Origin of the sequence: Roseateles sp. (assembly GCF_049240545.1) — a bacterium.
GTDB lineage: Bacteria > Pseudomonadota > Gammaproteobacteria > Burkholderiales > Burkholderiaceae_C > Paucibacter_A.
The window spans coordinates 25,726-82,795 of sequence record NZ_JBMLSK010000079.1; the positions used below are offsets into that span (position 1 = coordinate 25,726).

At 64.0% G+C, this 57,070-nt stretch carries 48 protein-coding genes (1 of these 48 cut by a window edge); 31 read left to right on the forward strand and 17 right to left on the reverse strand.

The genetic code is table 11. The features are described 5' to 3' along the window. The 3 genes from ACOVRJ_RS04700 to ACOVRJ_RS04710 form a co-directional block, all read left to right on the forward strand. The coding region (locus ACOVRJ_RS04700) for a substrate-binding periplasmic protein (protein WP_422042739.1) at nt 1–610 on the forward strand (610 nt) is incomplete at its 5' end. A 52-nt stretch (nt 611–662) separates the two neighbouring features. Then, entirely contained in the window at nt 663–1,496 is an 834-nt protein-coding gene (locus tag ACOVRJ_RS04705) for a substrate-binding periplasmic protein (protein WP_422042740.1), read from the forward strand. Between the two features lie 21 nt (nt 1,497–1,517). Continuing rightward, on the forward strand, nt 1,518–2,108 hold the full coding sequence (locus tag ACOVRJ_RS04710) for an IMPACT family protein (RefSeq protein ID WP_422042741.1): 591 nt from the start codon (nt 1,518–1,520) through the stop codon (nt 2,106–2,108). A gap of 12 nt (nt 2,109–2,120) precedes the next feature. Here the strand turns inward: ACOVRJ_RS04710 and ACOVRJ_RS04715 are convergent, their stop codons facing one another. Next, complete coding sequence (locus ACOVRJ_RS04715) at nt 2,121–2,876, reverse strand: SOS response-associated peptidase (protein ID WP_422042742.1); 756 nt, start codon at nt 2,874–2,876, stop codon at nt 2,121–2,123. 70 nt (nt 2,877–2,946) lie between these two features. Between ACOVRJ_RS04715 and ACOVRJ_RS04720 the strand changes: the two genes are divergently transcribed. The 3 genes from ACOVRJ_RS04720 (at nt 2,947) to speB (ending at nt 5,298) form a co-directional block, all read left to right on the forward strand. Beyond that, nucleotides 2,947–3,804 (forward strand): N-acetylmuramoyl-L-alanine amidase, encoded by an 858-nt coding sequence (locus ACOVRJ_RS04720; protein ID WP_422042743.1) that lies wholly within the window; start codon nt 2,947–2,949, stop codon nt 3,802–3,804. A gap of 78 nt (nt 3,805–3,882) precedes the next feature. Then, a complete protein-coding gene (locus tag ACOVRJ_RS04725) occupies nt 3,883–4,338 on the forward strand; it encodes a hypothetical protein (RefSeq protein ID WP_422042744.1) in 456 nt (151 codons plus the stop codon). An 18-nt stretch (nt 4,339–4,356) separates the two neighbouring features. Further along, on the forward strand, nt 4,357–5,298 hold the full coding sequence (speB, locus tag ACOVRJ_RS04730; protein ID WP_422042745.1) for an agmatinase: 942 nt from the start codon (nt 4,357–4,359) through the stop codon (nt 5,296–5,298). Here the strand turns inward: speB and ACOVRJ_RS04735 are convergent. The 7 genes from ACOVRJ_RS04735 to queA all read right to left on the reverse strand — a co-directional run bounded on the left by ACOVRJ_RS04735 (nt 5,250) and on the right by queA (nt 13,721). Beyond that, nucleotides 5,250–7,775: a tetratricopeptide repeat-containing sensor histidine kinase gene (locus tag ACOVRJ_RS04735; protein WP_422042746.1), complete on the reverse strand. Its 2,526-nt coding sequence runs from the start codon at nt 7,773–7,775 to the stop codon at nt 5,250–5,252. The genes speB and ACOVRJ_RS04735 overlap by 49 nt on opposite strands. Before the next feature lie 54 nt (nt 7,776–7,829). Beyond that, nucleotides 7,830–8,015 (reverse strand): hypothetical protein, encoded by a 186-nt coding sequence (locus tag ACOVRJ_RS04740; protein ID WP_422042747.1) that lies wholly within the window; start codon nt 8,013–8,015, stop codon nt 7,830–7,832. 95 nt (nt 8,016–8,110) lie between these two features. After that, nucleotides 8,111–9,550: a D-alanyl-D-alanine carboxypeptidase/D-alanyl-D-alanine endopeptidase gene (gene dacB / locus ACOVRJ_RS04745; RefSeq protein ID WP_422042748.1), complete on the reverse strand. Its 1,440-nt coding sequence runs from the start codon at nt 9,548–9,550 to the stop codon at nt 8,111–8,113. A gap of 51 nt (nt 9,551–9,601) precedes the next feature. Then, nucleotides 9,602–10,492 carry an alpha/beta hydrolase gene (locus ACOVRJ_RS04750; RefSeq protein ID WP_422042749.1) on the reverse strand — a complete coding sequence of 297 codons (891 nt, stop codon included), beginning with the start codon at nt 10,490–10,492 and terminating at the stop codon, nt 9,602–9,604. Between the two features lie 40 nt (nt 10,493–10,532). Then, a complete protein-coding gene (locus tag ACOVRJ_RS04755) occupies nt 10,533–11,720 on the reverse strand; it encodes an aromatic amino acid transaminase (RefSeq protein ID WP_422042750.1) in 1,188 nt (395 codons plus the stop codon). 86 nt (nt 11,721–11,806) lie between these two features. After that, a complete protein-coding gene (locus ACOVRJ_RS04760) occupies nt 11,807–12,583 on the reverse strand; it encodes a substrate-binding periplasmic protein (protein ID WP_422042751.1) in 777 nt (258 codons plus the stop codon). Between the two features lie 91 nt (nt 12,584–12,674). Continuing rightward, a complete protein-coding gene (queA, locus tag ACOVRJ_RS04765; RefSeq protein ID WP_422042752.1) occupies nt 12,675–13,721 on the reverse strand; it encodes a tRNA preQ1(34) S-adenosylmethionine ribosyltransferase-isomerase QueA in 1,047 nt (348 codons plus the stop codon). A 127-nt stretch (nt 13,722–13,848) separates the two neighbouring features. On the opposite strand from queA, the gene ACOVRJ_RS04770 reads away from it, so the two are divergent. The 3 genes from ACOVRJ_RS04770 (at nt 13,849) to ACOVRJ_RS04780 (ending at nt 15,574) form a co-directional block, all read left to right on the forward strand. Next, the gene (locus tag ACOVRJ_RS04770) at nt 13,849–14,262 is read left to right on the forward strand and encodes a TraR/DksA family transcriptional regulator (RefSeq protein WP_422042753.1); all 414 of its coding nucleotides are present in this window, start codon (nt 13,849–13,851) and stop codon (nt 14,260–14,262) included. 50 nt (nt 14,263–14,312) lie between these two features. Beyond that, nucleotides 14,313–14,693 (forward strand): hypothetical protein, encoded by a 381-nt coding sequence (locus tag ACOVRJ_RS04775; RefSeq protein ID WP_422042754.1) that lies wholly within the window; start codon nt 14,313–14,315, stop codon nt 14,691–14,693. Between the two features lie 98 nt (nt 14,694–14,791). After that, nucleotides 14,792–15,574: a substrate-binding periplasmic protein gene (locus ACOVRJ_RS04780; RefSeq protein WP_422042755.1), complete on the forward strand. Its 783-nt coding sequence runs from the start codon at nt 14,792–14,794 to the stop codon at nt 15,572–15,574. Between the two features lie 37 nt (nt 15,575–15,611). On the opposite strand, the gene ACOVRJ_RS04785 is transcribed toward ACOVRJ_RS04780, so the two are convergent. Then, nucleotides 15,612–17,984: a YCF48-related protein gene (locus tag ACOVRJ_RS04785; protein WP_422042756.1), complete on the reverse strand. Its 2,373-nt coding sequence runs from the start codon at nt 17,982–17,984 to the stop codon at nt 15,612–15,614. A gap of 230 nt (nt 17,985–18,214) precedes the next feature. Here ACOVRJ_RS04785 and recG point away from each other — a divergent pair, with 230 nt between their 5' ends. Beyond that, entirely contained in the window at nt 18,215–20,278 is a 2,064-nt protein-coding gene (gene recG, locus ACOVRJ_RS04790; protein WP_422042757.1) for an ATP-dependent DNA helicase RecG, read from the forward strand. Nucleotides 20,279–20,285: 7 nt separating this feature from the next. On the opposite strand, the gene yegQ is transcribed toward recG, so the two are convergent. Both yegQ and ACOVRJ_RS04800 read right to left on the reverse strand, forming a co-directional pair. Continuing rightward, nucleotides 20,286–21,671 (reverse strand): tRNA 5-hydroxyuridine modification protein YegQ, encoded by a 1,386-nt coding sequence (gene yegQ / locus ACOVRJ_RS04795; RefSeq protein ID WP_422042758.1) that lies wholly within the window; start codon nt 21,669–21,671, stop codon nt 20,286–20,288. Nucleotides 21,672–21,761: 90 nt separating this feature from the next. Further along, a complete protein-coding gene (locus tag ACOVRJ_RS04800; RefSeq protein WP_422042759.1) occupies nt 21,762–22,442 on the reverse strand; it encodes a peptidylprolyl isomerase in 681 nt (226 codons plus the stop codon). A 265-nt stretch (nt 22,443–22,707) separates the two neighbouring features. Here ACOVRJ_RS04800 and ACOVRJ_RS04805 point away from each other — a divergent pair, with 265 nt between their 5' ends. Next, nucleotides 22,708–23,130 carry an FKBP-type peptidyl-prolyl cis-trans isomerase gene (locus ACOVRJ_RS04805; RefSeq protein WP_422042824.1) on the forward strand — a complete coding sequence of 141 codons (423 nt, stop codon included), beginning with the start codon at nt 22,708–22,710 and terminating at the stop codon, nt 23,128–23,130. Nucleotides 23,131–23,205: 75 nt separating this feature from the next. Here the strand turns inward: ACOVRJ_RS04805 and panC are convergent, their stop codons facing one another. Both panC and panB read right to left on the reverse strand, forming a co-directional pair. Beyond that, on the reverse strand, nt 23,206–24,039 hold the full coding sequence (gene panC, locus ACOVRJ_RS04810; RefSeq protein ID WP_422042760.1) for a pantoate--beta-alanine ligase: 834 nt from the start codon (nt 24,037–24,039) through the stop codon (nt 23,206–23,208). A gap of 42 nt (nt 24,040–24,081) precedes the next feature. Beyond that, nucleotides 24,082–24,888: a 3-methyl-2-oxobutanoate hydroxymethyltransferase gene (gene panB / locus ACOVRJ_RS04815; RefSeq protein ID WP_422042761.1), complete on the reverse strand. Its 807-nt coding sequence runs from the start codon at nt 24,886–24,888 to the stop codon at nt 24,082–24,084. 267 nt (nt 24,889–25,155) lie between these two features. Between panB and ACOVRJ_RS04820 the strand changes: the two genes are divergently transcribed. From ACOVRJ_RS04820 to ACOVRJ_RS04830, 3 genes are read left to right on the forward strand one after another with little or no spacing between them, the layout of a single operon-like run. Continuing rightward, nucleotides 25,156–26,871: a tetratricopeptide repeat protein gene (locus ACOVRJ_RS04820; protein WP_422042762.1), complete on the forward strand. Its 1,716-nt coding sequence runs from the start codon at nt 25,156–25,158 to the stop codon at nt 26,869–26,871. Between the two features lie 34 nt (nt 26,872–26,905). Then, nucleotides 26,906–28,060, forward strand: coding sequence for a phosphatase PAP2 family protein (locus tag ACOVRJ_RS04825; RefSeq protein WP_422042763.1), 1,155 nt, complete (start codon nt 26,906–26,908; stop codon nt 28,058–28,060). Continuing rightward, nucleotides 28,060–30,099 (forward strand): S8 family serine peptidase, encoded by a 2,040-nt coding sequence (locus ACOVRJ_RS04830; RefSeq protein WP_422042764.1) that lies wholly within the window; start codon nt 28,060–28,062, stop codon nt 30,097–30,099. The genes ACOVRJ_RS04825 and ACOVRJ_RS04830 overlap by 1 nt, the downstream gene beginning before the upstream one ends. A gap of 20 nt (nt 30,100–30,119) precedes the next feature. Here ACOVRJ_RS04830 and ACOVRJ_RS04835 read toward each other — a convergent pair whose 3' ends face one another. After that, entirely contained in the window at nt 30,120–31,073 is a 954-nt protein-coding gene (locus ACOVRJ_RS04835) for a hypothetical protein (RefSeq protein WP_422042765.1), read from the reverse strand. Between the two features lie 497 nt (nt 31,074–31,570). Here ACOVRJ_RS04835 and ACOVRJ_RS04840 point away from each other — a divergent pair, with 497 nt between their 5' ends. The 8 genes from ACOVRJ_RS04840 (at nt 31,571) to ACOVRJ_RS04875 (ending at nt 41,828) form a co-directional block, all read left to right on the forward strand. Then, complete coding sequence (locus ACOVRJ_RS04840) at nt 31,571–32,200, forward strand: TetR/AcrR family transcriptional regulator (protein ID WP_422042766.1); 630 nt, start codon at nt 31,571–31,573, stop codon at nt 32,198–32,200. Continuing rightward, nucleotides 32,197–33,243 carry a DUF418 domain-containing protein gene (locus ACOVRJ_RS04845; RefSeq protein ID WP_422042767.1) on the forward strand — a complete coding sequence of 349 codons (1,047 nt, stop codon included), beginning with the start codon at nt 32,197–32,199 and terminating at the stop codon, nt 33,241–33,243. The genes ACOVRJ_RS04840 and ACOVRJ_RS04845 overlap by 4 nt, the downstream gene beginning before the upstream one ends. 73 nt (nt 33,244–33,316) lie before the next feature. Beyond that, nucleotides 33,317–34,348, forward strand: coding sequence for a serine hydrolase domain-containing protein (locus ACOVRJ_RS04850; RefSeq protein ID WP_422042768.1), 1,032 nt, complete (start codon nt 33,317–33,319; stop codon nt 34,346–34,348). Between the two features lie 140 nt (nt 34,349–34,488). Next, nucleotides 34,489–35,409 carry a LysR substrate-binding domain-containing protein gene (locus tag ACOVRJ_RS04855; protein WP_422042769.1) on the forward strand — a complete coding sequence of 307 codons (921 nt, stop codon included), beginning with the start codon at nt 34,489–34,491 and terminating at the stop codon, nt 35,407–35,409. Then, nucleotides 35,406–38,264: an ATP-binding protein gene (locus ACOVRJ_RS04860; RefSeq protein WP_422042770.1), complete on the forward strand. Its 2,859-nt coding sequence runs from the start codon at nt 35,406–35,408 to the stop codon at nt 38,262–38,264. The genes ACOVRJ_RS04855 and ACOVRJ_RS04860 overlap by 4 nt, the downstream gene beginning before the upstream one ends. A 40-nt stretch (nt 38,265–38,304) precedes the next feature. After that, complete coding sequence (locus ACOVRJ_RS04865) at nt 38,305–39,180, forward strand: bifunctional transcriptional activator/DNA repair enzyme AdaA (RefSeq protein ID WP_422042771.1); 876 nt, start codon at nt 38,305–38,307, stop codon at nt 39,178–39,180. A gap of 251 nt (nt 39,181–39,431) precedes the next feature. Beyond that, complete coding sequence (gene katG, locus ACOVRJ_RS04870) at nt 39,432–41,618, forward strand: catalase/peroxidase HPI (protein WP_422042772.1); 2,187 nt, start codon at nt 39,432–39,434, stop codon at nt 41,616–41,618. A 78-nt stretch (nt 41,619–41,696) separates the two neighbouring features. Then, nucleotides 41,697–41,828, forward strand: coding sequence for a hypothetical protein (locus ACOVRJ_RS04875; RefSeq protein WP_422042773.1), 132 nt, complete (start codon nt 41,697–41,699; stop codon nt 41,826–41,828). A gap of 8 nt (nt 41,829–41,836) precedes the next feature. Here ACOVRJ_RS04875 and ACOVRJ_RS04880 read toward each other — a convergent pair whose 3' ends face one another. Beyond that, nucleotides 41,837–42,412 (reverse strand): phosphonate degradation HD-domain oxygenase, encoded by a 576-nt coding sequence (locus ACOVRJ_RS04880; protein ID WP_422042774.1) that lies wholly within the window; start codon nt 42,410–42,412, stop codon nt 41,837–41,839. A 119-nt stretch (nt 42,413–42,531) separates the two neighbouring features. Here ACOVRJ_RS04880 and ACOVRJ_RS04885 point away from each other — a divergent pair, with 119 nt between their 5' ends. The 7 genes from ACOVRJ_RS04885 (at nt 42,532) to ACOVRJ_RS04915 (ending at nt 49,367) form a co-directional block, all read left to right on the forward strand. After that, nucleotides 42,532–43,041, forward strand: coding sequence for a Dps family protein (locus ACOVRJ_RS04885; RefSeq protein ID WP_422042775.1), 510 nt, complete (start codon nt 42,532–42,534; stop codon nt 43,039–43,041). Between the two features lie 92 nt (nt 43,042–43,133). Further along, nucleotides 43,134–44,525 (forward strand): TolC family protein, encoded by a 1,392-nt coding sequence (locus ACOVRJ_RS04890; protein WP_422042776.1) that lies wholly within the window; start codon nt 43,134–43,136, stop codon nt 44,523–44,525. A gap of 38 nt (nt 44,526–44,563) precedes the next feature. Further along, nucleotides 44,564–45,544 (forward strand): HlyD family secretion protein, encoded by a 981-nt coding sequence (locus ACOVRJ_RS04895; RefSeq protein WP_422042777.1) that lies wholly within the window; start codon nt 44,564–44,566, stop codon nt 45,542–45,544. A gap of 3 nt (nt 45,545–45,547) precedes the next feature. Further along, the gene (locus ACOVRJ_RS04900) at nt 45,548–46,720 is read left to right on the forward strand and encodes an ABC transporter permease (protein ID WP_422042778.1); all 1,173 of its coding nucleotides are present in this window, start codon (nt 45,548–45,550) and stop codon (nt 46,718–46,720) included. Further along, on the forward strand, nt 46,720–47,847 hold the full coding sequence (locus ACOVRJ_RS04905; protein ID WP_422042779.1) for an ABC transporter permease: 1,128 nt from the start codon (nt 46,720–46,722) through the stop codon (nt 47,845–47,847). Before ACOVRJ_RS04900 ends, ACOVRJ_RS04905 begins: the two co-directional genes overlap by 1 nt. Before the next feature lie 290 nt (nt 47,848–48,137). Next, a complete protein-coding gene (locus tag ACOVRJ_RS04910) occupies nt 48,138–48,626 on the forward strand; it encodes a hypothetical protein (protein ID WP_422042780.1) in 489 nt (162 codons plus the stop codon). Nucleotides 48,627–48,746: 120 nt separating this feature from the next. Next, nucleotides 48,747–49,367: an AraC family transcriptional regulator gene (locus ACOVRJ_RS04915; RefSeq protein ID WP_422042781.1), complete on the forward strand. Its 621-nt coding sequence runs from the start codon at nt 48,747–48,749 to the stop codon at nt 49,365–49,367. A gap of 31 nt (nt 49,368–49,398) precedes the next feature. Here ACOVRJ_RS04915 and ACOVRJ_RS04920 read toward each other — a convergent pair whose 3' ends face one another. Further along, nucleotides 49,399–51,447: an alpha/beta hydrolase family protein gene (locus ACOVRJ_RS04920; RefSeq protein ID WP_422042782.1), complete on the reverse strand. Its 2,049-nt coding sequence runs from the start codon at nt 51,445–51,447 to the stop codon at nt 49,399–49,401. Between the two features lie 140 nt (nt 51,448–51,587). Between ACOVRJ_RS04920 and ACOVRJ_RS04925 the strand changes: the two genes are divergently transcribed. Beyond that, nucleotides 51,588–53,228 (forward strand): peptide chain release factor 3, encoded by a 1,641-nt coding sequence (locus ACOVRJ_RS04925; RefSeq protein WP_422042783.1) that lies wholly within the window; start codon nt 51,588–51,590, stop codon nt 53,226–53,228. 133 nt (nt 53,229–53,361) lie between these two features. Further along, nucleotides 53,362–54,468 (forward strand): bifunctional transcriptional activator/DNA repair enzyme AdaA, encoded by a 1,107-nt coding sequence (locus ACOVRJ_RS04930; protein WP_422042784.1) that lies wholly within the window; start codon nt 53,362–53,364, stop codon nt 54,466–54,468. A 101-nt stretch (nt 54,469–54,569) separates the two neighbouring features. On the opposite strand, the gene ACOVRJ_RS04935 is transcribed toward ACOVRJ_RS04930, so the two are convergent. After that, nucleotides 54,570–57,070 carry the 3' portion of a TonB-dependent receptor gene (locus tag ACOVRJ_RS04935; RefSeq protein WP_422042785.1) on the reverse strand. Its footprint extends 130 nt past the window's final position, so 2,501 of the gene's 2,631 nt are visible here — the last part of the coding sequence; the start codon falls outside the window, past its right edge — the gene reads right to left on this strand; the stop codon is at nt 54,570–54,572.

Here is a 57,070-nt window from a genome sequence, read left to right on the forward strand (position 1 = left end):
CAAGACCGTGCGGGAGTCGCGGGTTCGCATCTGGGACCAGTTGTCCAAGCAATTGCTGGACTTGAGCGTTTCGGGCATCTGGACCCCCGAACGCGACAAGTTCGCCGTTTTCTTGCCCTACTTCCAAACCCGCAACTACGCCCTGCTGCGCCAGGACTTGAGCGAAAGCTTGGCAACGCCTGAGGCCTTTCTGGCCGAGGGCCAGCGCAAGGTCGGGGTGGTCAAAAGCTTCAAGCACGGCCCCACGTACGACGCTTGGTTGCAGCGCCTGCGTGATCAGCACCGGGTGGTGGATTTGGCTGATTTCGACACCGCCGTTCGCATGTTCAAGCTGGGCCGGGTGGATGCGCTGCTGGCCCTGCCCACCAGCCTGACGCATTTATTGCTGCAAGCGGGCTTGCAGCATCAGATCAAAGTGATGGACTGGGCGCCCAAAGAACGCCTGGTTCATAGCTTGATCGTCTCGCGTCAGCGGGTCAGCGAAGCCGACCGTGAGCGCCTGGGCGCGACCCTGCAAGCCATGCAAGCCGATGGCAGCTTGGAGCAAATATTCAAACGGCATGTTGGCGAACGTTTGGCGCAAGACATGCGATTCACCGAAGCCCCGTAAACTGAGTGCGACGCCTGCCTTCTTCTGCTGGCGCCAAGAGAAGGACCTTCTGATGCGCCGATTCGCTTGGCTTGTTTCGATGTTCTGCGCTGCGCTGTTCAGTCCGCCGACTCAAGCCGGCACGGTCGGCCCCTCCGACTGCGCCAGTTACACGCTGGCGTTTTATGAACACGGCGTGCTGTACTTCAAAGACAGCACGGGCCATTACGCCGGCATTGATCAGGACATCGTCAATGAACTGAGCAAGCGCAGCGGCTGTGTTTTCAAGCGGGTGCTGGAGTCACGCGTGCGCATCTGGGATCAGCTCTCACGCCAGCAGTTGGACATCAGCGTGTCTGGCATCCCCAATCCGGAGCGGGAGCGTTACGCCGAGTTCATGCTGTACATGCAGTCGCGCAACTACGTGATGATGCGCAAGGACCTGAGTAAACAGCTGAGCTCACCGGCCGCCTTTATGGCCGATATGCAGCGTCAGGTGGTGGTGGTCAAGAGCTTCAAGCATGGCGCCACTTTGGATGCCTGGCTGGAACAGTTGCGGGCCCAGCAGCGGGTGGTGGAAGCCCCCGATTTCGAAACCGCCTTGCGCGTTTTCAAGGCCGGGCGCGTCGACGCGATGTTGGCGCTGCCGACCACCTGGTCGCTGCTGGTGCGGCGCGAGGCGGCTCAGCAGCAGTTCGATCTGCTCGACTGGGCGCCGCAAGACCATATCTTGGCAGGCTTGATCGTGTCGCGCCAACGGGTCAGCGAGGCGGATCGGCAGCGGCTGCGCCAAGCCCTGATGAGCATGCGCAAAGACGGCACGCTGGACACGATTTTCAAGCGCCACCTCGGCCACGAGCTGGCCCAAGCCATGCGCCTGGACCCCGGAGTCGACGCCGCCCCATGAGTCGGCCGGCGAGAATGCGCCATGCCCTTCTCCCTTGCAGCGTCCGTCCACAGCGAAATCATCATCAAGAAGAGCCGCTTCATTGCCTGTGTGGAGTGCATGACGGACCGCCACGGTGCGACCGAACGCGTTGCTGCCTTGCGGGCTGAACACCCTGGCGCGGTGCATGTCTGCTGGGCCTTGCTGGCCGGCGGGCAATCGGCCGCCGTCGACGATGGCGAGCCCAGCGGCACGGCTGGGCGGCCGATGCTGGAGGTGCTGCGGCATCAGGATTTAGACGGGGTGCTGGCCACCGTGGTGCGCTACTGGGGTGGCGCCAAGCTTGGTGCCGGAGGCTTGGTGCGAGCCTATACCGACGCGGTGGCCCAGGCGCTGCTGAAGGCCGACAAGGTCCCCCTGATCCGGCTGAAAACCTTGCGCTGCACCCTGCCCTATGCCTTCGAGGGTTGGCTTCGGCGCGAACTGGAAGCCGTCCAGGCCCAGCATTTGCAGGTCCAGCATGGCGGTCAGGTCGAGATGAGCTTTGCGCTACCGCAGACTCAAGCCGAAGGCTTCACCGCCCGCATCAACGAAGCCGGTCGGGGACGTATCGGCTGGTTGAAGGACGACTGAGGCAGCCAGCACTCACAGCAAACTGCCTTGCTCCGGTGGGGCAGGCGCTGTCGGCGCTTTCGCCGCCTTTGGCGCTTGACGCAAACGGGCCAGCAAAGCATCGGTCTGTGCGGCAGGCTCTGGATCGAAGAGCTCGGCCTGCGGCAATCGCAGCAAGGTCTTGGCCTCGCTGAGCGGGCCGTTCAGCCAAAGATCCCAGTCCTGCGCCGCCAAAGGAATTGCGGATCGTTTGTCCTGCCGGTCTGCTGGCAGCGTGGGGTCGGGCTTGTGCAAGCGGCTGAGCAGAGCGTGCCCGTCGCAATTCATTGTCAACATTGAATAGTTGGGCAGCAACTCACCGCTGCTCGGATCCACCCATTCCGACCAGATGCCCGCCAGCGCCCAAGGTGCACCATCGGCGCGCCGCAGCTGCCACCAGATATTGCGGCCGGTCTCCCAATTCGGTTCCTGATAGCTCTGCGCCGGAATCAGGCAGCGCCGTCCGGACGCCCAGGCGTCCCGGTAGGTCGGCCGCTCGGCCACGCTTTCGATGCGGGCGTTGTTGGTCAAGATGGACCTCGAGGCCGGCCGGGCCTGTGTGGCACGCGGTGCGATCATGCCCCATTGGCCGGCGATGGCGATGCGTTCGCCCGCCGCTTGAGGCTCGCTGCGAATCAAGACACCACGACCAAAAGGGCCCACCGGGCCTTGCGGCAACTCACCTCGAACGCTGGCCCGAAAATGCCGCTCGATCTCCTCTTTGGCCGAGACATGGTAGAGATTGCACATGCCCGCCACTGTAGCGCCCAGGCCAGACCAAAGACGGGAACAGGGCCCGGAGCCTTTACCATTGCAGCCCATGAACAAGACACTTTTGAGCGCCGCCGCAGCCCTGCTGCTGAGCGCCTGCGCCAGCGCCCCGATCAGCCCTCCAGGCCTGCAAATCGACCGCAGCTACACCGCCGTCGGACAAGACAGCCGGGCGCAGTTTCTGATCCTGCACTACACCGCCTTGAATTGGGAGCGTTCGCTGCAGGTGCTGACCACCCAGCAGGTCAGCGCCCATTACCTGGTGCGCGATGAGCCGCCCAGCATCTATCAACTGGTGGATGAGAACCGCCGCGCCTGGCATGCGGGACTCAGCTCCTGGGGGGGACACACCCATCTGAACGCGGCCTCCATCGGCATTGAGATCGTCAACGCCGGCTACAACGACACACCGAAGGGCCGCGTCTACGTGCCTTACCCGCAGGCCCAGATCGACAGCGTCATTGCCTTGGTGAAGGACATCGCCGCTCGACATAACATCCGACCCGAACGCATCGTCGGTCACTCCGACATCTCGCCGGGTCGCAAGCAAGACCCCGGGCCTTTGTTCCCCTGGCGACAACTGGCCGCTGCCGGGGTGATCCCCTGGCCCGACGCGGAACAGGTCAACAGCAAATTGGCGCTTTATCAAAGCCTGCCGCCGGACGCGTCCTGGTTCCAAGACAAGCTGGCGCGCGTCGGCTACAAGGTGGAGCGCAGCGGTACGTTCGACGCCGCCACCATTGCCGCCCTGTCCACCTTGCAAACCAAGTACCGCCCCAGCGACTACAGCGGCTTTGGCGATGCCGAAACCGCCGCTCTGCTGGACGTGTTGACCTCACCCAATGGCATGTGGATGATCAAGCCCGGCCCGGAGGGTCGCGCCGAGCCCTACACCGCACGCTGGTGATCGAACGCTTCCGATACCGCCCCGCAAGCAGCGCCAGCCCTCTCTTTTGACTCTCCTGCACGAAAGCCCGCGTCCACCATGCTGACCGATTTGATTGCCGCCTCCGCCGATGATGCCGCGGTCATCCCCCACACGCCGGGCCACGCCAATATCTGGCCCACCTTGGAAGTCCCCAGCGTGGAGCCCACGCAATGGGCCAGCTTGCGCCTGATCCTGCAACAGCAGTCCCTGCCCAGCGCCATGGCCGCACCCGCCGCGCTCAGCCATGCGATGCAAGACTTCGAGCGCATCGGCGCCGTCGGTGAAATCGGCGACCCCTGGCTGGTCTTGCTGCCCGAAGACCTGAGCCTGCGCTTGGCTCAGGTGTCGGAGGACCAGATCGCGGGGCTGGCGCGCGCCTGGGCCGCCGCCGAGGTCGAGCGCCGGCCGCAGTGGAACGCCGAATTGCTGGAGTTCATGCTCAGCGATATGTCGGCCTTTGCCGCCAGCGCGGTGGCGCAAGGGCATCGGCTCTTCCTCTGGATCTGCCCTTAAACACAAGGAGTGCCGCCCATGGGCCAGTTCGCTTTTCTGAGTCAGAACGCCTTCTTGGCGGTGCCCCGGCATGAAGCGGCGCGGCCTTTTGCCGTGGCCGGCGTGGCCTGGGACGGCTGCGTGACCAATCGGCCCGGCGCGCGCTTTGGGCCCAGCGCGATTCGTCAATCCAGCCAGATGCTTTGCGAGGGCATTCACCCCCTGTTCGACACCGCCCCCGATTCGGTGCTGACCGACTTGGGTGATTTGGTCTTGCCCAACACCAGCCTTGAAGGCATGCGCGCCGCCATGATGCCGCTGATCGCGCCGATGATTGCGCAGCACCACATGGCCTGGCTGGGCGGAGACCACTCGATCACCCTGCCCTTGCTGCGCGCCTACAAGGCGCACTTCGGGCGGCCGCTGGCGGTGATTCACTTCGATGCGCATTGCGACACCTGGGAAGACCATTTCGGCGAGCCCAGCGGCCACGGCACCTGGGTTTATGAGGCGATTCAAGAAGGCCTGGTCATCAAGGAGTGCTTTGTGCAGTTCGGCATCCGCTCGGCCGGCGTGCGCGAGGCGCGCGAGTATGTGGCCGACCAGGGCGGCCTGATCTTCAATGCCCGCGCCTTGCGTGGCCTGGACAACCCGACGCAGCTGGCACCGCTCTTGCAACAGGTGCGCGAGCGCATGGCCGCGCACGGCCACCCGCCGCTCTATCTGAGCCTGGACATCGACTGCCTGGACCCCGCTTTCGCCCCCGGCACCGGCACGCCCGAACCCGGCGGCATGAATACCAACCAGGTCTTCAGCATCCTGGAAGAGCTGGTGCCGGCGCTGAACTTTGTCGGCATGGACTGTGTGGAAGTGGCGCCCGCTTACGACCACGCCGAATTGACCAGTTATGCCGCCGCTCAGTTCGTCTGGACCTATCTGTGCGGCAGGCTGAGTTCAAAGCAGCTGCCCGCGCCAGGCTGAGAGCGGACCCGCAGCTGACCCTGCATCACGCCATGCACCAGGTTGTGACAGATATGCAGGCCCAGGCCGCTGCCGCCCTGGCCGAAACGGGTGCTGAAGAAGGGGTCGAAGATGCGCGGCAGGTGTTCGGTCGCAATGCCTTTGCCGTTGTCGATCACCTGCAGCAAGAGCGCATCGGCTTGAGCTTCGGCGCGCAGCCGAAGCCAAGCCAGCGGCAGTTTGGGGGACGCTGAACTCCGCACCTCAAAGGCATGCAGCAAGGCATTGCCCAGCAGTTGCAGCAGCACCTGCTGCAAGGGACCGGGATAGCCTTCGAGGCGCAGATCTGCATCGACCTCCAGCTGCATTTGCACCCCCGCCCGCTCGGCCTGCTCGCGCAGGGCCGACAGCACCAACTCGCACATCGGCCGCAGCGCAAAGACCTGCAACTGCTCATGCTTGGGGTCGGCCGCCACCTGCTTGAAGCGCTGCACCAACTCAGAGGCCCGATCCAAGCCGCGCAGCAACAAGGCGCTGCTTTCGTTCGCATCCGCCAGGTATTGGCGCAGGTCCTGCAGCTTGACCGCGCGCGCCTCCACTTGCTGGCCAAAGCCGACGGTGCGCTCCTGCAAGGTGCTGGCCGCCAGCAAACAATTGCCAATCGGTGTGTTCAGCTCGTGGGCCACACCCGCCACCAAGCTGCCCAAGGCCGCCAGCTTTTCTTGTTGCACCAACAAAGCCTGGGCATCGCGCAAACGCTGGTGCGCGGCGGCGTTGTCCAGCGCAATCGCGACATAGGCGCACAGGGTGCGAACCACCAAGCGATCACGCGCGTCGTAGCCCGCGCTCGGCCGAGGCGGCAACAAGAGTGCGCCCAGCAGCCTGTCGCCCAAGTGCAAGGGCACGCACAAGCCGGTCTGAAGCACCGTCTCATGCAGCGCCACGGTTTCACTCTCTGCGGCCAGGGCTTGCGACAACAAGGCCCGTTCCTCGGTCTGCAAGTCCGCTGCGGCGCTCGGCTCGGCGGAGGTGGGCCCCAGGCGCCGCAGTCCCAGCACTTCCCCCTTGGGGCCCAGCTGCGCCAAGGCCAAGCGGTCCAGCCCCAACATCAGCAACAGCGATCGCGCCAGGGCCTGCAACACCGCATCAAACTCCAAGGAGGCGGTGATGTCCCGACCCATCTGGCTGAGGTGCTGCAGCGTGTCCATGCTTTGCTCCAGCGTCTCGGCGCGTTGCGCTTGCTCCGAAGCGAGCTTGCGCAGGTACTCGGTCTCTACCCGTGCACGCTCGGTCTGCTGCATGACTTGCAAAACCATCAAGCGTTTGCTGGCCATCTCGCTTTGAATCAGTTGGCGCGCCTCTGCCGCTTGGCGCGCCAGCGCATAGGCCTGGGCCATATCGCCTTGGCAGGCATGCGCTTGCGCCAACAGATCGATCAACTCGCCCGGCACCCGAAAGCCGGCGATGCTCTCGGCCAGCCTCAGCGCCTGGTGCAGGAAATGCAGGCAGGCTTCGGCGCCACTGGCGACGCCGGCCGGCCGCGGCAGCGCATGGGCCAGATGCAATTCAGCCAGGGCTTTCAAAGACTCGATCTGGCGCAAGACATGCTGGCTGCGCTGCGCCAGCAGCAGGGCTTGCTCGGCCGCCTGCAAGGCCTCCTCAAAACGCCCCAGCGCCGCCAAGGCCTGCGAACGCCCCCGGCAAGCATTGATCTGCAGATCGGGCTGTGGGTCTTTTTCGCACAAAGCCTGCACCCGCTCAAAATGGGCCAAGGCTTGTGGCCACTGATGACGGTCCAGGTAAAGATCCCCTTGGTACTTGAGCAGCAGCCCATGGTTGCGTGAATTGGCCATGGAGGCCAAGAGCGGCTCACTCTCGCGAAACATCTCCTCGGCGGCGTCGAGCCTCCCCATGCGACGCAGCGTTTCGCCCAGCTTGCCCAACACCATGCCCAGGCTGCCCGGCCAAGCCCGGGGACGCACCAGTTGCATGGCCTGCTCCATCCACTGCAGCGCCAACTCGTGGTCGTTGAGGCTGATCAGGGCATCGGCGGCATTCATGGCGGCCAGAATCGCGCGTTGAATCTGTCCGCTGGCCAGCGATTTCTCATAGGCCCGCATGCGTTCGGTCGCGGCCAGCCCGTAGTTGCTGTCCTGCGCGGCCAGCACACCATTCAGCTCATGGGCCCAGGGCTGCACCTCAGGCGGCAGTGCGGCCAAAGCTGCAGCGTCACGCCCACCCTTGGCGCGGCCGGCCAGCGGGTCGCGAAAAGTGGTGTAAATGTCCAGCATCAGCTGCGCGACTTCGGCTCTGCAGCCGTCTCCCTGAACCTGCGCGGTCAACAGCGCCTCTTGAAGATGCGACAGGGCCAACTGGCTCAATCCCGACACCTGGGAGACGGTGGCCAGCAAGAGGCTGGCATCCGCCTGAATCAAACGGTCTGCGGCGCTGCGACCCAAGGCCTGGGCCTGCTCAGCGAGAGCTCTGGCATCGCTCACACGCGCCTGCAAGAGCGCAATTTCAGCCTCGACCAAGAGGCAACGGGCCTCTTCTCATTCAAGCAAAGGCGCCAAGGCATGCAGCTCGGCCCCGTAGCGCTGGGCGGTATCCGGTTCACGTTGACGCAAATGCCAGCCCAGCAAGCGCAGCAAGTCGCGCCGCCGAGCAGGCGGCAGCGCTGCCTGCTCCATTTCCGCCTGCAAGTCCTGCACCACTTCGTTGAGAACGAACAGCTCCATCGCCGCGCCTCCAGATCGCGCTTCAAGCGTAACCCGAAAGCAGCCTCCGGACTTGATGCAAGTAGGCTAGACCCGCCTGACTCGGTGGCCTTGGCTCAGTGCCGCTTGACCAGCCATTCCACCAAGGCATCCAGCACCGGCCGGCCACGTGCGGCGGCTTCTTCGTGGTTCACCATGGCGACCAACACCCAATTGCGACGCTGCTGGTCCTGCACAAAGCCGGCCAAGGCCACCACATTGCGCAGTGAGGCGGTTTTCAAACGCGCACGGCCTTCGACCACGCTGCCCTTGAAGCGGCGCGTCAAGGTGCCGTCCACGCCCGCCAGCGGCAGGCCGCTGATCAGCTCGGGCGCCAGCGGCGAATCCCAGGCGGTCGCCAACACTGCGGCGAGCTGAGCCGGTTTGATGCGCTCGGTGCGCGACAAGCCAGAGCCGTTCTCCAACACCAGACCGGCATCGGCAATGCCCTTGGCCGCCAGCCATTCGCGCACCACGCGCTCGGCCGCCTGCGCGGTGGTTTCGTCTGTATGGGCTGCAGTCGCGCCCAGGCGCAAATAGACCAGCCGGGTCACCGGGTTGTCCGACTGCTTGAGCGCCATGCGCAGCAGCTCGCCCAGCGGCCGATCCCGGTGGCTTGCCAGCACCCGGGCGTTGGCCGGCGTGAGACCTTCGCGCACCTCGGGGCCCAGCGTGCCGCCCAGCTCGGTCCAGATCTGGCGCACGGCCTTCTCGGTCAGCCATTGGCGATCGAGCAGGTTCAGGTTGACCCGCTGCTGGCATTGGCGCGGAAACGTGCCCTTCAGCAGCACCGTCATCTCAGCGCCCGTCGCACGCACCTCGGGCAAGCGCCAGCCCTGCTCCCAATCGACGCAAGGCTTGTCGACCAGGCTCATGCCGCTGAGGTCGAACTGCAGGCCCGGCCAAGCCGGCAGGCTGCGGGCGCTGAGGCGCTGCGTGTCGGCGCTCAACTGGTAGCCGAGCAAATTGCTGTTCAGGTGCAAGGCATCGGGGATGACGTTGTAAGGCCACTCCGGCGAGGCATCAAAAGGCGGCTGGCCGAGCTCTGGCCGCGCCGGGCGGAAGAGGCTGCGGTCCACCACCAGGCCGCCGCGCAGCTCACGCAAACCCTCTTGCTCGCGCAGCTGGCGCAGCATCAACCAGAGCGCGCCCCAGTCCAGCTCCGCATCGGCGCCGCCGCGCAGGTAAAGCGGGCCGGGCAAAACATCGCCCTGCACCGGGCCGTCGATCAGCAAATCAGTACGGCCCCGCGAGGCTGGGCCCAGCCGGTCCAGCGCCACCACTGAGGTGAGCACTTTCATCACCGAGCCGGCTTGAAACGCCGTCTCGCCTTGCAGACTCAAGACCTGACCCCGCCGGTCCAGCGGGAAGGCATGAACAGCCAGCGCCGATTCGGGCAGGCCGGTCTTGGCCATGGCCTGGCGTACCTCGGGCGGCAAAGTCAGACGCGCATGGCGGTGGTGCCCACCTGCTCGGCTGTGCTCCTGAGCACGAGCCAAACCAGGCAAAGCCAGCACGCCACCGATCAAAGCGAGGACGGCACAACGCCTGAGCGACTCGCGCATCTCCTAGGCCCCCAATCCACGCACAAAAGCCAGCAACTGCGCCACCATGGTGGCGTTGGCCTTGGGCGCTTCAATATCGCCCGCCAAGACATGCTGGCCCGGGCTCTCGCTGTAGTCCACCTCGATCAGGCATTTGTTTGCACTGCCGAAGCGAGCAAAAGCGGCGCGCGCCTGTTTCACATTGATGACGCTGTCGCGCGGCGAGACGAACATCAGCAGCGGCGCCTTGATCTGCTCCAAAGCACTGGCGCGCACATGGCGCACCAAGCTCATCATCGGCCCCAGGGCCGAGGTTGGGTACTCATGGGTCCAGACACGGGCGCGGCGCTCGTCGCGCGGCTTGAAGCGCATTTTGCCGCCGTGCACCAGATGAATCAGGGCACGGCCCCAGGACCAGTTGATCAAAATCGCAAACGGGTCTTTGGGCCCAAAGTTCGGTGACACCATCACCCAGGCTGCGACCCGCTGGCCCTCAGGCTGCAGCGCCGCCCAGGCCGCCAAGGTGGCGCCGGTGGAGCTGCCCATGACCAAGACGCGCTCTCCTAGGCGATGGCCCAGGGCCAAGGCCTCCAGCGCATCGGCCTTCCACTGCTCGACCGACATCTCGCCCATGGCCGAGCCGGGTCGGCCATGGCCGGCCAAGCGGGTGTAAAAGACATGGCCACCCAGGCCCTGAGCCAGCATCTCCGGCACCGGCGCCATCTCCTGGCGGCTGGCGGTGAAGCCATGCAGAAACACCACCGCCCAGGGCGCACGGACGCGGCCGGCCGGCCCCCAGACGATTTGCTTCTCGGCGCCTGGGGTGACGTCGGCCAATCGCGCCTCGGCCGCGGCCAGATGAGCGTCCAGCTGGTCCAGCTGGGAGGGCAAGGCGTCGACGGTTTCCGGCGGCATCAAGACCTGTTCAGCCGCTTGCAGCTAGACGCAAGCTACGTCAGGCCAAGACCGCAGCCATGGCGGCGGCCGTGGCTTCAACATTCTTGTTGTTGAGGCCGGCCACGCACATACGGCCCGAGCGCACCAAATACACGGCGAACTCGTCCTTCAGGCGATCCACCTGAGCGGCGGTCAAGCCGGTGTAGCTGAACATGCCGCGCTGGGTCAGGAAATAGTCGAAGTTGCGGCCCGGCAGCTTGGCCGTCAGCACTTCGTACAAGGCATTGCGCATGGCGTGGATGCGCTCGCGCATCTCGTTGACTTCACCCTCCCACAGCGAACGCAGGGTCGGGTCGGTCAGCACGCGGGCCACCAACTGGCCGCCATGCATGGGCGGGTTGGAGTAGTTGCGGCGGATCAGGAACTTCAGCTGACCCAGCACATTGGCGGCCTGCGCAGCATCCGGGCAGACCACGCTGAGGGCGCCGCAGCGCTCGCCGTACAAGCTCATGCTCTTGGAAAAGCTGTTGGCGACGAAGAAGCTCAGGCCAGCGTCGGCCATGGCGCGGATGGCAAAGGCGTCTTCCTCGATGCCGTCGCCATAGCCTTGGTAGGCCAGGTCCAGGAAGGGCAGCAGCTGGCGCTCCTTCAGCACGGGGATCAAGGCATCCCATTGCAGCGGGGTCAGGTCCACGCCGGTCGGGTTGTGGCAGCAGGCGTGCATCAGCACCACGCTCTTGGCGGGCAGGGTCTTGAGCGTGGCCAGCAAGTCATCAAAACGAACGCCGCCGGTGGCCGCGTCGTAATAAGGGTAGGTCTTGACCTCGATGCCCGAGCCTTCGAAAACGGCACGGTGGTTGTCCCAGGTTGGGTCAGACACGTAGATGGCGCTGTCGGGGAAGTAGCGCTTGATGAAATCAGCGCCGACCTTCAGGCCACCGCTGGAGCCCACGCTCTGGATGGTGACGGTGCGCTCGCGCACCGGATGCTTTTCGCCGAAGAGCAGGGCCTGCACCGCAGAGCGGAAATTGGCCGCGCCTTCCATCGGCAGATAGGGGCGAGCACCGGCCTCGGCCACCACGGCCAACTCGGCCTTGCGCACCGAGTCCAGCATCGGGATGCGACCTTCATCGTCGAAGTAGATGCCGATGGACAGATTGATTTTGCCCGGACGGGGGTCCTTCTGGAAGGCCTCGTTGAGGCTGAGGATGGGGTCGCCGGCGTAGGCGTCAACGTGATGGAACATGGTCAGGACTCCAGACTTGAGGGGTTGGCCGCATTATCGGCCGGCTTGAAGGCAAATCTGTGAGCAGGCTCGATCAGAGATGGCGATCAAAGATAAGCCCGCACGATGCGCTGCCAGCTGCCGTCTTCACGCATCTGCTTGAAGACCCGCTCCAATTCGGTTTGCCGACTCAACCAGGGCGAGCGCAAAGCAATCACCACATAAGGCGTTTCGCCGACCAATCGCAGCGCTTGCTTGTGCAGCGGAAATCCATGTTGGCGAACCAGAAGATCCCCCTGCCGCTCCGGCACGATGGCCAGCTCCAAGCGGCCTCGCGCCACCATCTCCAGCGCCACCCGGTAGTCGTTGACCTCTTGGCGCAGCGGGCCGGACCGTTCATCAAACGCAGCGCCGTAGCGCTTGCCGCGATGTACCGCAATGCTGCGGCCATCCAGGTCCGACAAGCGGTGCACCGGGGCCGCATTCGACAAGGCGTAAAACGCTTTGTCCTCACTCGGCAATTGCACCTCGCAGTACTTCAGGAAGCGCATGCGGTCGGCCGTCATCAAAGGCCCCAGCATCAGATCAGCCTCGCCTTGCTCCATCATCTTGAAGGCGCGGGCCGAGGGCACCTCGGCAAAGCTCAAACGCCACGCCAAGCGGCGGGCGGCCTCAGTCATCAGGTCGAAATAGAGGCCGCGAGGCGCGCCCGGGCCAAAGATGCGGTAAGGCGGATCGGCGCTGCCCACAATCCGCAACTCCGAAGGCAGTGCTGCCGGGGTCTGCGCCCGCGCGGCCAAAGTGCACAGCGCCAAAAGGGCGCAAGCCGCCAGCCCGAAGCGCCGGCGCCGAAACCCTGGACCCCATGCGCTGGACGCCAACATCCCGACCCTCCTGCAAGTTTGAACGACCCGGCGGCTCTCGCCCCCGGTCAGCTTCACAAGATCTTAGCCTGCAGGCTCGAGAGGCCAGCGCTCAATCAGTGCTGCGCTCCAGCAGCATCGCATCGCCATAGCTGAAGAAGCGATAGCCCTGCGCAATCGCGTGGCGGTACAAGGCCATGATGGGCTCGTAGCCGGCAAAAGCGCTGACCAACATCATCAAGGTGCTCTTGGGCAAATGGAAGTTGGTGATCAGGCGGTCCACCACCCGGAACTGAAAGCCAGGCGTGATGAAGATCGCCGTCTCGCGCGCGCCAGCACACAGCTCACCACCCTGCGCCGCAGACTCCAGCGCCCGCAAGGTGGTGGTGCCCACCGCCACCACGCGCCCACCGCGCGCCCGGCATGCGGCCACGGCGGCCACCGTGGCTTCGCTGACCTCGAACCACTCGCTGTGCATCTTGTGATCGGCCAGGTTCTCCACCCGCACCGGTTGGAAGGTGCCCGCGCCTACATGCAGAGTCACATGGGCGGTGGCCACACCGCGCTCGGCCAGGCTTGCCAACAAAGCCTCATCGAAGTGCAAGGCGGCGGTGGGCGCGGCCACCGCACCGGGCTCTTGCGCAAACACGGTTTGATAACGCCGCACATCGTCGGCTTCATCCGCGTGCTCGATATAGGGCGGCAAGGGCACATGGCCATGCTGCTCCAGCAGTGCGAAGGGATCGCTGGGCAGGCGCAGGTGGAACATGCCATTGTCCGGGCCGCAGCGACCCAGCACCTCGGCGTCAAAAGCGTCGTTGAAGCGAACAAAGGAGCCAGGCTTGGGCGACTTGCTGGCGCGCATATGGGCCCAGACCTCACAAGTGCCGGGGATCACCCGCTCGACCAAGGCCTCCACCGCGCCACCGCTGTGCTTGGCGCCGTAAATGCGGGCCTTGATGACCTTGGTGTTGTTGAAGATCAGCAGATCGCCGGGGTTCAGCAGATCGGGCAGTTCCCGAAAAATGCAATCCACCGGGCTGCTGCTGCGGCCGTCCAAGAGGCGCGAGGCGCTGCGCTCGGCGGCGGGGTGTTGAGCGATCAGCTCGGGGGGCAACTCGAAATCGAAGTCGCTGACGGAATAACTTTTGACGGACATGAACTTTTGAGGGCCGGACGGACCCGTACCAAACGGAGAAGGCTTGAATTGTCCCATGCAGGCCTTTGACGCAGGTCAATCGCGCCCGGCCGGGCTGGTGCGAATATGAACGCCAAGGAGGCATTCCATGAGCACATCAAACACCGCCACCACGCTAACGCCGGGCCAGCACGCATTGCTGGAATCCGCTTTATTGCAGCGTCAGCAAGCGCTGGAGCAAGAGCTACAAGCCCAGTTGGGCAGCCAAGGCCGGGTGGAGCATGCCCGCGAGCAGCTGCTGCAAGACGGCGATGGCGAGCAAGCCCATGCGGCCGACCGCGAGGTCGATCTGGCCCGCAGCGACCAAACGCTGGAGGCCCTGCGCCAAGTCAATGAGGCCCTGCAGCGCCTGCGTCAAGCGGACTTCGGCCTGTGCATCGCTTGCGGCGAAGCCATTGCTTTTGATCGCCTGCGCCACAGCCCCGAGGTGCTGCGCTGCCTTGACTGCCAAGCGGCGCAAGAGAAAGCCAGCCAGCCCGGGCACACCACACACAGTCTTTGAGGCGCACCAAGCCTCGCCCCATTTTGTTCATTCACCCCGAGAGGATCACCATGAGTTTGTTTCACGCCGTCGTCTGGCTCGACCACCAAAGCGCCAAAGTCCTGCAGTTCGATGCCGAGCATGTGCAGGCCGAGAAGGTCAAGGCTCACACCCACCACACCAAGCAGCATGGCAGTGCGGTGCGCAGCGAGCATGAGTTCTTCGGTGAAGTCTGCGACGCCCTGAACGGTATCGAAGAAGTGCTGGTGGTGGGCTCGTCCACCGCCCTGGCCGACTTCAAGCATTACGCCGACAAGCACCGCGCCAATACCGCCAAGCACATCGTCGGCTATGAGACCGTTGACCACCCGACCGAGAATCAGTTGGTGGCCATGGCCCGGCAGTATTTCCTGAAATACGACCGCATGGCAGGCACACCCTCGCCGATGTGACCAAGTCGGCACGGGCCGGGCGTAGACTGGCCGGTCCGCCGATTCAGGATCTTTATGCAGTACCCCCTCGCCCGCCGGCCTACGCCGCAATACCGCGCATGAAGCGCCGTCAGATCACGGCAGCCGGGCTGCTTGGCGCGAGCTTGGGACCCTGGCTTTCAGGCCTGTCTGGCGCCGCAGAAGCGGCGAACCCGGCCGAGTTCACATTGCACGGTTTCAGCGAACACCTGCCTCCACTGAATTACCAACGCCCCGGCGAGCCGCCCAGCGGCTTTGCGGTGGACCTGTTGCGCCTGGTGGCCGCGCAGGCCAATCTGCCGGTGGAAATTGAAATCATGCCCTGGCCGCGCGCCAGCAACAGCGCCGCGGCCCAGCCCGGCAGCCTGCTGTTTTCGCTGACGCGTCAGCCTGAGCGCGAGCGCAAGTACAAATGGCTAGGCCCCATCAGCGAGCGCCGTGTGGTGGTCTACCGCTTGAGCAAACGCAGCGAGGTCAAGGCCAGCGACATCCATCACCTGAACGGCCACAAGCTCGGCGTGGTGCGCGATTCAGCTGCCGCCAAGATGCTGCTGGCCGCGGGCCTGAGGCCCGATGCCGAGCTGGAGATCGCCCTCGACGACGCCAGCAATCTGCGCAAACTGCTGGCCGGTCGCATGGACTTGCTGGTGATGCTGGACTGGGCGGCGGCCTGGAATCTGCAGCAGCTGAAGCTGCCCTTCAGCACCTTGGAGCCTGTGTTCGAACTGGACCGCAGCAAGTCCTACTGGTACGGCCTGCATCCGCAGACCAGCCCGGCCTTGCAGCAACGCCTGCAAGCCGCGCTGGACCAGATCAAACGCGATGGCCGCTACGCCGCGCTGAGGCAGCAGTACTTCAACTGAGCACGCTGCCTTTTTGAGGCAGCGCTCGAGACTCAGCTTAAATGCCGCCCGTGCCGGTGGCCAGCAAGCTGCCGTCTTCACCGGCCACCCAGCCGGTGCGCGGATCCACAAAGAAGACTTTGTTCAGCTTTTTCTGCGTGCCGGTGTAGACGCGCTGCCAAGACTTGCCGCCATCTTGTGTGGCCAGCATGGCGCCTAGGCTGCCAACGATCCAAGCGCGCTGGGCATCCAGGAACTGGATGTCCAGCAAATCAGCCGAATCGCCTTGTTGCGCCAGCACCCAGTTCACACCGCCATCCACCGACTGCAACACGACACCCCGCTCACCCACGACCCAAATTGTCTTGGCATCAGTGTAGAGCACGCGATTCAAACTTGCTGAAACACCGGTGAACCGGTTGACCCAAGTCTTGCCGCCATCCTCGGTCACCGCGATTCGCCCCCCGGCGCCGACCGCCACGCCCTTCAGAGCCGAGCTGAATTGAATGCTGCTGGTATTCGGCACAAATCGACCGGCTTTGGACCAACTCTGGCCACCATCGGTGCTCGCCAACATCACAGGCTTTTCAGCGCTATCTTCCGACGAGTACTCGCTGGAGACGGCAAAGCCGTTTTTGTCGTCGACAAAGTGGAAGGCGCTGATACGGCGGCTGCTGCTCAAAGGTGCGGACCAACTGGCGCCGCCGTCCTCGCTGCGATAGACCTTGCCATCGCCGGCCAAAAGCCAGCCCTTGCTGGCCGAAGTGAATTGAAAGCGGGTGTCGCCGTACTGAGGCGAGACCAAGTCCTTCAACTTCACTTGCCAACTCAAGCCTCCGTCGAGAGTTTCTTGCAACTCGCCCGCCGCGTTCAAGGCCAGGCCCCGCTTGGCATCGAAGAACCATGTCGCGCGGAAGGAGCGCTGTACGGATTCAGCGTCTGGCCCGGAGATCAGGGTCCAGGTCTGCATGCCATCGCTGCTGAGATAGAAACTGTTGACATTGGACTTCACCCACCAAGTCTTCTCGCCCAGCTGCTTCGGCTCACCCAAGCTGTATTGGCCCTTGGGGACTGATATCTTGCGCCATGTCTGGCCGCCGTCCTCACTGAAGTTGTGCTCCGCACCCGCCGAGCCAGACACTTGACGATAGATTTTTCCGCCGGACAGCAAGCGCAGGTCGTATTGATAGGCATTGCCGAGCGCAGGAAGTTGAACTGCCACCCAATTGCGCCCGCCATCTACCGTCCGATACAAGGCCGAGTTGCCGGTCATCAGCAGGCCGTTCATGGCATCGGTGAACTCGATGCGATAGATGTACAGATACTCGTTAGTCGGCAACCCCTTGGCTTCTATCGTTTCCCACGTTGCACCGGCATCTTGGCTTCGAATCAACTCGGTCGTCGTGCGATTCTGCCCCGTGTTGCTGTCCCACATTGAATTGACACGGGTGAGCACAAGCCCGGTCGTGCCCAACAAGGTAGGCGGAGCGCTAAATCCCTTAGGAGAACTAAAGACTTCCTTGCTGGTCTTGCCAAAGTCCGTTGATTTGAGCAGTTTGTCGTAGCTCTGAGTCCACAAGGTCCCGTCAAGGCCCACCTGACTCGGCCGACCCTGGTTTTGAACCCAGCTGGCGCCGCCATCGGTACTCACGCTCAGGTAGTCATCCATCACCACCAACACGGTGTTGGGGCCGATCACATGCAACGCGGATGGAGCCCCTTGCCAGTAGGCATCGAATTTCAGCCACGAGGCTTGTTGGATCCAGGTGGCGCCACCGTCGGTGGTGCGCAGCACCGCACCCAGACTACCCACGGCCCAGCCATTGTTGGCATCGATGAACTTGACCGACACCAGCGGTGAGCGCAAGCCGGTGTTCTGTTTGGCCCAGGTTTTGCCACCGTCGACGGTCTTGAAAATCTCGCCTTGCTCTCCCACCGACCATGCGGTCTTGGCGTCCAGGAAGAAGATCTCCGATTGGCTATTGCCGCTGGGCTTGGGCTGCTGCCAGCACCAGCCGCTGTCTGCTGCGCCAGTACAGGCCAAGCCCTTGACATGCGCGCGGTTGTTCACGCTAACGCGGAACTTCAGCTCCTTGAAAGCCCCGTCTTCGTTGCTGACCTTCAAGCTCACATCGTAGTCACCCACCTTGGCGTACTCATGCTTGGGGCTCGCCTCGGTGCTGCTGGAGCCGTCGCCAAAGCTCCACGCAAACTTCAAGCCTGCAAGTGCGGAAGCACTGTTGTCAAAGCTGGCCGCCGTGCCCACATCAGCACTTGCAGCCGCCTTGATGGCCAAGGTCTCTGGAATGACGGTGGCGGGCGTTGTGGGCTTGGTCGGCTCCGGGGAGCTGCTGTCGCCGCCTCCGCCGCAGGCACTCAAGAGACTTGCCACCAAGACCGAGACGGTCATGACTTGTACGGTTTTCTTCAATTTTCTCTCCCAGTTTTTTCTTCATGCGCATGAGCGAAGCGACTCAGGGCTCGAATGCGCCGCGGAGTGTATCGACGGACAAGAGCGCCCATGGCGCCCCCCCCTCGAAGGAGGGAAGGGGTAAACACCAGCGCATTTACTTTCTGCCAACCCCATCCAAGGTGCTCCAAGTCTGGCCGAGCTTCAGCCTGCACCCTGTGGCCTTGCGCAGCCAAGGCAGAATCGCGCCCATGCCCGAGGTCGATGCCAAAACCAATACCGCCAACAAGCCCAAGTCCGCGCCGCAAAAGGCGATGGAAAAGCTCGGCCTGCTGCGCGATATCGACCTGGCTCTGCACCTGCCGATGCGCTATGAGGACGAGACCCGGCTGACACCGATTGGCCAGTCGCGCGAGGGCGAGACGGTGCAGTGCGAGGGCGAGGTGATCGAATGCCGCGTCGAGACACGCGGACGCCGCGTGCTGCTGGTGCGCATGGAAGACGAGAGCGGCGACCTGCTCTTGCGCTTCATCCATTTCTATCCCTCCCACCAAAAAACCATGGCCGTGGGCCAGCGCATCCGCGTGCGCGGGGAGTTACGCCACGGCTTCTTTGGCCGCGAGATGGTGCACCCCACCTTCAAGGCAGTCAGCGAGGACACGCCGCTGGCCACCGCGCTGACCCCGGTCTACCCGGCCAGCAATGGCTTGCCGCAGACCTATTTGCGCCGCGCCATTGCTTCCGGGCTGAAGCGCGCGGATCTGGGTGAACTGCTGCCCAGCGGCGTGGTGCCGCCCAGCCTGCCCAGCTTGCGCGATGCGCTGACCTTTTTGCATCACCCGCCGGCGCAGGCGCGGCTGATGACGCTGGAGGACCACAGCCACCCGGCCTGGCAACGGCTCAAGTTCGAGGAGTTGCTGGCCCAGCAGATCAGCCAGATGCAAGCGCAGCGCGAACGCGCCTTGCTGAAGGCACCGGCCCTGAAGGCGCAGCGCGGCGGCCTGGTGGAGAAGCTCTTGGGCGTTTTGCCTTTCGGCCTGACCGGCGCGCAGCAAAGGGTCAGCGAAGAGATTGCCCAGGAACTGGCGCTGCCGCAGCCGATGCACCGCCTGCTGCAAGGCGATGTGGGCTCGGGCAAGACCGTCGTGGCGGCGCTGGCGGCGGCCGTGGCCATTGATGCCGGCTGGCAATGCGCGCTGATGGCGCCGACCGAAATCCTGGCCGAGCAACACTTCAAGAAGCTGATCGGCTGGCTGGAGCCGCTAGGCCTGAAAGTGGCTTGGCTGACCGGCAGCGTGAAAGGCAAGGCGCGCCAAAAGATGCTGGACGCGGCCGCCGATGGTTCGGCTCAACTGGTCATCGGCACCCACGCGGTGATCGAGGACAAGGTCAAGTTCGCCAAGCTAGGCCTGGCCATCATCGATGAGCAGCACCGCTTCGGCGTGGCCCAGCGTCTCGCCCTGCGCAAAAAGCTGGCTTCGATGGACTTGGAGCCGCATCTCTTGATGATGAGCGCGACGCCGATTCCGCGCACCTTGGCCATGACCTACTTCGCTGATCTGGCGGTGTCCACCATCGACGAGTTGCCACCCGGCCGCAGCCCCATCGTCACCAAGGTGTTTGCCGATGGCAAGCGCTTCAATGTGATCGAAAAGATCCACGACGAAGTGGCCAACAAGGGCGCACAGGTCTATTGGGTTTGCCCCTTGATCGAAGAGAGCGAAGCGCTGGACCTGAATAACGCCACCGAGACGCATGCGGAGCTCTCCGCCGCACTGGAAGGTTATGCCGTGGGCCTGCTGCATGGCCGCATGGCGCCAGCCGACAAAGCGGCGGTGATGGCGGAATTTTCAGCCGGGCGCACCAGTGTGCTGGTCGCCACCACGGTGATTGAAGTGGGCGTGGACGTACCCAACGCCAGCCTGATGGTGATTGAGCATGCCGAGCGCTTTGGCCTGAGCCAGCTGCACCAGTTGCGCGGCCGGGTCGGGCGCGGCGCGGTGGCCAGCGTTTGTGTGCTGCTCTACACCGGCCCTTTGTCCGACACCGGCAAGTCGCGGCTGAAGGCCATGGCCGAAACCAATGATGGTTTCGAGATCGCCCGACGCGACCTGGAGATTCGAGGCCCCGGCGAGTTCATGGGTGCACGCCAAAGCGGCGCCGAGCTGCTGCGCTTTGCCGACCTGCAAGAAGACTCGGGCCTCCTGCAAGCCGCGCGCCGACTGGCGCCGCAATTGCTGGACAAATACCCGCAAGCGGCCCGGCGCCAAGTGGAACGCTGGCTGGGCTCGAAAGCGGAGTTTTTGAAGGCCTAAGGGAGGCTCAGTCGGCTGCCACTCCCGCTTCCACCGGATCCAACAAACGCGCGATCAAGGCGCCCTGCAGCTCGGCCGGCAACTGCAAACTGACCTTAACGCCATTGCCGGCCGCCGCCTGCACCGACTCGCCCTCGCGGCCACGTAAGGCCTGAAGCGTGATTTCGCGGTTGCCGTTGGGGTGGATGATCTCCAGGCGGTCACCAACGGCAAAGCGGTTCTTGACCTCGATCTCGGCCCAACCGTCGGCCGCCACCGCGCCCACTTCGCCAACGAACTGGCTGCGCTTGGCCTTAGAGTGTCCGTCGAGGTAATTCTGCAGGTCCTGGCTGCGATGGCGCTGGTAGAAGCCGCTGGTGTAGCCGCGGTTGGAGAGGCCGTCCAACTCGCCCAGCAGGGTCGGGTCGAAGGGCCGGCCGGCCACGGCGTCGTCGATGGCACGACGGTAGACCTGGGCGGCGCGCGAGACGTAGTAGCGGCTCTTGGTGCGGCCCTCGATCTTCAGCGAATCGACACCAATCTCCACCAGGCGCTGCACATGCTCCACCGCGCGCAGGTCCTTGGAGTTCATGATGTAAGTGCCATGCTCATCTTCCTGGATGGGCATCAACTCACCGGGACGCTGGGACTCTTCGATCAGATAGGTGCGATCGGCCAGCGGATGGCGGGGCGTGCCGCCTGCGGCAGCAAAGTCTTGGTCGGCCTGCTGCATCGCCTTGTGGAAGTCGAACTGAATCGCCTGAGCTTGGCCGGCTTCGTCTTCAAAGGCATCGCCTAATTTGTAATCCCAGCGGCAGGCATTGGTGCAGGTGCCCTGGTTGGCGTCGCGGTGGTTGAAGTAGCCCGACAGCAGGCAACGGCCCGAGTAAGCGATGCACAGCGCGCCGTGGACGAAGACTTCCAGCTCCATGTCCGGGCATTCCTGGCGGATCTGCGCCACCTCGTCCAGGCTCAGCTCGCGCGAGAGGATGACGCGCTTCAGCCCCTGTTTCTGCCAGAACTTCACCCCTGCGTAATTGACCGTATTGGCCTGCACCGAGAGGTGGATGGGCAGCTCGGGCCAGCGCTCGCGCACCATCATGATCAGGCCGGGGTCGGCCATGATGAGCGCGTCGGGCTTCATCGCCACCACCGGCTCCATATCGGCCAGGTAGTTCTTCAGCTTGCCGTTGTGCGGCAGGATGTTGCTGGCGACCAGGAACTTCTTGCCGCGCGCATGCGCCTCGGCAATGCCGGTCTTGAGGTTCTCAAGCTTGAAGTCGTTGTTGCGGGCGCGCAGCGAGTAGCGCGGCTGGCCGGCGTAGACCGCGTCGGCGCCAAAGTCAAAGGCGGCACGCATGCGATCGAGATCGCCCGCGGGCAAGAGCAGTTCGGGGGACTTGTGCAAAGACATGGTCGGGCTGGCGGTGACAAACAACCCGCCAGTCTAAAAAGTGCCGCCCTCGCCCGCCTTGCCGCAGGTCAAAGAAGTCTCAACAAGCCTTCACTTCAGCCGCTGCACCCAGTAAATCAACACTTCCTGGCGCGGCCGCAGGTCCACATCGCTGTAGGCATAGACCGGCACCGCGTTGATGGCCTCGACCGTGGCCATGCCGGAGATGACGCGGCCAAACACCGCATAACCGGGCTTGTCGGCCGACTGGTAGTCCAGGCTGGGGTTGTCCTTCACATTGATGAAGAACTGATTGGTGGCACTGTTGGGGTCGCTGCGTCGCGCCATGGCGATGGTGCCCGGCAGGTTGTACTCGCGCGACTCCAGCGGGATGGGCGCATAGCTGGGGTAGCGCTCCACCATGCCGCTGGTGTAGCCACCGCCCTGGATGATGAAGTCGCGGTCGACGCGGTGGAACAAGGTGTTCTTGTAGGCGCCGTCCGCCACATAGCGCAGGAAGTTATTGACCGTGTTCGGCACCGTGTCCGAATACAGCTCGAAGACGATTTCGCCGCTGCTGGTCAGCATGCACACCGTGGGCAGCTTGCTCAGGGCCGATTTGGCCAAGCCTTCGTTGCTGCAACTCAGGGTGTTGGGGTAAGGGTTGGGATTGGGCGTTGGCGCGGGCAATGGCGGCGGGCGATAGTCCTCATCACCACTGCCGCCGCCACAAGCGGCCAGTGAAATCACAAGAGCGGCGCTGATCGAAGCACGCAAAAGAAAAGAGCGCATTGAGCGGACTCCTGAAACACAGTCCTGTTCTCAACGCGCGCTCTCAGTCGGCCGATGACACCCGGCAGCGCACTTACACGCTGTTACCAAGAGCCATGCAAGTGCCGCTCGCATGCCTAGTGGGGGGGTGCCTCCAAGTTTTAAATCCGACTTGCACTAGACTGCGCAGCACTTTGTGCAACCATTTTTGCTCCCTTCCTAGAAGAACCAAATGTTCAAAAAGATCTCTTCCACGACGGCGCTCGTGATCGCCATTACTTGCAGTTTGGGACTCAGCGCTTGCGGCGGCGGTGGCGAGGCTGGTTCCTCGGCATCGACCGATACGTCTGGCTCGGCCTCAATCACCGTCTTGCAAACCAATGACACCTTGGTCGGCACGGGCGCGCTTGCAGATGTTGGCAAGACGGCCACCGTTCACTACACCGGTTGGCTGTATGACGTCAAAGCCACCGGCTTGAAAGGCAGCAAATTCGACAGTTCGATCGACCGTGGCACGCCGTTCTCATTCACATTGGGTGTAGGCCAGGTGATCAAGGGCTGGGACCAGGGCGTCGCAGGCATGAAGGTGGGCGGTAAGCGCACCCTGATCATCCCCAGCAGCCTCGCCTATGGCCCCTCAGGCGCAGGAGCAAGCATTCCGCCCAACGCCGCCCTGGTGTTCGACGTTGAATTGCTGAGCGTTAAGTAGAGCAAGGACAGGAGGCGCAGCAACGGCTGGTGCTGCTTAGCACTCAAGGAGCCAACGCCTCACACCACCCGCTGATCAAGCCTCGAGATTGTCGATCAGGCGTGTAGCGCCCAGCTTGGCTGCGGCCAGGGCGACCAAAGGCTGACCCTCAACAGCAGCGCCCAAATCATGCTGACGCCGCAGTGTCACATAGTCGGGCTGCCAGCCATGCGCGCGCAGATGCTGGATGGCCTCGGCTTCGAGCTTGGCGAGGTCGCGCTCGCCCGCCTGCCAGCGAGCGATCAGCGTCTTCAGGGTCTGGCTCAATCGCAAAGCCTCGCTGCGCTCGGCCTCGCTCAAATAGGCATTGCGTGAAGACAGAGCCAAGCCCTCGGCACTGCGCTGGGTTTCACCGGCAATGATCTCGATCGGCAGGGCCATCTGCGCCACCATGCGGCGCAGCACCATCAGCTGTTGGTAGTCCTTCTTGCCGAACAAGGCGATGGAAGGCTGGACGATATTGAACAGCTTGGCCACCACGGTGCAGACACCGATGAAAAAACCGGGGCGGAAATGGCCTTCCAAGATGTCGGACAGCTCCGAGGGCGGGTGCAGCTTGTAGCCCTGGGTCTCGGGGTACAGCTCGCCCTCGGCAGGCGCAAACACATAGTCGCAACCGGCACCGGCCAACAAACCGGCATCACGCTCCAAGGTGCGGGGGTAACGGTCAAAGTCCTCGTGTGGCGCGAACTGCAGGCGATTCACGAAGATGCTGGCGATGACCGCACCGCCCTCGCCCACGGCCGCCCGCCCTTGGCGCACCAGGGCCAGATGGCCGTCGTGCAAGCTGCCCATGGTGGGCACAAAAGCGCGCTGACTTTGGCCCGCCAGGGCTTGGCGCAATTCAGAAATTGTGTGAATGACTTGCATAGAAAAACCTGTTCGCGGCGTCTGCGCTTGGCTCAGGGCCGGTCAATAACCGTGGAGTTCGTTCTGCGGGAAGGTCTGCGCCTTCACCTCGCCGACATAGCGGCGCACCGCGTCTTGCACCGAGGAAGCGCTTTGCATGAAGTTCTTGACGAAGCGCGGGCGGCGGCCCGGGGTCACGTCCAACATATCGTGCAGCACCAGCACCTGGCCCGAGCATCCCACACCGGCGCCGATGCCGATGACGGGGATGCCCAGGGTTTGCGTCAGCTCGGCGGCCAGGGCTGAAGGCACCATTTCCAGCACCAGCATCTGCGCGCCCGCCGCCACCAGCTCTTGCGCTTGCTGCTTCATCAAAGCAGCAGCAGCGTCTTCGCGGCCCTGCACCTTGTAGCCGCCCAGCATGGTGACGGTTTGCGGCGTCAGGCCCAAATGGGCGCAGACCGGGATACCGCGCTCGACCAGAAAGCGAACCACCGGCGCGGTCCAGCCGCCACCTTCGAGCTTGACCATATGGGCGCCGGCCTTGACCAGGGCAGCCGCGCTCTTCCAGGCCTCGGCCGTCGAGCTCTGATAGCTGTCGAAAGGCAGATCACCAATGATCCAGGCGCTCTTGCGGCCGCGCGCCACACAGCGGGTGTGATAGACCATCTCGTCCAGCGTCACCGGCACGGTGCTGCTTTGGCCCTGCAAGACATTGCCGAGCGAATCGCCGACCAACATCACATCCACGCCGGCCTCATCGAGCACGCTGGCGAAGGCGGCGTCATAGCAGGTGAGCATGGCGATCTTGTCGCCGCTGGCGTGCATGTCCAACAGGCGCTGCAGGCTCATCGGTTTACGTTCAGTCATGGGTCCACCTTGGTCGTCGGGTCGAGTGCGCAAGCAGGTCGCTCGCATTTCGGCCGCAGTGTAGCCGGGTACCCCAGGGTTTGCTCTAGGCCGGGTCTAGGGCGGCAAGACTAGCCCCTGATCCGCCATCCCCGGCCGCCAGGGCTGCGAAATGTGCGATTTGTCACGACTCGCCCCCTGTGCGCATAATGCGCCAGCAAGCCGCATCAGCCCGTACCGGTGATAAGGAGCAGCATGGCCGAATTGGACCTTGATGGGTCAAGTGACATGGGGGCCCCAAAGGCCGCCGTCCTGGATGTCATTTTTGACCCGCGGCATCTGCTCAGTCCGCTGCATGCGCAGGCGAGTTGCAAGCAAGTCAGCGAGGCCCTGCTTTCGGCGCTGCCCAAACCCCCACGTGAACTGAGCTTGCCCCTGGACGAGGCGAACCTCGCCGTCACCAGTCATGACACCCAGTCTCTGGTCGAAGCGGCCGTGCATTTGCAGCAACAGCACAACGCCGGCCCTTCACCGCGCCGGCTGCGCTTTCGCTGCGGCATCCATGCGATGGGCGATCCCGCCAAGCCGCAGTCGGCCGAGATCGCCATCGCGCGACGCCTCGCGGCCACCGCTGACTTGGGCGGGCTTTGCTTGAGCGCTCAAGCGATTGATCAGCTAGATCAACCCTGGCGCCTGGATTTGCACGACCGGGGCGCTCGCGAAGATGCGAGTGGCAGCGCGATTCATGTCTTCAGCATCGAGCACGACATGCCGACACAAGTTCAGCCTCAGCATTCCGACTTCGGCGCCATCCTCGCCGTGCTGCCGCCTGATCTGGGCGGCAACTCGACGCGCTTGCTGGCCATGGCCAATTTGGTGGCCGACACCTTGATCGTCGCGCTCTCACGCTCCTCGCAGTTGCAGGTGGTGTCGGCCCGCTCGAGCCGGGGCTTGCGGCATTCACGCCAGGCCTTGGCCGATGCGTTTGAGCATCTGCAAGCCCACCATGTGCTGCAGTGCCGAGGCAGTGTGGGTGTGGGCGATCAGCTGTTTTTGCAGCTGTCTTTGCACGACAAGCAGGCCGGCCACAGCGGCCCGCCGCTCTGGCAAGAGCGGCTGGAATGCAAGCTGGAAGACCTGCTTTATGGCGAGGCCTTCGCGCTGCAAGAGGCCTGCGCCGACGTGCATCGGCTCTTGTTGCACGCCAGCTTGTCGGTCAGCAAAACCCTGGTCTGGGACTCTTTGGAGAACTACCAACTCTTCAGCGCCGCCACCCAGCTGATGCACAAGCTCTCGCCCGGATGCCTGGAGCAATCGGGCCAGATGCTCAGCCAACTCAGCCAAAAGCAAGCGCAAGCGGCCGAGCCGCTGGCTTGGTTGGCGTTTTGGCATATCTTGAAGGGCGTGCAGGGCCATGGGACGATAGACGAAGCGGCCACCCAAGCTCAAGCCTTCGCACAAGCAGCCCTGGATCTGGACCCAGGCCATGCCCTGGCGCTCACCTTGCTCGGTCATACGCTGTCCATTCGCGGAGATCTTCAGCAAGCCCTCGCGCATCATCAACAGGCCTTGCAGCACAACCCCAGCTGCGCACTGGCCTGGTCGTTTCAAGCTTTGGCCCAAACCTATAGCAACCAAACCCGCGAGGCCTGTGAGTCAGCTCGGCTGGGCCTGGCCCTGTCGCCGCTGGACCCCTGGCAGTACTTTCTGGAAGCTGCACTGGCCCACGCTTTGCTCGCACATCAGCAATACAGCGAAGCGCTGCTGCATGCACAGCAATCCTTGCGCTTGTGCGCAAGCCATGCGCCCACCTTGCTCTATCTTTCTGTGGCGCAGGTGCGTTTGGGCCAAGCGACGCAAGCCCAAGCTTCTATGCACGGCCTGCGCCAGATATGGCCCGACACCACCGTTGGCCTCTTCAAGACGCGCTACTGGGGCCGCAATACCCCCCATGCCGAAGACTTCGCAAAGGCCCTCGCAGAGGCCGGCATGCCTTTGCTCTGAACTCGATTCCCAGCACTTTTCAGGGAGAAACCGAATGAGCACTTTGAGCATCGTCAATCTCTTGGCCGGTGTCGGCCCCAACGCCGGAGTCGGCCCAAACGCTGGCGTTGGGCCCAACGCGGGGGTAGGCCCCAATGCGGGAGTTGGGCCCAACAGGAACTACACCGCCGGCAGCAACTGGCTTGGCAGCGCCTGCCTGGTCCGCATGCAAGGCTATCTGACCCAGGGCCTGGCGGACCCCGATCCGCCCGCGCCTTGCCCGGGTTTTGACGCCGCCCCCTGGTTGCATTACGGCGCGGCACACCGGGCGCAGTCTTTGTTGATGGAGGCCCTGAGCGGCCTGCGGGTGCGCGCCGACGACAGCGCGGAAACCGCTTTTCTCGAACAACTCAGCCTTGGCTCGGGAGGCCTGGCGTGGCGCCCCCTGCTCAGCATGCGTCGGCCACCACTGCCCTACTTCATCGCGCAAGCCAGGCTGGTCGATGATCTGGTGCCGCTGCGCGAGGTGCGGTTCCAAGAAATCCACGCCCAAGCTAGCGATGCCCTGAGCTTTTTGCTCAGCGCCGCGCAAATGCCCTGGCACCGCATGCCGCGCACCTTGGAGCTGATTGAGGTGGCCCTGGCCCTGCAGATGGCGGTGCAGATGCGCATCAAGCAAACCCTGGCTTGCCCGCGCCCACATCAAATCAGGCCCAGCCTGTTCCCGATGATCGAGGTGCCCAGCCATGGCAGCCTGCCCAGCGGACATGCCGGCGAGTCGCATCTGGTCGCGACCCTGCTGAGCCATCTGATGCACCGCGCTCGAATGCCTGAGTTGCAGGCCCAGGTGCTGATCCGCATGGCGCTGCGCATTGCCGAGAACCGCGTGGTCGCCGGGGTTCACTACCCGGTTGACAGCTTGGCCGGCCGCTTGTTGGGCGAAGGCGTGGCGCGCTTCCTCTTGGCCAGCGTTGGCGAGCTTCCTGCGCCCCCCAGCCTGCTGCAGTTTGGCTATGCTGGTTTCGGCGCGCCGAACCTGGCCCAGCCCCATGAGGACTTGGCACCGGCGCAAAGCCCCGAATGCGGGGAAGTCGCCGCCACGCCAGAGACCCCCAGCTTGCCGGTGCTGAGTGATCACACCCGGCTCTGGGACTTGGTCTGCAAAGAATGGAATATCGGCAGGGCTGCCGCATCTGCCGCCGCCGCGTGATGAGTTACGCCGCCTCTTCCCTTGCGACGCCCGTGCCGGCCGCTGGCGGCGCCACGCCGAGCCCTCAGCCGGAGCCTCTGAGCTGGCAGGGCGCCGCCACCTGCACGCCCGGTGATCCCTACCTCGACTGGGCACTGGCCAGCGCATGGCGAGGCTTCCCGCCCTTGCTCAACCAAGCTGAAGAACCGGCTTGGTTGCCACTGCTGGCGCGGCGTAAGGAGGCCGCGGCCCAAGTGTTGACGCGCAAAGGCTCGCGCCTGCGCCTCAACCCTGCGAGCCCGAAGGACACCGAATGGGTCACGCTCTGGGCGCAAACCAACATCGTGGCCGACTTGCGCAAGGCCTTGCCCGACTGTGAACTATCTCAGCCGCTGCCGGTGGACTTTGCCAAGGCGCGCGCGCCAAGCCCCCGCCGAGCCCGCAGCGACAAGAAGATTCCGCTGGTCCTGGGCAGCATTGACCACGGCGGCGCCTTCCTGAACCAGGTGTTTCTCGCCCCCGGTGGCCGCAAAACTTGTCGAATCCTGTCTTACTGGGACCAAGGCACGCTGCCCCCGAAGGAACCGGGCACGCCTTGGCGGGTGGCGCCGGCCGGCTATGGCCGTGAACTCGATCGGGCCGCATTGCTAAAGCTGCAACGGCGCAGCGCCGGCAAGCCAAGCGAGGAAGCGGCGCTCTACAAAATGCTGGGGCTCGATGACTTGCTGCTTGCCGCCGCCACCGAGCAACCCGACCACGCCACCCATGTGCTCGACACCCTGGCTGGCCTGCCCGCCCGACGCCGCAACCCGGCCAATGCCAAACCCGTCGAGCTCGATGCCGCCGCCAATGCGCCCTTGGTGCTGGTTTCGGTACCCCAAAGCCTGGAGGGGCAGACCACCGGCGCCGCCTGTGTGGCGCAGATTCTGGACGCCCTGCACCACATCCTCAGCGAGGCCGAAGCACGGGCACCACAAGCCGCCGTCGTCGTCAACATCAGCCTGGGCGCGCTCGCCGGCCCGCATGACAGCACCTCAGCGCTGGAGCGAGCGATCGACGATTTGATGCGCAAGCGGCCGCAACTCTTGGTCGTGTTTGCCGCCGGCAACAACGGCGGCGACCTCTTGAACGACCCCAGCAGCGGCACCAATGCCGCCGGGACGCTGGCCCCGGGCTGCAGCGCTCGGCTCACATGGCGCTTGCAACCGGGCGACCCGACCGACAGCTTTTTGGAGCTCTGGTGCCGCTCGGCAAGCGCCACCGGGCTCAAGAAGGGCGAGAAGCAGGCCGCAACGGCTCTGGAGCTGCGCGTGCTGGCGCCGGTGTGGTCGCCATGTTTGAAGCTGGGAGAACAGCTCGACCTCGTCCAAGAACAACCCTCGCAAGGCCAGGGCCCAAAAGACCCGAGCCGCTTGCTCGGGCGCTTTCATCTGCAGGCCTTAGACGCCGGCCGAAGCCGCGCCCAGCTGTCTTTCGCGCCGGTTCGTGGCGAGCGCGGCGGTGTGCCCGCGGGGCGTTGGGTGATCGAGTTGCACAATGCCGGGACACATGCTTTGAACATTGAGGCACGCATCCAGGGGGACTTACCACGTTGGACCGACCCCGCGCCGGTGCAATCGGTGCTGGTGGAGGCCCAAGGCCTGCACTTAGGCGCGGCCGGCAGCCTCAACGGCCTGGCCACCGGCAAGCTGCCCTTGATGGTGGGCGCCGCCCACACCGAAGACGACCGCGACTCGCTGTACACCGCCCAGCTCAAGCCCTCGGGCGACACCCATCTCCTGATCCGCGCCGTGGCCGACGAAGGCCCCATGGCTTACGGCCTGATCGCGGCCGGCGTGCTCTCCGGCAGCGAGGCCCGCATGGGCGGCACCAGTGTGGCCGCCCCGGTGGCTGCGCGGCACTGGGCCAATCGCCTGGCTCAAGGCGGCCGGCCGAGCGCGCCCGAGGCTTGGCGGGTCTTTCTGAGTGATGAAGGAGAGGAGGGCCACAGCAGCGTGGCCAAGAAGCGCAAGCCGCGCGGCCTTGGGCGGGCGCTGCGACCCACGAACTCAAAAGCCTAGATTGGAGTTCCTCTTTCCTCTCAGCGCTTCAGATTCTTGCCCGTCGCAGCCAGATTCATGTCCAGCACCATTTGCACCGGGGGCTTGCCGGCAGCGCTCATCTGCATCTTCATGCTCATTTCCATCTGCTGGTTCAGCACGAGCCGGTCAGCCAGCCGGAGACTCATGCGGCCTTGGCCCTTGCCCGCAGCGTTCATCGAAGGTGTGGGCTCGCTTGCAGGGGCAGACTCATTGCTGACCTCAACAGCTGCAGTTGCTGCATCGGGGCTCAGGCTCATGTTCATGGTCACGCCGACATCAAAGTCGGCCACGCCGTCCTGCACTTTGAGCAGGGTGTAGCGGCCCAACATCGTCATATTCATGCCTGGCGTCTTTGGAATCGGCAATGCCATGTCCAGCGGCATTTCGGCCGACTCGCCGACCTTGAGGCGACGCCCTTCGAGGGCGCGCATGCCGTTCAGCAACTGATTCAGCAGGCCCTCAGACATGCCACTGGCAGCGGCATCGAGGCCTGCTAGCTTCATCGCCTGATAGCTGCCCGTCTTTTGGTTCAGCCTGGCATCGATTTTGATATCCATGGGCGTGCTGGGCGGACCGACGCGCTCGCCCAAGGCATTGCTCACTTCCATGGGCAGGCTGGTGCCGCGCAGCAGCAGTTGGAAGTTGCCTTGCTTGTCGACCGCAGTCGTCGTCATCTGCTGATCGAACTCGCTGCGCATGGTCAAAGGCATCTTGGCCGCCTGCATGGCCTGCGCAACCTTTGCACGCTCTTCCTCGCTCATGCCCTCGCTTGGCTCCAAGCGCATGTCCATCTTCATGGCCATCACCGAGTGAATATGGTGGCGCTGCTGAGGCAGGGGGAAGAAGCGCAATTCAATCTCATCGGCGCTGGGTGCCTGGGCTGCGGACTTGTGCTTGAGCTTGGGGCTAGCCGCCTGGCTTGTTGGCAAGAGGCAGACTGCGAGAAGAAGCATCGCGCCTACGCGGCTGGCAATGCTTACGGGGTTGTGGTGTTCAAACATATGGAAGAAGCGCTTTCTCGCTTGTGGTTCTACGTAGGTGGACGAAAAGGCTGCGCCTTCTTTTCTTGGCGGCCCTTCTGAAAGGACCAATCACAGAGGAGTCGGCCAGACCTGCCGTCCGGCCGGCGGCTCTGCGAAGTCGCGGATTGTCAGCGTGCCGGCCTCAACTGACCAGACCCTCCAAAGCGTGAGAGCTGGGCATCCTCGAGCAAGGCCGGCCAAGAGACTCCCACCAAAAATAGGGCAGAGACTCGCCCTGTCTCCAACTGAAAAGGAGGCCGGACCAAAGCCGCCTTGCCAAGCATGGCCTTGAACGAGCTGGGCTTTAGCTTCCCAGCTCAGATGGTCGGGCAGCTTGAATGGAATACCGGCACTGGCATGTCAGCCGCCTCCGCCTGTCCATTGAACTTCGACTACACTGAACGAACGTTCATTCAATCATCAAGATCGTGACTGATTCACAACGAGCCCAAGCGACGGCTGCACGTCGCGAACAACTGCTGGAGGCGGCACTGCACTGCTTTGTGGTCAAGGGCTTTCACCAGACCAGCATGCGTGACATCGCCACCCAAGCGGGCGTCAGCCTGGGGAGTCTGTACAACCATTTCGACAGCAAGTCAGCGCTGATTGCCGAGATTGCACAGATGGAGTCCACCGAACTGGCGCCTCTGGAGGCCCAGCTGACGCAGCCCCGCGGGCGCAGCGGCATCTTGCAATTCACCCGCGACTACGCGGCCCTGCATCAGGATGCGGCGCGCTTGATGCTGGCGGCCGAGGTTCTCTCGGAATTACTGCGCCAGCCCGACTTGGCCCAGCCTTTTTTGGCCACGCGCAGCCGCCTGGTCCTGACCTTGGCTGCAGCCTTGGAACAGGCTCGCGCCGGCGGCGAGTTGGCGCAGGGCATGGCCGCGCCGGATCTTGCCAGCTTGCTGTTGGACGCCATCGAGGGCCATTGCATTGTGAAGGCCCTGGCCCGGGCGCAGGTCCCCGCCGAGCGGTCGACCAGCCGCCTTTCATATTTGCTCGAAGCTCTGCTGCCGCCGGTCGTCGCCAAGGGGCACGCGCCCAAACAAACATGACGGCCCCACGTTTGAGCGGGCTCGACCTGGCCAGAGCCTGGGCATTGCTGGGCATGCTGGTGGTGAACTTCCGCGTGGCCCTGGGCGTCGACCAAGATCCCAAGGCCCCTGCTTGGCTGCAAGGCGCTGTCGAAGCCTTGTCAGGGCGCGCAGCGGCGCTCTTTGTTGTGCTGGCCGGCATGGGCTTGGCGCTGGCCACGCGCAAGTTGCAGGGCCGCGCACTCTGGACATGGATCGCTCGCCGGGCGCTGTTCTTGGCTGCCGTGGGCGGCTTGAACTTGATGATTTTTCCGCCGGACATCCTGCATTACTACGCCGTCTACTTCTTGCTGGGCGGCCTGGTACTGGGGCTGGCGAGGTCGTTCTGGCCCTGGATCACCGCAGGCCTGATCCTGGCGTGGCCACTTTTGGCCCGGTTCTTCGACTACAACGCCGGCTGGCATTGGCCGACCTTGAGCTACGAAACCTTGAGCAGCGCACCGGTGCTGATACGCCACACCCTGTTCAACGGCTGGCACCCGGTCTTGCCGTGGGGCGCTTTTCTGGTTTGGGGCATGTGGCTGCAGGGTTTGCAACTGGAACAGCCCGCAACTGCAAAGCGACTGCTTGCGGGAGGTGCTGCCACTGCGCTGCTCGGCTTGGCATCGCACCAGGCTGGCTTGGCATATCTAGGCACGCAGTGGCAAAGCTTGATCGGCTTGCAACCGCTGCCGCCATCGCCGCTTTACATGCTGACGGCCGGCGGCATCGCCACCGCGCTGATCGGCTTGGCACTGCTGGCCGTGCGTGGCGGCCGCAGCTGGCAATGGCTGGCCCCCATGGGCCGCATGACGCTGACGCTGTACCTGGCGCACATCCTCATCGGCATGGGCACGCTGGAGGCGCTGGGGCTGCTGCCGCCTTTGCGTCAGTCAGGGCTTGTAGAGGTCGTGGCAGCCGCCGCAGGCTTTGCACTGCTGGCGGGGCTGTTCGCATGGGCGTGGTCTCTGCGCTTTCGGCAGGGGCCTGTGGAGGGCTTGATGCGATGGCTAACCCGAACCTAACTCTGGTCTTGCGACCGACGCCTATCTGTCAAGGCTGGCGAGCCTACGCTGAACCCAACTGAAGAAATTTTTCATGCACGTCCATTCAAAAAGTCCTTTGTCAAATCTGGCGCCAACGCTTGCACAATTCCTCGAAAAAACGTATCCGGCTGATCGGCCCGGTGCTACCGTGGTGATCGCTCGAGAGGGCTGCATCCTCCATCGGGCGGCCTACGGCTTGGCGGACTTGCAAAAGGGCACGCCGATGTCCATCGACAGTGTCTTCCGCATCGGCTCCTTGACCAAGCAGTTCACCGCCGCAGCCATCATGCTCTTGCAAGAGCGCGGGCAACTCGCCGTCCAAGACACGCTGCACACCCATCTGCCGAACTATCCCAAGCAAGGTCGGGGCATTCGACTGGCACATTTGCTGAACCACACGGCTGGCCTGGTTTGCTTTACCGACAGCGAAGCCTTTGAAGCCATCGAAGCGCAAGACCTGTCGCACAAGCAAGTCTTGGATCTGTTTCAACATGCCCCTCTGATGGCTGCTCCCGGTGCCAAGTTCTCCTACAGCAACTCGGGCTACTTCTTGCTGGGCCTGGTGATCGAGGCAGTGTCAGGCACTGGCCTGGCCCAGTTCTTCGATGAAAACCTCTTCAAGCCACTGAACATGAGAAGCACCGCCCTAGAAGGCTTTGGCGACCTCTGGCCCATCCAAGGCTATACCGAGGAACCCGATTTGCAGCTCGCGCCGCCCGTTAGCATGGCCATACCGTACGCAGCCGGTGCGCTGGTCTCGACCATTGACGACATGACGCGCTGGGAGAACAGCATTGCGCAGGAAAGCTTGCTGCCTGCCGCCGCCTGGCAACAGATGTGGGCCACGACTGCCCTGCCCAGTGGCGAAAGCAACGACTACGGCTATGGATTTGAAAGGCGACGACTCCACGACCTCGACCTGATCGATCACGACGGTGGCATCAGCGGCTTTGCCAGCTACAGCGCCCGCACCGCGGACGGAAGCCTGTTTGTCTGCGTTCTCAGCAACAACGACTCAGGAAGCCCATCGACCATCGATGTCGGTGAAACCCTCCTTCAAGCGCTTGCAAACGCCAGCGACTAGGCCGGCACTCCGTCCTGCTGGCTGAGCGCGCAAGCAAGCAATCAAAAGCGCGAGTTCGCTCAAACAGGCCGAACTCGCGCAAGAGGCTGCGGGTCAAGGCCCCAATGCCAAGCACAATGCAGGGTCTGGAGGAGCCAAGCATGACCCTGACCGAGCTACGCTATATCGTCGCCGCGGCCCGCGAAAGACATTTCGGCCGCGCGGCGGAAGCCTGCCATGTCTCGCAGCCCACGCTGAGCGTGGCGATCAAAAAGCTCGAAGAAGAGCTGGACCTGAAGATCTTCGAACGCGGCGCCAATGAGATCAGCGTCACCGCCCTGGGCGAAGACATCGTGCGCCAGGCGCAGTCCGTCATCGAGCAAGCCAGCGCCATCAAAGAAATCGCCAAGCGCGGCAAAGACCCGCTGGCCGGCCCGCTGCGCCTGGGCATCATCTACACCATCGGCCCCTATTTGCTACCGGCCCTGGTCAAGGGCGTGATCGAGCAATATGCGCAGATGCCTTTGCTGCTGCAAGAGAACTTCACCGTCAAGCTGCTGGAGATGCTGCGCACCGGCGAGCTGGACTGCGCCATCATGGCCGAGCCCTTCCCCGACAGCGGCTTGGCCGTGGCGCCTTTGTACGACGAAGACTTCATGATCGCCGTGCCCGCCAACCACCCCTTTGCCAGCCGCAGCGAGGTCAGCGCCGAGGAGCTGAAGCAAGAAACCATGTTGCTGCTGGGCGCCGGCCACTGCTTCCGCGATCAGGTGCTGGAGGTCTGCCCCGAGTTCGCCCGCTTCAGCAGCAATGCCGAAGGCATCAGCAAGAGCTTTGAGGGCTCATCGCTGGAGACCATCAAACACATGGTGGCCTCGGGCATTGGCGTCACCGTGGTGCCGGCCTTGAGCGTGCCCAAAGAAGAGCAAGCCCATCTGCGCTTCATCCCCTTCAAAGGAACGGCACCGAGCCGCCGGGTGGTCTTGGCCTGGCGCAAGACCTTCACCCGCTACGAGGCCATTGCGGCGCTGCGCAACGCGGTCTACGGCTGCCCACTGGACGGGGTGAAACGGCTGTCATGAAGCAGGACTCGCCGGCCCTGTACGAGTTGAATGCCGAGGTCGAGGCCCTGACGCAGGAAGCGGCAGGTCTGGCGAAGCCCGAAGGTTTGATGGCCCAGGTTCATTGGGCCTGGCACCTGCGCGAACGTGACTCCAGCTTGGCCTTGCAGGTGGCCGATGAGGCCGAGCGCACCTTGCTCGATCTGCCCGCGGCGGCCTTGAGCGCGCTGCAACTGCAGTCCCTGCGCTGGCGTCTGCAGCTGACGGCCATCGATGTGCGCCGACTGCGCAATGAGTCGGCCCAAGATGGCGCGGTGGCAGAGCAGATCTTTCAGGCGGCCTGCGAGGCAGGCGATTGGGGCAACGCCATCGATGCCTGCTGGGTGCTGGCCCATTTGGCCTCCAGCCTGGGCAACACGCAGAAATGCTGTGACTGGCTGGCCCTTGGCGCCGAGCAAGCTCAAGGCTGCGGCGACACCGAGCGCCTATGGTTGATGCAGTGCAGCCAGGCGCGCTATGCCGGCATGATGGACCGTTATGCCGCCGAGGCTTATTGGGGCGATCACTTTGAGAACCATGCCGCCCAGCAGTCGCCGCGCGTGGCGCCAGTGCTGGCGCTTTATGGTGCCTACCGTGCCATGCGCGCCAGCCGCCTGAGCGAGGCCATCCAGCGCTTCTCGGCCGTCATCGAACCCTTGATCGAACTGGGTTGCCTGCGCGAGGCGATTGCCGCGCAGGCCAATCTCGGCAGTGTTTTCAATGACTTGCATGACCCCGAAGCCGCGCTGGAATGGATGGAGAAAGCGCTGAATCTGGCGCGCCATCAAGCCTGGTCCTTCAGCATCGGCACCTGCCAGATGCAGCTGGGCGAGACGCTGCGCAAGCTCGGCCGCCTGGACCTGGCGCAAGAGCAATTGAATGCGGCCTCGCAATGCTTTGCCCGCTGGCCGGGCACACGCAATCATTCGGTCAGCCTCAACTACCTGGGCTGGTTGGCACTGGACCAAGGCCAGCCCCGGCAGGCCTCGGCTTATTTCGACGAAGTGCAGGCCCTGGGCGCTTATGCCGATCTGCAGCTGAGTGCTTTGCGCGGGCACGCCCATGCCTTGCTGCAAGAAGGCGACTTGGACGCGGCCGAACACAAAGCGCAACAAGCGCTGCTGCTGGCTCAGCAGCGCGGCGCGGCCGAATTGAGGGTGCAGCTCGGCCTGCTGCTGGCCCGCATCGCACAGCGGCGCCCCCTGCCTGCCGCCGATCTAGCCCTGCATTACCTGGAGCAAGCCCGCGAACAAGCCGCCGCCATCACCGGCTACAAAGGCAGTGGTGAGCTCTTGCACGCGCTGGCCCAGGCCTATGCCGAGGCTGGCCGGTTTGAACAAGCTTATGAAGCCGGCCAGCAGGCGGCGCAGTCGCGAGCACAGTCGCTCAGCCTGGAGGCGGCCAATCGCTTGGCCTCCATCCAGCTGCGCAATCTGAACGACAGCGCCCGCGCCCAGACCGAACATCTGCGCCAACTGGCCGAAGCCGAGCGCCAAAAAGCGCAGCTGATGCAGCGCAACAGCGACACGCTGGAGTTGCTGGGCCGCATCGGCCAAGAGCTGACCCGGCAGCTGGACCTCCGTTCGATTTTCTCGGTGCTGGTTCGGCACATCCCTTCCTTGTTGGATGCGCGGGCCTTCGAGGTCTATTTGCTCGACGAGAGCGGGCCGGCGCTCGATTCGATCTTTGGCCTGGAAGATGGCCACACCTTGCCGCCGGATCGCATTGCGCTGAGCGACCCGGACTCCAACGCGGCGCATTGCGCGCGCGAGCGGGCCGAGCTGTCCGTCCAACTGGCGCAAGACGGCAGCGACCCCAGCCAGGTGCCGGGCACCATGCGCACGCTCAGCGCCTTGTTCGCGCCGCTGATGATTGGCGAACGCTTGCTCGGCGTGGTGACGGTGCAGTCACCGCAGGCCGATGCTTACGGCGAACATGAGCGGATGATCTTCCGCACCCTGAACGCCTATCTGGCGATAGCGCTGGACAACGCGAATGCCTACAAGCGGCTGCAGCAGGCACAAACCCAGTTGATCGCGCAAGAGAAGCTGGCCTCTCTGGGCGCCCTGGTGGCCGGCATTGCGCACGAGCTGAACACACCGCTGGGCAACAGCCTCTTGATGGCCAGCACCCTGGAGCAGCGCACCAGCGAGGTGGAGCAGGCGGCCACCGCCAAGTCCTTGCGACGCAGCGAGTTGGAGGGCTTTTTGGCCGAGGCCCGATCGATGGCCCGACTGATCATGCAAGGCCTGGAGACCGCCGCCCGCCTGATCACCAGTTTCAAACAGGTCTCAGTCGACCAGACCGCCGAGCAGATGCGCGAGTTCGAGCTGGCCGGCATGTGTGAGCAGGTGCTGGCCACGCTGCGCGCCAGCATCCGCAAGCAAGGGCATTACCTCGAGGCCGACATTCCAGCCGGCATCGTGATGAACAGCTTCCCTGGCCCTTTGGGGCAAGTCATCAGCAATCTGGTCAACAACGCCATGTTGCACGGCTTCGGTGATCGCGCCGGCGGGCAAATGCGTCTGAATGCGCGCCGCTTGAACGAAGGCCAGGTGGAACTGCGCTTTCATGACGATGGTGTCGGCATTCAGCCCATCCATGCCCAGCGAATCTTTGAACCCTTTTTCACCACCAAGTTCGGCCAGGGCGGCAGCGGCCTCGGGCTCTCAATCAGCCACAACATCGTTGTCTCGCTCTTGGGTGGCAGCCTGAGCCTGGACCCCGAGCAGGAGCCGGGTTGCTGCTTTGTGCTGCTGCTGCCCTTGGAGGCGCCGGCAGCCAAATCCACGGCGCCGGCGCAAGAATCGGGTGGGCAAGGCGGCACTGCGATTTGACAATCCGGGCATCCTTGCTTCGCCCCCTCCGCTTGCCGCTATGGACCCTCACCCTGCTCGCTACCAGTTGATCCGCTGCGCCATTGAGCGGCTCGCCGCCGCCGACGTGGCACCCGGTTTGCAAGAATTGGCCGACGCGGCCGGACAAAGTCCTTCCCACTTCCAGCGCAGCTTTGTCAGCCTGGCCGGCGTCACGCCCAAGGAGTTCAGCCAGGCCCTGGCCTTGCAGCGCGCCAAGCAAAGCCTGGCGCAGGCCGACTCGGTGATGGAAGCGGCCCTGTCCGCCGGCTTGTCAGGTCCCTCGCGCCTGCATGATTTGTTCGTCGGCCAAGAAGGCCTGAGCCCCGGCGAGTTCAAAAATGGCGCGGCGGGCCAGACGCTGCGCTGGAGCAGCGCCGACAGCTTGCTGGGGCCGATCTGGCTGGCCGCCAGCGAGCGCGGCGTGGTTTCGCTGGTGTTCAGCCAAGGCGCCGGCGACGAAGAGATGCTGGCTGCGGCGAGCATCCAGTGGCCCCTCGCAAAGTGGCAGGAGGCGAGGCAAGAACTGGCCCCCGTCTTGGACGAGGTGCAGCTGCGCATCAGCGGCCTGGGGCCGAGTCGGCCGATCGGCCTGGCCTTGTCTGGCACGTCTTTGCGGCTGAAGGTCTGGCAGGCGCTGATGCGCATCCCCGAGGGTCAGGTCTTGAGTTATGGCCAATTGGCGCGGCAGGTGGGCGCACCTCGGGCCGTGCGGGCGGTGGCGAGTTGCGTGGCGGCCAACCCGATTGCCTACCTGATCCCCTGCCACCGGGTGATTCGCGCCAATGCCGACTTTGGCGAATACCGCTGGGGGCCGCGCACCAAACGTGCCCTGTTGGGCCTGGAATTGGCGCGCGGCGACAAAGGCGAAGTTAGCACCGGCTTTTCCGCTGTTTAACTGAAAGTCTGGCTTTGGCGTCGCCCAGGCAATCGCCAGGGCCCGTCGTTCAAGTCTCCGTCGACGACATCGGCTCACTTGTGCAGCGGCAGAGCCTGGCGGTGCTTGAAAGCGAGGGATTGCGCGCCTGCTCTGGCGGCCCCAAGCTTTTGACTATCTATCCATTAAAACTATTCAATTGGAACGATCAATAGGAAAGACCTAAAGTCCCGTCATCCCATCCAGCCACCCACCTCAGGAGAGCGCGAATCATGTCCAACGAAGCCAAGTGCCCCTTCCATCAAGCCGCCAACAACGGCGGCAGCACCAGCAACCGCGACTGGTGGCCGAACCAGCTCAACCTCAAGGTCTTGCATCAGCATTCCCAGCGGTCTGACCCCATGGACCGGGATTTCGACTACGCCAAGGCTTTTGCAAGCCTGGACTACGCGGCGCTCAAGGCCGATCTGCGCGCCCTGATGACCGACTCGCAAGACTGGTGGCCGGCCGACTTCGGTCACTACGGCCCGCTCTTTGTGCGCATGGCCTGGCACAGCGCCGGCACCTACCGCACCGGCGATGGCCGTGGCGGCGCCGGCACCGGCCAGCAGCGTTTTGCGCCGTTGAACAGCTGGCCTGACAACGGCAATCTGGACAAAGCCCGTCGTCTGCTCTGGCCCATCAAGCAGAAGTACGGCCGCGCCATCTCCTGGGCCGATTTGATGATTCTGGCCGGCAATGTCGCGCTGGAAGACATGGGTTTCAAGACCTTTGGTTTTGCCGGCGGCCGCGCCGACGTCTGGGAGCCAGAAGAAGACGTGGACTGGGGCGCCGAGAAGAAATGGCTGGATGACCAGCGCTACAGCAAGGAACCGGGCACCCGCGAGCTGGAGAACCCGCTGGCCGCCGTGCAAATGGGCCTGATCTATGTGAACCCGGAAGGCCCGAACGGCAACCCGGACCCGATCGCCGCCGCCCGCGACATCCGCGAGACCTTTGCCCGCATGGCCATGGACGACGAAGAAACCGTCGCCCTGATTGCCGGCGGCCACAGCTTCGGCAAGACCCATGGTGCTGGCGACGCCAAGCATGTGGGCGTAGAACCCGAAGGCGCCAGCATTGAAGAGCAAGGCCTGGGCTGGACCAGCAGCTTCCGCAGCGGCAAGGGCGCAGACGCCATCACCAGCGGCTTGGAAGTCACTTGGACCACCACCCCCACGCAGTGGAGCAATAACTTCTTCGAGAACCTGTTCGGCTACGAGTGGGAGTTGAGCAAGAGCCCGGCTGGCGCCCACCAGTGGGTGGCCAAGAACGCGCAGGCCACCATCCCCGACGCTTTTGACGCCGCCAAACGCCAGCTGCCGACCATGCTGACCACCGACTTGTCGCTGCGCATGGACCCGGCCTATGAAGCAATTTCACGCCGCTTCCTGGCCCACCCGGAGCAATTCGCCGACGCTTTTGCACGCGCCTGGTTCAAGCTGACGCATCGCGATATGGGCCCGCGCGCCCGCTACCTCGGCCCCGAGGTGCCGGCCGAAGAACTGCTGTGGCAAGACCCCTTGCCGGCCGCCAGCGGCGCGCCCATTGATGCGCAAGACATCGCCGCCTTGAAGGCGCAAATCCAAGCCAGTGGCTTGACGGTGTCGCAGCTGGTGTCCACCGCCTGGGCCTCGGCCTCGACCTTCCGCGGCTCGGACAAGCGCGGCGGCGCCAACGGTGCCCGCATCCGGCTGGCACCGCAAAAAGACTGGGCGGTGAATCGCCCCGCCCAACTGGCCGAGGTGCTGAGCAAGCTGGAGCAGATCCAAGCCAGCTTCAAGACGCAGCAGCCGGGCAAGGCGCTGTCGCTGGCCGACTTGATCGTGCTGGCCGGCGGCGTGGGCGTGGAAATGGCCGCGCTCAAAGCGGGTCACATCATCCAGGTGCCCTTCAGCCCGGGCCGCACCGACGCCTCGCAAGCGCAGACCGATGTGGACTCCTTCGCCGTGTTGGAGCCGATTGCCGATGGCTTCCGCAACTATCGCAAGGGCCGCTACACCGTGGCCACCGAGGCCTTGCTGGTCGACAAAGCCCAGCTGTTGACGCTGAGCGCGCCGGAGATGACGGTGCTGGTGGGCGGCCTGCGGGTCTTGGACATCAATGCCGATGGCTCGCAACACGGTGTCTGGACCGAGCGGCCGCAGACCCTGAGCGCCGACTTCTTCGTCAAGCTGCTGGACATGGGCACGGCCTGGAAGGCCGTGGACCGTGAACAAGAGCTCTTCGAAGGCCGCGACCGCAAGACCGGCGCCCTGCGCGGCACGGCCACCCGGGCCGACCTGGTGTTCGGCTCCAACTCGCAGCTGCGCGCCATTGCCGAGGTCTACGGCAGCGCCGACAGTGAGGCCAAGTTCGTGGCCGACTTCGTCGCCGCCTGGACCAAGGTGATGAATCTGGACCGCTTCGATCTCGCCTGAGATTGAAGCTGGCCTGGGCCGGTGGCTGGACCACCGCGTTCGGGCCTTGTTGCTCAGCCTGAAGAAAGACCTCGCACCATGCAAACAACGCAAACCCAGAGCCTCCACAAGCCGCGCTGGCAGCTGGCCCTTGGCCTCTTGATCACGGGATCCGGCAGCGCCTTGCTGGCCCAAGACCTGAGCCAATGGATGCATCACAACGTGTTCTGAGGGCTTCTTCAGCCTCGCTCGCTGCCGGCTTCCAAACGACAGCGGGCCATCAACAGCTCCAACTCGGCCAAGACCTGCTCGCTGGCCGGCCAGCCCAGCTCGCCGTCCTTGGCCAGATCGTCCCAGACGCGCAAGCGCTGGGCCTCGCGCGCGGCCGGCAGCGCCGCAAACTGCGCGCATTCCTCGTCCGTCATCGGGCCACCTTGCAAAGCCAGGCTGCGCACGGAGTCGGCTGACAAGCTCTCGGCATAGCCAGGCTTTTGGCTCACCAGATAACGCTTGGCCTGCACATGCAGGCGCACCGGCTCAGCCACTGCCGGGCCAAACAGGGGCAGCAAAACACGGGCGGCCAGCTCCTCGTGCGCATCGTCGATGCCGCGCTCGGTCGGCGAGCCTTCCAAGTCGGTCATCAAGTGGCCGACATCATGCAGCCAAGCCGCCAACTGCAAGGCCTCGGAGGCCCCGGCCTGTCGCGCCAAACGCGCGCATTGCCAGGCATGTTGAAGCTGAGTCACCGGCTCGCCGTCGTAGGCCAGCGATCCGCGGCGCTCGAAGAGTTGCAAAAGAAATTGATTGGTCATCATGGCGGCATCGTTCCAACGCACCATTGTGCAAGCGGCAGGTGTCGAGCGCGTGTCGGTCGGTCTATAGTGTTCGGACTCTCTCTGCTCGCCGAACTGCGTCCACTTTTTCAGGAGTCCTCATGGCCAAGAAGACCAGCAAATCCACTGCCACCCCCAGCAGCATCAATATCGGCATCAGCGACAAAGACCGCGCCGCCACGGCCGAGGGCCTGTCCAAGCTGCTGGCCGACACCTACACGCTCTACCTGACCACCCACAACTTCCACTGGAACGTGACCGGGCCGATGTTCAACACCTTGCACCAGATGTTCATGGTGCAGTACACCGAGCTGTGGAACGCGGTGGACCCGATCGCCGAGCGCATCCGCTCGCTGGGCCATGTGGCCCCGGGCTCCTACGCCCAGTTCGCCAAACTCAGCTCCTTGAAGGACGCACCCGCCACGCCGCCCAAGGCGCTGGAAATGGTGCGCATCTTGGTCGAAGGCCACGAAGGCGTGGCCCGCACCGCACGCGCCCTGTTCCCGGTTGCTGACCAAGCTTCGGACGAGCCCACCGCCGACCTGCTGACTCAACGCCTGACGGTGCATGAGCAAACCGCTTGGATGCTCCGGAGTCTGTTGGAAGACTGAGCCATCACGGCCTGGCGCAAGGCTTCAAGGACCTGTTTTCCAAATCGGCTACCCTAGAGCCCTTTTGTTTTCATTCGAATGCAGCGTCGCGCATGAACGTCTTCCCCAAGCTATTGCTGAGCCTGCCCTTGCTGTGGGTGGGCGGCGTTAGCGCAGATCCGGCCAACAGCCTGAGTTGGCACGACGCCGTCCATCGCCTGCAACAAGGGTCTGATCAGCTGGCCGGCGCACGCGCCCAAATCGCGCAACGCCAGGCCCAGGCCGAGGGCATCGCCCAGGCGGGCGGGCCCATCGTCAGCGTCTATGGCGCGGCCTACAGCTACAAAGCCAGCCTAGATCTGGACCTGGACCCGCTCAAGCAAGGCCTGGGCAACGCCATCAATCTGCTGCCTCCCGGCATTGCCGGCCTGCTGCCGCCCTTGCCACCGCTGCCCTCTAACTACACGATTGAGCGGCGCAATAGCAGCCACACGGCCCTGGTGAATGCGGTGTGGCCGATCTATCTGGGCGGCGCCACCGATGCCTTGCGCGGCATGGCCGCGGCCCAAGGCGCCGAAGCGCAAGCCGATTTGCAACACAGCGAGGAAGAAGCGCTGGCCGTGCTGGCTCAGCGCTACTTCCAAACCCAGATGGCTCGCCGCGCCGCCGCCCTGCGCGAGGCCGCCGCCGCCGGCGTGGCCGAGCATGACGCCGCCGTGGACAAGATGCTGAAGGCCGGTGTGGCCTCGCAGCTGGAGCGCCTGCAAGCCCGCGCCGCGCTGCAAGACGCACAGTACCAGGCCCGCAAGGCGCGCAGCGATGCCGAGCTGATCGCCATCGCCCTGGGCCGAACCCTCAAGCTCGACGGCACGCCCGCGCCCAGCACGCCCTTGGCCGTCAGCTCGCAGCCGCTGCCGCCACTGCAAGACTTCATCACCAGTGCCCTGACCCTGCACCCCGGCCTGGCCAAGGTGGCCGCCAAAAAAGCCCAGGCCGAGCAACTCAAAGCCGGCTCCAAGGCACTCAACAAACCGCATGTCTTCGCCTTCGGCCAACGCTCGCTCACCCACAACGGCGACTGGCTCGCCGGTATTGGGGTCAGAGTCAATTTATGGGACTCGCTGGACCATGCCGCGCTGGAGCGCTCGCACCAAAGCCTGATCACCCAGGCCGAAGCCGCCGACGCCCAGGCCCGCAATGACATCACCCTCTTGGTGGAGCGCCAATGGCGCAGTGCCGAGCAAGCGCGCAGCCAGTACCTGAGCCTGGCGGCGCAAGACGAGTTGGGCCGGGAACTGCTGCGCCTGCGCCAAGTAGGGCTCAAGCAAGGCACCAGCACCGCGCTGGACCTGATTGACGCCGAGCTGAACCTGGTCAAGCTGCGCACCGAGCGCGCCCAGGTCGCTTATGAGCATGTGATGGCCCTGGTCGGCCTGCTGCAGGCCTGCGGCCAGATCGAAAGCCTGGGCGACTATCTGGCGCGCGCCGATTTGCGCTTGGAATGAATCGCGCCTCTGCACAAAACGAAGAAGAAGCTGCTGTCATGAAACTCCCAAAACTGCTCGTTCCCGCGCTGGCCCTGACGGCGCTTGGCGCTGGCGTCTACGCCATGTGGCAGCACCAGCCGCCCGCGCCCGAACAGCTGCAAGGCATGATGGAAGCGCGCGAAACCGATATCGCGCCTAAGCTGACCGGCCGCATCGCCGAGTTGCTGGTGCAAGAAGGCCAGCGCATTGAAAAAGGCAGCTTGATCCTGCGCATCGACAGCCCCGAGGTGGCCGCCAAGATGGCGCAGGCCAGCAATGCCGAAGCTGCCGCCTCGGCTGTGGCCTTGAAGGCGCGGAACGGCGCCCGGCCGGAAGAAATCCGCATGGCACAAGCCAATTACGAGCGCGCCAAGGTCGGCGCCGATTTGGCACGCAAGAGTTTTGAGCGCGTTGACGGCCTCTTCAAAGAAGGCCTGGTCGCCGCGCAAAAGCGCGATGAGGCCGAAGCCAACTGGCGCGCCTCGCAAGGCCTGGCCGATGCCGCCAAGGCGCAGGCCGATATGGCCCGCGCCGGCGCCCGCAGCGAAGACCAGGCCGCCGCCGCCGCCCAAGCCCGCCAAGTGGCCGGCGCGGTGCAAGAAGTCGAAGCCGCCCGCGCCGAGACCGAGCTGAAGAGCCCGGTGGCCGGGGAGGTTGCCAAGCTGCTGGCCAAGGCGGGCGAGCTGTCGCCAGCCGGCGTGCCGGTCGTCACCGTGGTGGACCTGAACGACCAATGGGTGCTGCTGAATGTGCGCGAAGACCAGCTCAAGCGCTTCGCCATCGGCCAAGAGTTTGATGCGACGCTGCCCGCGCTCGCCGACAAGAGCGGCGCTAACGTTCGTTTCAAGGTGACCGGCTCACAAGTGCTGCCCGACTTCGCCACCTGGCGCAGCACCCGCAGCAACCAGGGCTATGACTTGCGCACCTTCGAGGTGAAGGCGCAGCCGCTGAAGCCGATTGCGGGCGCGCGGCCGGGCATGAGCGTGCTGGTCAAGTAAAGCATGAGTGCTGCGGGGACTTGGCAGCGGGAATGGGCCCGGCTGCGGGCCAGCCCTTTCGATCTGGCCATGCTGTCCTGGCTGCCGCTCTTGATGGGCCTGCTGCTGGTCTGGACCTTTGCGACCGGCCTGCCGACCCGGCTGCCGCTGGGCGTGCTGGATGCCGACCACAGCGGCTTGTCGCGCCAGTTGCTGCGCATGCTGGACGCTGCGCCCGGCCTGCGCCTGAGTGCCCAGTACAGCGACGAGGCCGAGATGCAGCGCGATCTGCGCGCCGGCCATGTCTATGCGGCGCTGGTGATTCCGGCCGGCATGGCAGCCCATATCAAGCGCGGCCACCCGTCCCACCCCGCGCAACTGGCCCTGCTGCATAACGCCCAATTCGCCACCCACTCGGGCTTGCTGCAAAAAGAGGTGCGCACCGTGGTGGGCACGCTCTCGGCCGGCGTCGAGATCGCCACCCGCGAGAAGCGCGGCCAAAGCCCTCAGGCCGCCAAAGCCGGCTTTGAGCCGATGCGCGCCAGCCTGCAAGCGGTTTACAACCCATCCCTGAACTACCAGCAGTTCCTGGCCGCGGTCTTGCTGCCGGCCTTGCTGCATATGTTGGCCATGGTGGCCGGCGCCTGGAGCGCGGGCACCGAGCTGCGTGGCGCTACGGTGCCCGCATGGTTGGCCAGTGGCGGCGGTCGGCCCCTGCAAGCCCTGCTGCTGAAACTGGCGCCGGCCTGGCTCTTGCTGAATGCGGTCAACGCGCTCTTGTGGGTGTTGATGCAGCAATTGGGCCTGGTGCCCGACCACGGCCTGCTCGCACTGCTAGGCCTTCATGCGCTGATGTTGGCGGTGTACGCGGCGCTGGGTGCTTTTGCGGCACTGGCGGCCAGCTCGCTGCGCATGGCGCTGTCGGCGGCCGGCTTCATCACTGCACCAGCTTTTGCCTACTCGGGTCTGGCCTTCCCGCTGATGGCCATGCCGCCCGGTGCGCGCATGTGGGCCGAATCACTGCCGCTGACCTGGGTCTTGGAGGCTCAAGTTGGCCTGCTGCAGCAAGGCCGCGCCGCCGCTGAACTGCTGCCGCTGGCGGGCTGGCTCAGCCTGGCGGGCACCGCCCTGCTATTGGTCAGCGCCGCCTTGCTGAAGCGCGCCGCCGTCACGCCGGCATGCTGGGGGAAGCGTTGATGCGACTCTGGTTCAGCACCCTGGCGCAAACCTGGCGCGCCGCTTTGACGGACAAGGGCACGCTCCTGATGTTCATCATCGCGCCCATCCTCTACGCCTTTTTCTACCCCTGGCCTTACACGACGCAAGAGCTGCGCCGCGTGCCGGTGGCCATCGTGGATCAAGACCACAGCAGCCTGACCCGCCAGATTGGCCGCTTCGCCCAGGCCAGCCCGCGCCTGGACCTGCGCTTTGTCACCAGCAGCGAAGCCGAAGCCCGGCGGGCGATGGCGCGACGTGAGATCGAAGGTTATGTGCTGCTCCCCAAGGACTTGAAGCGCGATGTGCTGCGCGGCCAAGGCGTGGTGGTGCCGGTGCTGGCCGATGGCGCTTACTTCCTGATCAACAAAGTAGTGCTGAGCGGCTTTGGCGAGGTCGTCGGCACCGTTTCGGCCGGCGCTGAGCTGCGCCAGCTGCAGGCCAAGGGCGCCTCCAAACACCAGGCAGCCTTGAGCCGCAGCCCTTTGAACCTGAGCTTGGTGCCGCTCTACAACAAGACCGAGGGCTACGGCAGTTATGTGGTGCCCGCAGTGGCGGTGCTGATCATTCAACAGCTGCTGCTGATCGGCTCGGCGATGTGGGTCGGCACCTGGTTTGAAACCCGGCGCGAGAAGGAGTCGCTGCTGGGCGTGTGGAGCGCGCGCACCGTCGCCTTTGCCTCCTTGGGCCTGCTGTCTGCCGCCTGGTTCTTTGGCCCGGTGTTTCGCTTTTTCGACTATGGCCATGCCTGCAATGTGGGCGCCGCCGCTTTATTGCTGCTGCCTTTTTGCTGGGCGATTGCCGCCTTGGGCGTAGCCATTGGCGCCTTGCTGGCCGACCGCGAGCGCGCCATGCAGGCGCTGCTGTGCACCTCGCTGCCCATGGCTTTCTTGAGTGGTTTTTCTTGGCCGCGCGAGGCACTGCCGCCAGCACTGTTTGCGCTGGGCGACTTCATCCCCGCCGTGGTTGGCATTCAAGCCTTTGTGCGCCTGAACCAAATGGGCACCACGCTGGCCGAGGTGCAGCCCTACACCCAGTTGCTGCTCTTGCAAGCGCTGGGCTTCAGTCTGCTGGCGGCCTGGGCATTGAGAAGACAAGCCCTTAGATAGGGGTGGCGGAACAGGGTTTTTCTCATAGAAGACCGTCTTCTTTTGCTGCTATTCTGCGCTGCCGCTCGGCTTACAGCCGGGTGGCCACGTAACGACAAGATAGTCGGTGTAAGGGAGGATGCGTTGAGTGCAAACAGTTTCGAGTCCTCAGAGCCAAGCTGCACACGCTTGAACGGACCTCATGCTTTCCCCGAATCCGAAGGCCGGGCTTGGCTGCATCTGCTGCTTGAGGTGGAGAGTCGACCTGGAATCTTGGCTAAACATACTGTCTCACTCAACACACTCTAGATATGAAATTCCAAATTGCCGCGATTGCATTGATTGCCTCCCAACTGACCGGGTGCGCATCCATCGTGAACGGTTCCAACCAGTCACTCTCAATTGAAACCCGCGCAGGCGACACGATTGTCAGTGGCGCTAAGTGCAAGCTGAGCAATGACAAGGGAACGTGGTTTCTGACCTCGCCTGGCTCGACGACCGTGAATCGCAGCTTTGAAGACCTCTCCATCACCTGCGAGAAGGAAGCCCTGGAACCCGGCATCTTGACCGTCAAGTCCTCCACCAAAGCCATGGCTTTCGGGAACATCATTTTTGGCGGCGTGATTGGCGCAGGCGTGGATGTGGCTACGGGCGCAGCTTACGACTATCCCAGCGTTATCTCTGTCGTCATGGGCTCCAAGGGTGTCTTGGCTGCACCTGCTCAACCAGCCGCCTCAGCACCCCAGCCAGCCGCAGCGATTGCACCTCAAGCAGCCGCCAGCGCGCCAACAGTGAAGTAATCACGGCAGGCTGTAGAGATTGGCGAAGCCAGATGCAGCTCAAGACAAGAGCTGCGCATGAGTTAAGGCGGCTGCGCTGGATTTGAACGCGAGGTCCATTGATGCGTTCACAATCCAGCCATGAGCTCAGTTGCCCCAACCCGCGTTGCCATTGTCAGCTTTGACGGCTTCAACGAACTGGACAGCTTCATCGCCCTGGGCATGCTGAACCGCTTGCGCCCACTGGGTTGGTCGGCCGAGTTGTGCGGCCCCGGCCATGCACTGACGTCGATGAATGGCCTCACCGTTCAACTGCAGCGTCCCTTGGAGTGGGCCAACGAGGCCGAGGTGGTGCTGTTTGGCTCTGGCCTTTACACCCGGGCCATCGCCGAGAACTCAGCCCTGCTCGATCGACTGCAGCTGGATCCCTTGCGGCAGCTGATCGGTGCCCAATGCTCGGGCGCCCTGCTGTTGGCGCGACTCGGCTTGCTGGGCGACATGCCGGCCTGCACCGACCTGATCAGCAAGCCCTTTGTGCGCGAAGCCGGTGTGCGTGTGCTGGACGAAGAGCCCTTTCATGCACAGGGGCCGGTGGCCACCGCAGGCGGCTGCCTGGCTTCGCAATACCTGGCCACTTGGGTGATGCTCAAGCGAGCCGGCGAAACCGCCACCGCTGAGGCGCTGCATTACGTCGCGCCCGTGGGTGAGAAAGCGGCCTACGCCGAACGCTTGATGGCCAGAGTACGCCCCTTTATGGGCTGAGCCAGCGCCTGGTCCGGATGAAGGCGGCCCATCAGGGCTGCGCCTTCAGGTGCTGACCCAAAAACTTCTCCACCCGCTTCGCAAAATCGACCTGGGTGCTTGGCATGCGCCAGCCATGCGCTTCATTCGCATAGCTGACCCACTCGGGCGGACGACCGGCCTCGCGCAAAGCGGCGCGCAGGCGCTCGCCATGGGCAATCGGCACGCGCAGATCGCTCTCGCCAAAGGCCAGCAACAAAGGCGCCTTGATCTGCTTGGCCTGAGCCAGCGGCGAGTTGGCGGTCAACATGGCCGCGTCTTTCTCCACATCGCCCACCATCTGAGGCAGCAGGTGGCGGCGGCCGCTGTCGCTCAAATTGTCTTCCACCCACCAGGAGCCCTTCAAATACAGGAAGGGGTCGGTCACCGCCACCCAGGCCACGCCGCAGCGGTACAGCTCCGGGTGTTTGATCAAGCCCATCAAGGTGCTGTAGCCACCATAGCTGGCACCGGCGATACAAGCTTGGCTGCTGGCCAGGCCTTCTTTTTGCGCCCACAGCAAGGCATCGGCCACATCGTCTTGCATAGCCTGGCCCCATTGCTTCCAACCGGCTCGGTAATGCGCCTCGCCATAACCGGTGCTGCCACGGAACTCCGGTGAAATGACCAGGTAGCCGCGCGAAGCCAAAAACTGTTCCATCGGCTGCCATTGCCAATGCCCGATGCGGATCCAGGGTCCGCCATGTACCAGCACCACCGTTGGTACCGGTTGGCCAGCCTTGAGGCCCACCGGCTGAGTCAGCCACACCGGTAGATCGCGGCCATCGCGTGCCTTGATGCGGTGCAGATCGACCCGAGCCATTTGCCGCGGGTCGATGCCGTCCATCACCGGGCTGATCGGCTGCAAGCGCTTGTGTTCCGCCTCATACAGATACAGCTTGCCCGGATCGGTGTCGGCAAAAGAGCGCACCAAGAGCACCATGTCCTCGGCACCACAGCGTCGGCAACTGATCCGGTTGACGCGCCCCGGCAAGCGTTCATCGATGAAAGCCTGAGCACGCTTCATGCTTTCATCAAACCAGATCGTCTGCTCGCCATCGGTATCCAGCCGCACACCCAGGGCGCGGCTGCTGGCGCGCTCCAGCAACACGCTGCCATTGAAGTCGAAACCCGGTGCGCTGACCAAGGCCGGCGTTTGCGGCTGCATCTTGGCAAAGTCGAAACGGGTCAAGACCCCATAGCCCTCGGGCCCATCGCTGTAGGTCACAAACAGATTGCCCGCGTCGTCCACCGTTTTGGGCGTGAAGGGCATTTTGAACACATCGTTCTCGGCCAACTGGCGCCAGGCGGTATCCGCCGGGCCGCGCCAATAGACCGCAGCTCGACCGTCTCGCTGGGTCATGGCGACCCGCGGCTGGCCCTTGCTGTCGAACAGCCAATCGGTCGCCAGCGCAGGCGCGCCACGCAGTTCCAGGCTGCGCGTGCGACCGGTGCGCACGTTCAACCAGAGCGGCGTCATCGAATGCAGCCGTTTGTCGCCAAACTCCATGCGACCGACCACCACCTCGTCGGGCAAGACGCCTTCTTGCGGCAGCGGCACCTTCAACAGGCGGTGGTTCCACTCCAAGGTGTGGTCAAAAGAGCTGCCATCGCGGACGAAGGGCGTGCCTTGGCGCTTGACCAGCTGGCGCAGATCGGCACCGTCAGGGTTGACCGCATACAAGCCCGGTGCGTAACGCCTGTCTTGGCCGCCGCCAGCGGCCAGATCCAGCACGCTGAAGACCAAACGATTCTCTCCGACCCAGTCGAATTCAACGATGTCGGCGTCCGAGAAGCCGCCGGTGCGCATGGCCTTGTAGCCATTGGCCAAATCCAGCACCACCAGACCAACACGGGTGCCGCCCTTGGAGGTGGTCAACGCCAGCTTCTTGCCCGAGGGGGACAGCTTGGCCTCGAGGATGGAGGGGTATTGGAAGAACCGCTCGACCGGGATCTCGGCCGGCGCTGTCACCTGCGCCGAGCAGACCCAGGGCATCAAGCAGCCATAGAGCAGGCCCAGTACACGACGGCGCCAAGCCTGTTTCGCAAATTTCTGCAGCAATTGTTTCTCCCTGTGCCAGCATTTTTAGGCGGCCAGCATAGCAAGCGGCCCCGCGGGGCGCTGCTGCGATAATCCCGCACTTCCCCTTTTCACCACTACTGACCGCGCGAAGGCTTTTTGAGCCTGGCGCGCCACGCGCCATGTCCGCCGACCTGCCCAGCCGTATCCAAACCGAAGTCAAGCGTCGCCGCACCTTCGCCATCATTTCCCACCCGGACGCGGGCAAGACCACGCTGACCGAAAAGCTGCTGCTTTTCTCGGGCGCGATCCAGATCGCAGGCTCGGTGAAGGCGCGCAAGGCTTCGCGCCACGCGACGTCCGACTGGATGGAAATTGAAAAGCAGCGCGGCATCTCCGTGGCCTCTTCGGTCATGCAGATGGAATACCGCGACTGCGTCATCAATCTGCTCGACACCCCGGGTCACCAGGACTTCTCGGAAGACACCTACCGCGTGCTGACCGCGGTGGACGCCGCGCTGATGGTGATCGACGCAGCCAACGGTGTGGAGCCGCAAACCCGGCGCTTGCTGCAGGTCTGCCGCGCGCGCAACACCCCCATCCTGACCTTCGTCAACAAGATGGACCGCGAGGTGAAAGACCCGCTGGCCTTGATGGACGAGATCGAGGCCGAGTTGGGCATGACCGTCGTGCCCTTCACCTGGCCGGTCGGCATGGGCAAACATTTCCACGGCGTGATGGACCTGCGCGAAGAGCGCATGCGCGTGTTCTCGCCCGGTGAAGACCGGGTCGCCGGTGACGAAGAAGTGCTGGAAGGCTTGAACAACCCGGCCTACGCCGAACGCTTCGGCATGCAGTACGAGCAGGCCGAGGGCGAGATCGAGCTGGTGCGAGACGCCGCCGCCGAGTTCGACCTGGATCAATTCCTGGTCGGCAAGCAAACGCCGATGTTCTTCGGCTCGGCCGTCAACAACTTCGGCGTGCAAGAAATTCTGGACGCCCTGGTGCAGCTGGCCCCAGCGCCTTCTGACCGCAGCGCGATGCAGCGCGTGGTCAAACCCGAGGAGCCCAAGTTCACCGGCGTGGTCTTCAAGATCCAAGCCAATATGGACCCCTCGCACCGCGACCGCATTGCCTTCTTGCGCGTGGCCAGCGGCCACTTCGAGCGTGGCATGCGTTTGAAAGTGGTGCGTTCGGGCAAAGAGTTACGTCCCAACACGGTGGTGAGCTTCCTGAGCCAACGCCGCGAGCTGCTGGACGAGGCTTTTGCCGGCGACATCATCGGTATCCCCAACCACGGCGTGCTGCAACTGGGCGACACCATCACCGAGGGCGAGGCCCTGCAGTTCACCGGCCTGCCCTTCTTTGCGCCGGAAATGTTCCGCTCGGTCGAAGTGGCCGACCCGCTCAAGACCAAGCAACTGAAGGCCGGCCTGCAGCAGCTGGGCGAAGAAGGCGCGATCCAGGTCTTCCGCCCCATCGCCGGTAGCGTGCTGCTGCTCGGCGCCGTCGGTCAGCTGCAGTTTGAAGTGGTGGCGCACCGCCTGGAGCATGAATACGGCTGCAAGGCCCGCATCAGCGGCAGCCGCTTCCAGGTGGCGCGCTGGGTGACCTGCGCGCCCGAGGACGGCGGCGAGAAGGAGCTGAAGCGCTTCATCGACGCCAATGACCACCGCATGGCCTATGACGCGGTGGACGCGCCCACCGTGTTGGTCGAATACGCCCCCGAGCTGCGCGCCATCGAGGCCAACTGGCCGAAGATCAAATTCCACGCGCTGCGTGAGCACGCGGGTCTGGTGTTCCAGCAGCGCTTAGAAGGCTGAGTCCAGAAAGCTGAGTCAGGACGGCTGATTCAAGCCGGGCTGAAAAATACCCGTCCAGTTTTCGGTTGCTGCAAAAGGCCGCCGTTTGAACAATGCGGTCTTCTTCAATTCACAAGAAGCCAGCAGGACGGGCATGGAAATCACCGACGCGGCAGTCGCCGACCGCTACTACCAAGCCTTGCTGGACCGCGCCGAGGATCATGTCGGCGTGTTCTTCGCGGCGGTGACCAGCACCGGTGTGTTCTGCATCGCCAGCTGCCGCGCCCGCAAGCCCAAGCGTCAGAACGTGCGCTTTTTCTCCTCGTCCGAAGGCGCCTTGCAAAACGGATTTCGCCCCTGCAAGGTCTGCCGCCCCACCGAGCATGCCTACAGCCCGCCAGCGACGGTGCTGCAGGCCCTGCAGTGGTTGCGCGCGCATCCGCAAGAAAAGCTCGGCGACGGCTTGCTGCGCGAGCAAGGCCTTAGCCCTGAAGTTTTGAGGCGCTGGTTCCTGCGCCACCACGGCATGACCTTTCAGGCCTACCAGCGCCAGCTGCGCATCAACACGGCGGTTGAGCAACTCAAGGCCGGTGGCAGCGCCACCCAATCCGCCATGGATGCCGGTTATGACTCGCTGAGCGGCTTTGGCTACACCTTCAAACGCATCATGGGCGCCGCACCTTCCTCCCTGCAAGAACGCAGCCTCGGCACCATCCTCCTGCACCGCTTCACCACGCCGCTGGGGCCGATGTTTGTTTGCGCCACCGACACCGGCGTCTGCCTGATTGAATTCGTCAGCCGACGCATGCTGGAGACCGAATTCCGCGACCTGCAGCGTTTGCTGAGGGCGCGCATCACACCGGGTGAAAACACCCACACGCGCCAAGCCGTGCGGGAACTGGACGAGTACTTCCGCGGCGAGCGGCGTGTGTTTGAAGTGGCCTTGGATACGCCGGGCAGCGCCTTTCAGCAAAGCGTGTGGCAAGCCTTGCAAGCCATCCCTTTCGGCCGCACCGGCAGCTATGGCGAACAGGCCCGCGCCCTGGGCCGACCCGAAGCAGTGCGCGCCGTCGCAGCGGCGAATGGCCAGAACCGCGTCTCCATCATCGTGCCCTGCCACCGGGTCATCGGCGCTGATGGCCGCCTGGTCGGCTACGGCGGCGGCCTGGCGCGCAAGCAATGGCTGCTGGAGCACGAGGCGCGCTGGCTGCAGCCCGAGGGTGGCACCGAGGCCGGGCCGCAGCAAAGCCTGGACTGGTGATCGGCTGTGGCTAAGGGGGCGGCTACTCAAGACAAAGGGCACTCCGAGGAGCGCCCTTTTTTCATCTCAGCTGAGCGGCCGAAGCCGCTCAAGCCGATCGATCAGAAGCTGTAGGTGCCCCGCACATAGTAGGTGCGGCCCACCGGATCAGCGAAACGCGGGTCATAGCCGGTCTGGAAGGTACGCGTCTGGTTGGAGAACGGCGGATCTTGGTCCAGCAGATTGCGCACACCCGCCGTCAGACCCAGAGCCTTGATGGGCGACCAGGTGCCGTAGACATCCCAGACCGAATAGCTGGCGACCTTGTTGCTCGGCGTTTGGTCGGTGTAGCCGCTCTTGTAGCGGTTCACCAGGCCGAGGCCAAAGTCGCCTTGCTTCCAGCCCAGGTTCAGCGCATGGGTCCAGCGGAAGATCGGGCCGTTGTTGCCGCTGTAAACGCCGGCGCGTTGGATCCAGGCGCCACCCTCTTCGTTCTGGTACTCGTACTTGCTGACATAAGTGCCATTCAAGCTGACGGTGAAGGCCCCCAGCGACTGGGTGCGCAGGCGGTAGTTGGCGCTCAGGTCCACGCCGTTGCTGTTCACCCCGCCCAGGTTCTGGGTCAGCAGTTCCACATAGCCGCACTTCACACCCGGGCACAGCGAACCATCGGTGGCCAAGCTACCATCAGCGGCGCGCTTGAACAGTGCCGCATACTGGACCGGGTCGCCAAACACCGTGGTTTCAGGCAGCGAGTCGATCTTGTGCTTGAAGCTGACCCACCAGAAGTCCAGGCCCATGCTGACATCGGCCATGGGCTCAAAGACGAAGCCCAAGGTCTTGTTGACCGAGGTCTCGGGCTTGAGTTTCGGGTTGCCACCCTGCAAGGATTGGAACTGCTGCTCGCAGTTGGCCGCCTTGGAGGCGCCAGCAATAGGCACACCACCCGGGCAACGCACCGGGTCGTTGAAGTTGTCGCCGGTGTTGGTGAAGTTTTGCGGATTGTTCAGCTCATACAAAGACGGCGCGCGGAAGCCGGTCGAGTAAGAACCGCGCACCAGCACCTGCTTGTTGGGCTGGAAACGGAAGGTGAACTTGGGGTTGGTGGAGTTGCCTGCATCGCTATAGCGGTCATAGCGCAGGCCACCGCCCAGCTCCAGGCTCTTCAGCACCGGCACCGACAGTTCACCATAAACCGCACTGACATTGCGCTTACCTTGCCGATTGGTGCTGGGGTCATAGCCGGTGCTGTTCACCACCTTGGCGGCAAACTCGGTATTGGCCTTGTTGGTGAAGTCTTCCTTGCGGTATTCCCCACCCAAGGCCAGACCGGCGTTGCCGGCGCCCAGCCAATTGCCCAGCTCGCGGCTGGCCCGCGCGTCCACGGATGTGACCTTGCCCACGCCAGTGAAGAGCAAGCCCGTCACCGCGGCCTTTTGCACCGCGGCCAAACCAGCAGCCTCTTGCGGGCCAAAGGGGTTGATCACGCCGGTCTTGACGCCCGCCGAGATTTGGGCGCCATCGGTGAAGCCGCCGATCAAGCTGTTCTCCACCTTGTTCTCGTTGAAAGACACGCCGGTTTGATAGTCCCATCCGGCCAGCGTGCCTTCGAGGGCGGCGACAAAGCGCTGCTGGGTGTTGATGCTGGAATCCTTGCGGCCACCGCTGATCTCATCGCGCATCTTCACCGTGATGGCCTTGCTGGGGTCGATCTTGGCCGAGGCCGGCGCCGCCGGGGTGATGCCATTGCCAGGGTAATACTTGGTGCCCGGGTCCATGCTCAAAGCGCCATAGGGCACGCCGGCCGTCGTGGTCTTGTTGGTGCTCTCGGCTCGGAAGTACTCAAAGCTCAGCAGATGCTCATTGCCCAGTTGCACCGAGGCCTTGGCCAAGCCGGAGATCTTCTTGGTTTCGGGCACCAGTTCCACCACCTTGGAGTAGAGGTACTGGCAGCCGGTCGCACCGTCAGACTTCAGCATCGGTGACGCGCAAGCCGGCGCGGCCGGGTTGGCGCTGTCGCCGTCTTGGTAGTAGTTGGCGGGGAATGGCGTCGGCGAGGTCTTGGGGGTGCCGCGATTCACATAAGGGCGCTGGCCGGCCAGCAGAGCGTCTTGGTGGCTGTAATCCAGCACCGCAAAGACATTGAAGCGGTCCTTGGCCAGATCGCCAAAGCCGCCGCCAATATTGAAGTTCTTGGCCTTCGCGCCGGCCTCCTTGGGCGAGTCATAGCCCAAGGTGATGGCCCCACCGGTGTAGCTCTTCTTGGTGATGAAGTTGATCACGCCGCCGATCGCGTCGGTCCCGTACAGGGCCGAAGCGCCATCGCGCAGGACCTCCACCCGCTCAATGGCACCGAAGGGAATCATGTTCAGATCGGGTGCGCTCGCGTCTAGGGCGTTGTTCGCAATACGGCGGCCATTGAGCAGCACCAGGGTCTTGTTTTGATCCAGGCCGCGCAGATTGGCGAACGTAGCGCCGCCCGTGGAGCTGCCCACGGCCTGACTGCCGGTCTGGGTGGTCTGGCTGGCGGCAATCCGGCTCAAGAGCTGTTCCACCGAGGTCACACCCTCGTTCTTCATCTCGGTCATCTTGATGATGGTGACCGGATTGGCGGTCTCGGCAT

Coding starts and splice junctions, on each gene's coding strand:
- ACOVRJ_RS04705 (WP_422042740.1), top strand. CDS start 663: ATGCGCCGATTCGCTTGGCTTGTTTCGATGTTCTGCGCTGCGCTGTTC.
- ACOVRJ_RS04710 (WP_422042741.1), top strand. CDS start 1,518: ATGCCCTTCTCCCTTGCAGCGTCCGTCCACAGCGAAATCATCATCAAG.
- ACOVRJ_RS04715 (WP_422042742.1), bottom strand. CDS start 2,876: ATGTGCAATCTCTACCATGTCTCGGCCAAAGAGGAGATCGAGCGGCAT.
- ACOVRJ_RS04720 (WP_422042743.1), top strand. CDS start 2,947: ATGAACAAGACACTTTTGAGCGCCGCCGCAGCCCTGCTGCTGAGCGCC.
- ACOVRJ_RS04725 (WP_422042744.1), top strand. CDS start 3,883: ATGCTGACCGATTTGATTGCCGCCTCCGCCGATGATGCCGCGGTCATC.
- speB (WP_422042745.1), top strand. CDS start 4,357: ATGGGCCAGTTCGCTTTTCTGAGTCAGAACGCCTTCTTGGCGGTGCCC.
- ACOVRJ_RS04740 (WP_422042747.1), bottom strand. CDS start 8,015: ATGGAGCTGTTCGTTCTCAACGAAGTGGTGCAGGACTTGCAGGCGGAA.
- ACOVRJ_RS04750 (WP_422042749.1), bottom strand. CDS start 10,492: ATGCCGCCGGAAACCGTCGACGCCTTGCCCTCCCAGCTGGACCAGCTG.
- ACOVRJ_RS04755 (WP_422042750.1), bottom strand. CDS start 11,720: ATGTTCCATCACGTTGACGCCTACGCCGGCGACCCCATCCTCAGCCTC.
- ACOVRJ_RS04760 (WP_422042751.1), bottom strand. CDS start 12,583: ATGTTGGCGTCCAGCGCATGGGGTCCAGGGTTTCGGCGCCGGCGCTTC.
- queA (WP_422042752.1), bottom strand. CDS start 13,721: ATGTCCGTCAAAAGTTATTCCGTCAGCGACTTCGATTTCGAGTTGCCC.
- ACOVRJ_RS04770 (WP_422042753.1), top strand. CDS start 13,849: ATGAGCACATCAAACACCGCCACCACGCTAACGCCGGGCCAGCACGCA.
- ACOVRJ_RS04775 (WP_422042754.1), top strand. CDS start 14,313: ATGAGTTTGTTTCACGCCGTCGTCTGGCTCGACCACCAAAGCGCCAAA.
- ACOVRJ_RS04780 (WP_422042755.1), top strand. CDS start 14,792: ATGAAGCGCCGTCAGATCACGGCAGCCGGGCTGCTTGGCGCGAGCTTG.
- recG (WP_422042757.1), top strand. CDS start 18,215: ATGCCCGAGGTCGATGCCAAAACCAATACCGCCAACAAGCCCAAGTCC.
- yegQ (WP_422042758.1), bottom strand. CDS start 21,671: ATGTCTTTGCACAAGTCCCCCGAACTGCTCTTGCCCGCGGGCGATCTC.
- ACOVRJ_RS04800 (WP_422042759.1), bottom strand. CDS start 22,442: ATGCGCTCTTTTCTTTTGCGTGCTTCGATCAGCGCCGCTCTTGTGATT.
- panC (WP_422042760.1), bottom strand. CDS start 24,039: ATGCAAGTCATTCACACAATTTCTGAATTGCGCCAAGCCCTGGCGGGC.
- panB (WP_422042761.1), bottom strand. CDS start 24,888: ATGACTGAACGTAAACCGATGAGCCTGCAGCGCCTGTTGGACATGCAC.
- ACOVRJ_RS04820 (WP_422042762.1), top strand. CDS start 25,156: ATGGGGGCCCCAAAGGCCGCCGTCCTGGATGTCATTTTTGACCCGCGG.
- ACOVRJ_RS04825 (WP_422042763.1), top strand. CDS start 26,906: ATGAGCACTTTGAGCATCGTCAATCTCTTGGCCGGTGTCGGCCCCAAC.
- ACOVRJ_RS04830 (WP_422042764.1), top strand. CDS start 28,060: ATGAGTTACGCCGCCTCTTCCCTTGCGACGCCCGTGCCGGCCGCTGGC.
- ACOVRJ_RS04835 (WP_422042765.1), bottom strand. CDS start 31,073: ATGCTTCTTCTCGCAGTCTGCCTCTTGCCAACAAGCCAGGCGGCTAGC.
- ACOVRJ_RS04845 (WP_422042767.1), top strand. CDS start 32,197: ATGACGGCCCCACGTTTGAGCGGGCTCGACCTGGCCAGAGCCTGGGCA.
- ACOVRJ_RS04850 (WP_422042768.1), top strand. CDS start 33,317: ATGCACGTCCATTCAAAAAGTCCTTTGTCAAATCTGGCGCCAACGCTT.
- ACOVRJ_RS04855 (WP_422042769.1), top strand. CDS start 34,489: ATGACCCTGACCGAGCTACGCTATATCGTCGCCGCGGCCCGCGAAAGA.
- ACOVRJ_RS04860 (WP_422042770.1), top strand. CDS start 35,406: ATGAAGCAGGACTCGCCGGCCCTGTACGAGTTGAATGCCGAGGTCGAG.
- ACOVRJ_RS04865 (WP_422042771.1), top strand. CDS start 38,305: ATGGACCCTCACCCTGCTCGCTACCAGTTGATCCGCTGCGCCATTGAG.
- katG (WP_422042772.1), top strand. CDS start 39,432: ATGTCCAACGAAGCCAAGTGCCCCTTCCATCAAGCCGCCAACAACGGC.
- ACOVRJ_RS04875 (WP_422042773.1), top strand. CDS start 41,697: ATGCAAACAACGCAAACCCAGAGCCTCCACAAGCCGCGCTGGCAGCTG.
- ACOVRJ_RS04880 (WP_422042774.1), bottom strand. CDS start 42,412: ATGATGACCAATCAATTTCTTTTGCAACTCTTCGAGCGCCGCGGATCG.
- ACOVRJ_RS04885 (WP_422042775.1), top strand. CDS start 42,532: ATGGCCAAGAAGACCAGCAAATCCACTGCCACCCCCAGCAGCATCAAT.
- ACOVRJ_RS04890 (WP_422042776.1), top strand. CDS start 43,134: ATGAACGTCTTCCCCAAGCTATTGCTGAGCCTGCCCTTGCTGTGGGTG.
- ACOVRJ_RS04895 (WP_422042777.1), top strand. CDS start 44,564: ATGAAACTCCCAAAACTGCTCGTTCCCGCGCTGGCCCTGACGGCGCTT.
- ACOVRJ_RS04900 (WP_422042778.1), top strand. CDS start 45,548: ATGAGTGCTGCGGGGACTTGGCAGCGGGAATGGGCCCGGCTGCGGGCC.
- ACOVRJ_RS04905 (WP_422042779.1), top strand. CDS start 46,720: ATGCGACTCTGGTTCAGCACCCTGGCGCAAACCTGGCGCGCCGCTTTG.
- ACOVRJ_RS04910 (WP_422042780.1), top strand. CDS start 48,138: ATGAAATTCCAAATTGCCGCGATTGCATTGATTGCCTCCCAACTGACC.
- ACOVRJ_RS04915 (WP_422042781.1), top strand. CDS start 48,747: ATGAGCTCAGTTGCCCCAACCCGCGTTGCCATTGTCAGCTTTGACGGC.
- ACOVRJ_RS04925 (WP_422042783.1), top strand. CDS start 51,588: ATGTCCGCCGACCTGCCCAGCCGTATCCAAACCGAAGTCAAGCGTCGC.
- ACOVRJ_RS04930 (WP_422042784.1), top strand. CDS start 53,362: ATGGAAATCACCGACGCGGCAGTCGCCGACCGCTACTACCAAGCCTTG.